At 48.4% G+C, this 56,991-nt stretch carries 55 protein-coding genes, 7 pseudogenes and 1 riboswitch (2 of these 63 running past the window's edge); of the genes and pseudogenes, 32 read left to right on the top strand and 30 right to left on the bottom strand.

Annotated features, from left to right (window positions below; all coding sequences use genetic code 11):
* Window positions 1-273, bottom strand: the beginning of a protein-coding gene (gene hemA, locus NXS97_RS04235) for a glutamyl-tRNA reductase (protein WP_014605998.1). 984 nt of this gene lie to the left of the window's left edge; 273 of the gene's 1,257 nt are visible here — the first part of the coding sequence; the start codon lies at window positions 271-273; the stop codon falls past the left edge of the window.
* A 217-nt stretch (window positions 274-490) separates the two neighbouring features.
* On the opposite strand from hemA, the gene lolB reads away from it, so the two are divergent.
* The 4 genes from lolB (at window position 491) to NXS97_RS04255 (ending at window position 4,427) form a co-directional block, all read left to right on the top strand.
* The gene (lolB, locus tag NXS97_RS04240) at window positions 491-1,114 is read left to right on the top strand and encodes a lipoprotein insertase outer membrane protein LolB (RefSeq protein WP_014605999.1); all 624 of its coding nucleotides are present in this window, start codon (window positions 491-493) and stop codon (window positions 1,112-1,114) included.
* Window positions 1,111-1,968 (top strand): 4-(cytidine 5'-diphospho)-2-C-methyl-D-erythritol kinase, encoded by an 858-nt coding sequence (gene ispE / locus NXS97_RS04245; protein ID WP_013025521.1) that lies wholly within the window; start codon window positions 1,111-1,113, stop codon window positions 1,966-1,968. Before lolB ends, ispE begins: the two co-directional genes overlap by 4 nt.
* A 136-nt stretch (window positions 1,969-2,104) precedes the next feature.
* Window positions 2,105-3,052, top strand: coding sequence for a ribose-phosphate diphosphokinase (prs, locus tag NXS97_RS04250; RefSeq protein ID WP_006118899.1), 948 nt, complete (start codon window positions 2,105-2,107; stop codon window positions 3,050-3,052).
* Between the two features lie 220 nt (window positions 3,053-3,272).
* Window positions 3,273-4,427 carry a GGDEF domain-containing protein gene (locus NXS97_RS04255; RefSeq protein WP_105083107.1) on the top strand — a complete coding sequence of 385 codons (1,155 nt, stop codon included), beginning with the start codon at window positions 3,273-3,275 and terminating at the stop codon, window positions 4,425-4,427.
* On the opposite strand, the gene ychH is transcribed toward NXS97_RS04255, so the two are convergent.
* Entirely contained in the window at window positions 4,419-4,697 is a 279-nt protein-coding gene (gene ychH / locus NXS97_RS04260) for a stress-induced protein YchH (protein ID WP_013025519.1), read from the bottom strand. The two genes, NXS97_RS04255 and ychH, sit on opposite strands and share 9 nt — an antisense overlap.
* A gap of 260 nt (window positions 4,698-4,957) precedes the next feature.
* On the opposite strand from ychH, the gene pth reads away from it, so the two are divergent.
* The 4 genes and pseudogenes from pth to NXS97_RS04280 all read left to right on the top strand — a co-directional run bounded on the left by pth (window position 4,958) and on the right by NXS97_RS04280 (window position 8,949).
* Window positions 4,958-5,545: an aminoacyl-tRNA hydrolase gene (pth, locus tag NXS97_RS04265; protein WP_014606001.1), complete on the top strand. Its 588-nt coding sequence runs from the start codon at window positions 4,958-4,960 to the stop codon at window positions 5,543-5,545.
* Between the two features lie 106 nt (window positions 5,546-5,651).
* Window positions 5,652-6,743, top strand: coding sequence for a redox-regulated ATPase YchF (gene ychF / locus NXS97_RS04270; protein ID WP_013025517.1), 1,092 nt, complete (start codon window positions 5,652-5,654; stop codon window positions 6,741-6,743).
* A 214-nt stretch (window positions 6,744-6,957) separates the two neighbouring features.
* A pseudogene (locus tag NXS97_RS04275) lies at window positions 6,958-8,152 on the top strand (tyrosine-type recombinase/integrase).
* Window positions 8,153-8,331: 179 nt separating this feature from the next.
* Window positions 8,332-8,949: a Fic family protein gene (locus NXS97_RS04280; RefSeq protein ID WP_116219689.1), complete on the top strand. Its 618-nt coding sequence runs from the start codon at window positions 8,332-8,334 to the stop codon at window positions 8,947-8,949.
* On the opposite strand, the gene NXS97_RS04285 is transcribed toward NXS97_RS04280, so the two are convergent.
* Window positions 8,946-9,116, bottom strand: coding sequence for a hypothetical protein (locus NXS97_RS04285; protein ID WP_181901415.1), 171 nt, complete (start codon window positions 9,114-9,116; stop codon window positions 8,946-8,948). The genes NXS97_RS04280 and NXS97_RS04285 overlap by 4 nt on opposite strands.
* A gap of 330 nt (window positions 9,117-9,446) precedes the next feature.
* A pseudogene (locus tag NXS97_RS04290) lies at window positions 9,447-10,584 on the bottom strand (IS3 family transposase).
* A 495-nt stretch (window positions 10,585-11,079) separates the two neighbouring features.
* On the opposite strand from NXS97_RS04290, the gene NXS97_RS04295 reads away from it, so the two are divergent.
* The 3 genes from NXS97_RS04295 to NXS97_RS04305 are packed head-to-tail and all read left to right on the top strand — an operon-like array spanning window position 11,080 to window position 12,836.
* Complete coding sequence (locus tag NXS97_RS04295; protein WP_234033886.1) at window positions 11,080-11,535, top strand: TIR domain-containing protein; 456 nt, start codon at window positions 11,080-11,082, stop codon at window positions 11,533-11,535.
* On the top strand, window positions 11,532-12,389 hold the full coding sequence (locus NXS97_RS04300; protein ID WP_147301582.1) for a macro domain-containing protein: 858 nt from the start codon (window positions 11,532-11,534) through the stop codon (window positions 12,387-12,389). The genes NXS97_RS04295 and NXS97_RS04300 overlap by 4 nt, the downstream gene beginning before the upstream one ends.
* On the top strand, window positions 12,390-12,836 hold the full coding sequence (locus tag NXS97_RS04305; protein ID WP_042677344.1) for an HIT family protein: 447 nt from the start codon (window positions 12,390-12,392) through the stop codon (window positions 12,834-12,836).
* Window positions 12,837-12,869: 33 nt separating this feature from the next.
* Here NXS97_RS04305 and NXS97_RS04310 read toward each other — a convergent pair whose 3' ends face one another.
* Both NXS97_RS04310 and NXS97_RS04315 read right to left on the bottom strand, forming a co-directional pair.
* The gene (locus NXS97_RS04310; RefSeq protein WP_042677345.1) at window positions 12,870-13,943 is read right to left on the bottom strand and encodes a hypothetical protein; all 1,074 of its coding nucleotides are present in this window, start codon (window positions 13,941-13,943) and stop codon (window positions 12,870-12,872) included.
* 103 nt (window positions 13,944-14,046) lie between these two features.
* A complete protein-coding gene (locus NXS97_RS04315; protein WP_116219686.1) occupies window positions 14,047-15,075 on the bottom strand; it encodes a hypothetical protein in 1,029 nt (342 codons plus the stop codon).
* A gap of 243 nt (window positions 15,076-15,318) precedes the next feature.
* Between NXS97_RS04315 and NXS97_RS04320 the strand changes: the two are divergent.
* Window positions 15,319-16,430 (top strand): annotated as a pseudogene (locus NXS97_RS04320) (IS3 family transposase).
* 71 nt (window positions 16,431-16,501) lie between these two features.
* Here NXS97_RS04320 and NXS97_RS04325 read toward each other — a convergent pair.
* Together NXS97_RS04325 and NXS97_RS04330 are read right to left on the bottom strand one after the other, a co-directional pair.
* Window positions 16,502-16,891, bottom strand: a complete 390-nt coding sequence (locus NXS97_RS04325) for a hypothetical protein (RefSeq protein WP_042677347.1) — start codon at window positions 16,889-16,891, stop codon at window positions 16,502-16,504.
* A 133-nt stretch (window positions 16,892-17,024) separates the two neighbouring features.
* Window positions 17,025-18,044, bottom strand: coding sequence for a magnesium transporter (locus NXS97_RS04330; protein ID WP_014606023.1), 1,020 nt, complete (start codon window positions 18,042-18,044; stop codon window positions 17,025-17,027).
* 73 nt (window positions 18,045-18,117) lie between these two features.
* A riboswitch (M-box (ykoK) riboswitch) is annotated at window positions 18,118-18,291 on the bottom strand.
* Window positions 18,292-18,859: 568 nt separating this feature from the next.
* Here NXS97_RS04330 and NXS97_RS04335 point away from each other — a divergent pair.
* Together NXS97_RS04335 and NXS97_RS04340 are read left to right on the top strand one after the other, a co-directional pair.
* On the top strand, window positions 18,860-19,411 hold the full coding sequence (locus NXS97_RS04335) for a GNAT family N-acetyltransferase (RefSeq protein ID WP_078828626.1): 552 nt from the start codon (window positions 18,860-18,862) through the stop codon (window positions 19,409-19,411).
* Between the two features lie 111 nt (window positions 19,412-19,522).
* Window positions 19,523-20,947 carry a trehalose-6-phosphate synthase gene (locus tag NXS97_RS04340; protein WP_078828625.1) on the top strand — a complete coding sequence of 475 codons (1,425 nt, stop codon included), beginning with the start codon at window positions 19,523-19,525 and terminating at the stop codon, window positions 20,945-20,947.
* 173 nt (window positions 20,948-21,120) lie between these two features.
* Here the strand turns inward: NXS97_RS04340 and NXS97_RS04345 are convergent, their stop codons facing one another.
* The 3 genes from NXS97_RS04345 to NXS97_RS04355 all read right to left on the bottom strand — a co-directional run bounded on the left by NXS97_RS04345 (window position 21,121) and on the right by NXS97_RS04355 (window position 24,166).
* Entirely contained in the window at window positions 21,121-23,085 is a 1,965-nt protein-coding gene (locus tag NXS97_RS04345) for a methyl-accepting chemotaxis protein (protein WP_033775017.1), read from the bottom strand.
* A 379-nt stretch (window positions 23,086-23,464) separates the two neighbouring features.
* A complete protein-coding gene (locus tag NXS97_RS04350) occupies window positions 23,465-23,884 on the bottom strand; it encodes a DMT family transporter (RefSeq protein WP_246874086.1) in 420 nt (139 codons plus the stop codon).
* A gap of 24 nt (window positions 23,885-23,908) precedes the next feature.
* Window positions 23,909-24,166 (bottom strand): hypothetical protein, encoded by a 258-nt coding sequence (locus NXS97_RS04355; RefSeq protein WP_228525999.1) that lies wholly within the window; start codon window positions 24,164-24,166, stop codon window positions 23,909-23,911.
* Between the two features lie 156 nt (window positions 24,167-24,322).
* Here NXS97_RS04355 and NXS97_RS04360 point away from each other — a divergent pair, with 156 nt between their 5' ends.
* From NXS97_RS04360 to NXS97_RS04375, 4 genes are all read left to right on the top strand, one after another.
* Window positions 24,323-24,505, top strand: coding sequence for a hypothetical protein (locus NXS97_RS04360; protein WP_181460500.1), 183 nt, complete (start codon window positions 24,323-24,325; stop codon window positions 24,503-24,505).
* A 1,135-nt stretch (window positions 24,506-25,640) separates the two neighbouring features.
* The gene (locus NXS97_RS04365) at window positions 25,641-26,387 is read left to right on the top strand and encodes a YoaK family protein (protein ID WP_105077407.1); all 747 of its coding nucleotides are present in this window, start codon (window positions 25,641-25,643) and stop codon (window positions 26,385-26,387) included.
* A 599-nt stretch (window positions 26,388-26,986) separates the two neighbouring features.
* Window positions 26,987-27,409 (top strand): DoxX family protein, encoded by a 423-nt coding sequence (locus tag NXS97_RS04370; protein WP_042677351.1) that lies wholly within the window; start codon window positions 26,987-26,989, stop codon window positions 27,407-27,409.
* A 496-nt stretch (window positions 27,410-27,905) separates the two neighbouring features.
* A complete protein-coding gene (locus tag NXS97_RS04375; protein ID WP_159103407.1) occupies window positions 27,906-28,181 on the top strand; it encodes a transposase in 276 nt (91 codons plus the stop codon).
* A 1,023-nt stretch (window positions 28,182-29,204) separates the two neighbouring features.
* Here the strand turns inward: NXS97_RS04375 and NXS97_RS04380 are convergent.
* Together NXS97_RS04380 and NXS97_RS04385 are read right to left on the bottom strand one after the other, a co-directional pair.
* Entirely contained in the window at window positions 29,205-29,426 is a 222-nt protein-coding gene (locus NXS97_RS04380; protein WP_105077404.1) for a KTSC domain-containing protein, read from the bottom strand.
* 434 nt (window positions 29,427-29,860) lie between these two features.
* Window positions 29,861-31,519: a methyl-accepting chemotaxis protein gene (locus NXS97_RS04385; RefSeq protein ID WP_116219684.1), complete on the bottom strand. Its 1,659-nt coding sequence runs from the start codon at window positions 31,517-31,519 to the stop codon at window positions 29,861-29,863.
* Between the two features lie 820 nt (window positions 31,520-32,339).
* Between NXS97_RS04385 and NXS97_RS04390 the strand changes: the two genes are divergently transcribed.
* A complete protein-coding gene (locus tag NXS97_RS04390; RefSeq protein ID WP_078828623.1) occupies window positions 32,340-32,636 on the top strand; it encodes a hypothetical protein in 297 nt (98 codons plus the stop codon).
* Window positions 32,637-32,765: 129 nt separating this feature from the next.
* Here the strand turns inward: NXS97_RS04390 and NXS97_RS23280 are convergent.
* The 7 genes and pseudogenes from NXS97_RS23280 to NXS97_RS23285 form a co-directional block, all read right to left on the bottom strand.
* Window positions 32,766-33,161 (bottom strand): annotated as a pseudogene (locus tag NXS97_RS23280) (IS30 family transposase); the annotation flags it as partial.
* Between the two features lie 83 nt (window positions 33,162-33,244).
* Window positions 33,245-34,423 carry a Gfo/Idh/MocA family protein gene (locus NXS97_RS04395; RefSeq protein ID WP_024471205.1) on the bottom strand — a complete coding sequence of 393 codons (1,179 nt, stop codon included), beginning with the start codon at window positions 34,421-34,423 and terminating at the stop codon, window positions 33,245-33,247.
* A gap of 14 nt (window positions 34,424-34,437) precedes the next feature.
* Window positions 34,438-35,361 carry a sugar phosphate isomerase/epimerase gene (locus tag NXS97_RS04400; RefSeq protein ID WP_015700472.1) on the bottom strand — a complete coding sequence of 308 codons (924 nt, stop codon included), beginning with the start codon at window positions 35,359-35,361 and terminating at the stop codon, window positions 34,438-34,440.
* An 18-nt stretch (window positions 35,362-35,379) separates the two neighbouring features.
* A complete protein-coding gene (locus NXS97_RS04405) occupies window positions 35,380-36,825 on the bottom strand; it encodes a sugar porter family MFS transporter (RefSeq protein WP_014593545.1) in 1,446 nt (481 codons plus the stop codon).
* Window positions 36,826-37,020: 195 nt separating this feature from the next.
* Window positions 37,021-37,456, bottom strand: a pseudogene (locus tag NXS97_RS04410) (hypothetical protein).
* Window positions 37,457-37,480: 24 nt separating this feature from the next.
* A complete protein-coding gene (locus tag NXS97_RS04415) occupies window positions 37,481-37,633 on the bottom strand; it encodes a hypothetical protein (protein WP_200286949.1) in 153 nt (50 codons plus the stop codon).
* Between the two features lies 1 nt (window position 37,634).
* Window positions 37,635-37,781: pseudogene (locus NXS97_RS23285) on the bottom strand (hypothetical protein); the annotation flags it as partial.
* Between the two features lie 403 nt (window positions 37,782-38,184).
* Here NXS97_RS23285 and NXS97_RS04420 point away from each other — a divergent pair.
* Both NXS97_RS04420 and NXS97_RS04425 read left to right on the top strand, forming a co-directional pair.
* A pseudogene (locus NXS97_RS04420) lies at window positions 38,185-38,367 on the top strand (hypothetical protein); the annotation flags it as partial.
* A gap of 90 nt (window positions 38,368-38,457) precedes the next feature.
* Window positions 38,458-39,636, top strand: coding sequence for an MFS transporter (locus NXS97_RS04425; RefSeq protein WP_116219680.1), 1,179 nt, complete (start codon window positions 38,458-38,460; stop codon window positions 39,634-39,636).
* A 199-nt stretch (window positions 39,637-39,835) separates the two neighbouring features.
* Here the strand turns inward: NXS97_RS04425 and NXS97_RS04430 are convergent, their stop codons facing one another.
* The 3 genes from NXS97_RS04430 to NXS97_RS04440 are packed head-to-tail and all read right to left on the bottom strand — an operon-like array spanning window position 39,836 to window position 42,096.
* Window positions 39,836-40,063 carry a non-oxidative hydroxyarylic acid decarboxylases subunit D gene (locus NXS97_RS04430; RefSeq protein ID WP_013025504.1) on the bottom strand — a complete coding sequence of 76 codons (228 nt, stop codon included), beginning with the start codon at window positions 40,061-40,063 and terminating at the stop codon, window positions 39,836-39,838.
* A 9-nt stretch (window positions 40,064-40,072) separates the two neighbouring features.
* Entirely contained in the window at window positions 40,073-41,500 is a 1,428-nt protein-coding gene (locus NXS97_RS04435; RefSeq protein WP_015700477.1) for a non-oxidative hydroxyarylic acid decarboxylases subunit C, read from the bottom strand.
* On the bottom strand, window positions 41,500-42,096 hold the full coding sequence (locus tag NXS97_RS04440) for a non-oxidative hydroxyarylic acid decarboxylases subunit B (RefSeq protein ID WP_014606031.1): 597 nt from the start codon (window positions 42,094-42,096) through the stop codon (window positions 41,500-41,502). Before NXS97_RS04440 ends, NXS97_RS04435 begins: the two co-directional genes overlap by 1 nt.
* 195 nt (window positions 42,097-42,291) lie before the next feature.
* Between NXS97_RS04440 and NXS97_RS04445 the strand changes: the two genes are divergently transcribed.
* The 3 genes from NXS97_RS04445 to NXS97_RS04455 all read left to right on the top strand — a co-directional run bounded on the left by NXS97_RS04445 (window position 42,292) and on the right by NXS97_RS04455 (window position 43,930).
* A complete protein-coding gene (locus tag NXS97_RS04445; RefSeq protein WP_013025501.1) occupies window positions 42,292-42,714 on the top strand; it encodes a MarR family winged helix-turn-helix transcriptional regulator in 423 nt (140 codons plus the stop codon).
* 201 nt (window positions 42,715-42,915) lie between these two features.
* The gene (locus tag NXS97_RS04450; protein WP_026021004.1) at window positions 42,916-43,398 is read left to right on the top strand and encodes a glutathione peroxidase; all 483 of its coding nucleotides are present in this window, start codon (window positions 42,916-42,918) and stop codon (window positions 43,396-43,398) included.
* A gap of 322 nt (window positions 43,399-43,720) precedes the next feature.
* Window positions 43,721-43,930 (top strand): DUF6434 domain-containing protein, encoded by a 210-nt coding sequence (locus NXS97_RS04455; RefSeq protein WP_019105799.1) that lies wholly within the window; start codon window positions 43,721-43,723, stop codon window positions 43,928-43,930.
* A gap of 227 nt (window positions 43,931-44,157) precedes the next feature.
* On the opposite strand, the gene NXS97_RS04460 is transcribed toward NXS97_RS04455, so the two are convergent.
* The 3 genes from NXS97_RS04460 to yajD form a co-directional block, all read right to left on the bottom strand.
* Window positions 44,158-45,189: a methionine synthase gene (locus NXS97_RS04460; RefSeq protein ID WP_013025498.1), complete on the bottom strand. Its 1,032-nt coding sequence runs from the start codon at window positions 45,187-45,189 to the stop codon at window positions 44,158-44,160.
* Between the two features lie 25 nt (window positions 45,190-45,214).
* Window positions 45,215-46,198 (bottom strand): DUF1852 domain-containing protein, encoded by a 984-nt coding sequence (locus tag NXS97_RS04465; protein WP_105091413.1) that lies wholly within the window; start codon window positions 46,196-46,198, stop codon window positions 45,215-45,217.
* Window positions 46,199-46,586: 388 nt separating this feature from the next.
* Window positions 46,587-46,934 carry an HNH nuclease YajD gene (gene yajD / locus NXS97_RS04470; RefSeq protein ID WP_013025496.1) on the bottom strand — a complete coding sequence of 116 codons (348 nt, stop codon included), beginning with the start codon at window positions 46,932-46,934 and terminating at the stop codon, window positions 46,587-46,589.
* 451 nt (window positions 46,935-47,385) lie between these two features.
* Between yajD and NXS97_RS04475 the strand changes: the two genes are divergently transcribed.
* From NXS97_RS04475 to NXS97_RS04485, 3 genes are all read left to right on the top strand, one after another.
* Window positions 47,386-47,781, top strand: coding sequence for a VOC family protein (locus tag NXS97_RS04475; protein ID WP_064367199.1), 396 nt, complete (start codon window positions 47,386-47,388; stop codon window positions 47,779-47,781).
* Window positions 47,782-47,926: 145 nt separating this feature from the next.
* Window positions 47,927-48,403, top strand: a complete 477-nt coding sequence (locus NXS97_RS04480; RefSeq protein WP_116219678.1) for a bifunctional diaminohydroxyphosphoribosylaminopyrimidine deaminase/5-amino-6-(5-phosphoribosylamino)uracil reductase RibD — start codon at window positions 47,927-47,929, stop codon at window positions 48,401-48,403.
* 310 nt (window positions 48,404-48,713) lie between these two features.
* Window positions 48,714-48,962 (top strand): DUF2543 family protein, encoded by a 249-nt coding sequence (locus NXS97_RS04485; RefSeq protein ID WP_013025493.1) that lies wholly within the window; start codon window positions 48,714-48,716, stop codon window positions 48,960-48,962.
* A 60-nt stretch (window positions 48,963-49,022) separates the two neighbouring features.
* On the opposite strand, the gene NXS97_RS04490 is transcribed toward NXS97_RS04485, so the two are convergent.
* The 3 genes from NXS97_RS04490 to NXS97_RS04500 all read right to left on the bottom strand — a co-directional run bounded on the left by NXS97_RS04490 (window position 49,023) and on the right by NXS97_RS04500 (window position 52,631).
* A complete protein-coding gene (locus NXS97_RS04490) occupies window positions 49,023-50,606 on the bottom strand; it encodes an APC family permease (protein ID WP_015700483.1) in 1,584 nt (527 codons plus the stop codon).
* 718 nt (window positions 50,607-51,324) lie between these two features.
* Entirely contained in the window at window positions 51,325-51,654 is a 330-nt protein-coding gene (locus NXS97_RS04495; RefSeq protein ID WP_013025491.1) for a DHCW motif cupin fold protein, read from the bottom strand.
* Window positions 51,651-52,631, bottom strand: coding sequence for a D-2-hydroxyacid dehydrogenase family protein (locus NXS97_RS04500; protein ID WP_112900458.1), 981 nt, complete (start codon window positions 52,629-52,631; stop codon window positions 51,651-51,653). Before NXS97_RS04500 ends, NXS97_RS04495 begins: the two co-directional genes overlap by 4 nt.
* A 297-nt stretch (window positions 52,632-52,928) precedes the next feature.
* Here NXS97_RS04500 and NXS97_RS04505 point away from each other — a divergent pair, with 297 nt between their 5' ends.
* Genes NXS97_RS04505 through NXS97_RS04520 form a run of 4 tightly spaced genes read left to right on the top strand, consistent with a single transcriptional unit; the run spans window position 52,929 to window position 55,425 of the window.
* A complete protein-coding gene (locus NXS97_RS04505) occupies window positions 52,929-53,507 on the top strand; it encodes a cytochrome b (RefSeq protein ID WP_064352623.1) in 579 nt (192 codons plus the stop codon).
* A 13-nt stretch (window positions 53,508-53,520) separates the two neighbouring features.
* Window positions 53,521-54,072: a tetratricopeptide repeat protein gene (locus NXS97_RS04510; protein WP_200286961.1), complete on the top strand. Its 552-nt coding sequence runs from the start codon at window positions 53,521-53,523 to the stop codon at window positions 54,070-54,072.
* Entirely contained in the window at window positions 54,053-54,610 is a 558-nt protein-coding gene (locus tag NXS97_RS04515) for a sigma-70 family RNA polymerase sigma factor (protein WP_014606046.1), read from the top strand. The genes NXS97_RS04510 and NXS97_RS04515 overlap by 20 nt, the downstream gene beginning before the upstream one ends.
* Window positions 54,607-55,425, top strand: coding sequence for an anti-sigma factor (locus tag NXS97_RS04520; protein WP_015700487.1), 819 nt, complete (start codon window positions 54,607-54,609; stop codon window positions 55,423-55,425). Before NXS97_RS04515 ends, NXS97_RS04520 begins: the two co-directional genes overlap by 4 nt.
* Before the next feature lie 15 nt (window positions 55,426-55,440).
* Here the strand turns inward: NXS97_RS04520 and NXS97_RS04525 are convergent, their stop codons facing one another.
* Complete coding sequence (locus tag NXS97_RS04525; protein WP_014606048.1) at window positions 55,441-56,016, bottom strand: YceI family protein; 576 nt, start codon at window positions 56,014-56,016, stop codon at window positions 55,441-55,443.
* Between the two features lie 549 nt (window positions 56,017-56,565).
* Here NXS97_RS04525 and NXS97_RS04530 point away from each other — a divergent pair.
* A protein-coding gene (locus NXS97_RS04530) for a VOC family protein (protein ID WP_064352626.1) crosses the window boundary here: on the top strand, window positions 56,566-56,991 show its 5' portion. 12 nt of this gene lie beyond the right edge of the window; the window shows 426 of its 438 coding nt (coding positions 1-426); its start codon is at window positions 56,566-56,568; its stop codon lies off the right edge, out of view.

Consider the following 56,991-nt stretch of genomic DNA (forward strand, 5'->3'; position numbering starts at 1 on the left):
ATGCCAGTAGAGGCTGTTGCGCACGTCCGCTTCATCAAGCTGATGGTATTCACACAGCCAGCGCACCAGACGTTCCTGAAGATCGACCTGTTGCTCTACACTGAGGTACAGCTCGGTTCGGTTACAGGTAGAGAGCACGACGCCGCTCTGCACCATAGGCTGGGATAACAGGCTGTTTAAGGCCTGCTCCAGCGACTCCGGCCCGAACGCAACGCGTTCGCGCAGAGCAATGGGTGCAGTTTTGTGATTGATTCCGAGTGCGAGCAGCGTCATAGCGTTTTAGGTTGGGTTATCCCAATAAATGTCAGGGTTTTGTGAAGCGCATTCTACAAGATGCAGCAGATCAAGAAAAGCCATACAAAGGCTATGACTGTAATAAGATTAAGCCGATCATAGCGTTTTTGCCGTATAAGAGCATTGACGGTTAAAACGCGGATGGTTAGCGTTACCTGTTATCAATTAAAAATGTGTCCGAGGAGATGACCACTTGATGCTGACTTCTACACGCAACCTGTTGCGCCTTTTACCCCTTGCCAGTGTTCTGCTGGCTGCCTGTAGCATCAATAAACCACAAGGTCCTGGCCCAAGCGTCACCGCGCCACAGTGGCAACAGCATCAGCAAGCCGTCAGCCACGTTACCCAGTATCAGACGCGCGGCGCGTTCGCCTATCTGTCGGATAAACAAAAAGTCTATGCCCGCTTTAACTGGCAGCAGACCGCGGCCGACCGCTATCGCCTGCTGTTAACCAACCCGTTAGGCAGCACCGAGCTTCAGCTGGATGCTCAGGGTTCAGTGGTGCAGATTGTGGACAACAAAGGCAAACGTTATGTCAGCAACGATGCGCAGAAGATGATCTCGCAGCTGACCGGCATGGATATCCCGCTGACCAACCTGCGCCAGTGGATGATGGGCCTGCCGGGCGATGCGACCGATTACCAGCTCAACGATCAGTACCAGCTAAGCAGCCTGACCTACAAGCATGACGGCCAGACCTGGCAGGTGACCATTGCTGACTATGACAACAAGGTCAATCCACCGCTTCCGGCCAGCCTGGAGTTAAAAGAAGGCGATCAGCGTATTAAATTACGTATGGATAACTGGACGCTGAAATGATGACCACCTGGCCTGCTCCGGCAAAACTGAATCTGTTTTTGTACATCACCGGTCGTCGGCCTGATGGTTACCATAATCTGCAAACCCTGTTTCAGTTTCTTGATTATGGCGACAGCCTGACAATCACGCCCGACACGAGCGATGAGATCAGGCTGTTAACGCCGGTGCCTGGCGTGCCGGATGCGCAAAACCTGATTGTCCGGGCGGCAGAGAGCCTCAAGTCGGCGGCGCGTGAAAACGGCAGCCTGCCTGCCAGGGCTGGTGCGCGCATTGCCATTGAAAAGCGTTTGCCCATGGGCGGCGGGCTGGGCGGCGGCTCGTCGAATGCCGCCACCGTGCTGGTTGCGCTAAACCACCTGTGGCAGACCGGCTTTTCCCCTGAGGCGCTGGCGGAGCTGGGCGTGAAACTGGGCGCCGACGTCCCGGTTTTTGTTAAAGGCTATGCCGCCTTTGCCGAAGGCGTCGGTGAGGTGCTTTCTCCAGCATCGCCTGCAGAAAAATGGTATCTTGTTGCCCATCCAGGCGTCAGCGTGGCCACGCCGGTGGTCTTCAACGATCCGGCGCTTACCCGTGACACGCCCGTGCGCAGTTTATCAGCACTTTTACAGGCTCCGTTCGTCAACGATTGCGAATCAGTAGTAAGAAAACGTTTTCGTGAGGTTGATGAGCTTGTTTCATGGCTGCTAGAATACGCGCCGTCGCGCCTGACGGGGACAGGTGCTTGTGTGTTTGCTGAATTTGACACCGAGCATGCTGCTCGCCAGGTGCTGGAACTTGCCCCACCATGGGTGCGCGGTTTTGTAGCTCGAGGCCTTAACGTCTCGCCGTTACAGCGTACTCTGCAAGGCGATTAGCGATAGCGTGACTGTGTCACCCTGTTCCAGACACAGCACGTTTCGCACTCACATACCCGTGTGAACGTTCACGACAGTATTCGCCGGTTACTGTCATGACGTTCATTCTCTGGACGCAAAGCCTGAGGTTCTTCTCGTGCCTGATATGAAGCTTTTTGCTGGTAACGCCACCCCGGAACTAGCACAACGTATTGCCAACCGCCTTTACACCAGCCTGGGAGACGCCGCCGTTGGCCGTTTCAGTGATGGCGAAGTAAGCGTACAGATTAATGAAAATGTACGCGGTGGTGATATTTTCATCATCCAGTCCACCTGTGCTCCCACCAATGATAATTTGATGGAACTGGTCGTGATGGTCGACGCGCTGCGTCGTGCTTCAGCTGGTCGTATTACCGCTGTTATCCCCTACTTTGGTTATGCCCGCCAGGACCGCCGCGTGCGCTCCGCCCGCGTGCCTATTACGGCTAAAGTAGTGGCTGACTTCCTTTCCAGCGTCGGTGTTGACCGTGTTCTGACGGTTGACCTGCACGCCGAGCAGATCCAGGGCTTCTTTGACGTCCCGGTTGATAACGTATTCGGCAGCCCGATTCTGCTGGAAGATATGTTACAAATCGGTCTGGAAAACCCGATTGTTGTGTCTCCGGACATTGGCGGCGTAGTGCGCGCTCGTGCCATTGCCAAACTGCTGAACGACACCGATATGGCAATCATCGATAAACGTCGCCCGCGTGCGAACGTTTCTCAGGTCATGCATATCATTGGTGACGTTGCGGGCCGTGACTGTGTGCTGGTCGACGACATGATCGACACCGGCGGCACACTGTGCAAAGCCGCAGAAGCGTTAAAAGAGCGCGGTGCCAAGCGCGTGTTCGCTTACGCTACGCACCCTATCTTCTCTGGCAATGCGGTGGAAAACCTGCGTAAATCTGTTATCGATCAGGTTATCGTCTGTGACACCATTCCGTTATCAGAAGAGATGAAGTCGCTGCCAAACGTCCGTACCCTGACGCTGTCAGGTATGCTGGCCGAAGCGATTCGCCGCATCAGTAACGAAGAGTCCATTTCGGCAATGTTCGAACATTAATCTTCGCAGGCCGGGCATTATGCCCGGCCTTTTCTTTTGTCTCCTGTTTATTCCCTCCGACAAAGCTGCTTGGTTTTCAGAAATTTTCATTATGAGTGACCTCAGTTATTGTCACGATCACTACGAAAAACTCTTTCGCTGAAATTATGTTATCTGGCCTTTTGCCTTTTTGAGTTGAGTGGTAATTTGCCCGCACTTTTTATTGCGATCGCCGCCCACTATGAACCTCGACGTCTTTACGTTATTTATTTGCGAACTCTACGTACTGGGGTTTATGAGCCTGATTATGATCTTTGCCTGGGTCGGATCTCACTATGACCGCATTCTGGGCTATGTCTGTGTCGCCATCGTGCTCACGCTTGTTGCCTTTTTTCTCAGCAGCTTGCGCAGCAAGGGCGATCAGTTCTTGCCGGTGGCCGTAAGCAACGTATTAGTGATGCTGGCCTACGGGGGGTTATTTAGCGCTTTTCGCACATTCTGTGGTAAATCCCCAGGCATGACCGGCTTAGCAGGGGCGGCACTGTGGTCTCTGCTCTGCCTGTTTCCGACCTTTTATTACAGCTTATCACTGCGTGTTTTGGTGCTCTGCCTGCTTTGCATCGCCTATACCGCCGCACTCATTTATCTGCTCTGGCTGGCACGCCGTGATATGAATACCACCTTTTGGCCCGCACAATTATTGCTCTGGACTCACCTGCTTTTTCACGTCGCCCGGTTATTTCTGGATAACACCCGTCCTGTTGGCATACAGGGGGCGATCAGCGGTTCTGACTTTTCGATCTACGTGATTCTGGAATCCATGCTTTTCGTGATTGGCTTCACCGTCACCATATTAGCTATGGTGAATGAACGCACCCGTAATGCACTTAAGGACGCCTCGCTTCATGACCCGCTAACCAATATCTGGAATCGTCGTGCACTGTTTTCCGGGGCGGACGCTATGATCCGGTTTTGCCTGAAGCAAAACAAAGCGCTGACGGTGGTGTTATTCGACCTTGATCATTTTAAAGGGATCAATGACCGCTACGGGCACCAGCAAGGGGATCGGGTGTTAATTGATTTTTGTAACAGGGTCTCGGGAACGCTGCCACAGGATGGCCGCTTTGCAAGACTGGGCGGTGAGGAGTTTGCAGCACTGCTGCCGCTCCGCTTTGAGCAAGCCCGAGTGTGGTGCGAACAGGTACGCCAGACCGTTCAGCATTCGCGTCCCGGCCAGATCGCCTATTCAGTCAGTATCGGTTTTGCGACTGCAGATAACGGCGAAATAGATTTTGGTCAACTGATGGCTCTGGCGGATAAAGCACTCTATCGCGCCAAAGCCAAGGGCAGAAATCGGACAGAACCTTACCTGGTTATGTCAGAAAATCTAATGTGACGAATGATGGGTGCGGCGACAGCGTTTATCGCCATAATGGCGCACCCAGTAATAGCGATCTTCTACTTTTTCACGACCGCTAATACAGGCGCCTACCAGCCATAACAGTGCGCCAAAGAAAATGCCGAACATCGCGCCCTGAGCCAGCATCTGTGGTAAATCAAGCGAAGGCAGCTGGTTGATAATCGAAAAACCGATGCCGAGAAGCATGGTCACGAGTCCAATTCCCATCAAGGCATTACCTGCCATGCGTGAGTGATGACGTTTCATCTTTCACCTCCTTTATGCGCGGTCGGATGAGCGCACACAATGTTAAACTGATAGTAGTGTAGGCAATGCCTTCAGGCTAATTTGTGCACTAACTCACATAAAGGCCAGATGATTTGTGACCAATACGTTATTCCAGTTTATTGATTTAGATGAAAAATAATTAATCACTGACACTAATAATTTCCCCTGCGCGGTCTTTGTGATCCGCGTCGCGGCACAGTAAACTATCGCCCTTGAGTTATTACAGCAGGATATTCCTTGTGAGCAGCATAAAACTGATTGTGGGCCTGGCGAATCCCGGCGCGGAATATGCCGCCACGCGCCACAATGCGGGTGCCTGGTATCTGGACTTGCTGGCTGAGCGTCACAATCAGTCGTTGAAAGAAGAAGCCAAATTTTATGGCTATACGGCACGACTGGCTTTAGCCGGTGAAGACGTGCGCTTGCTGGTGCCGACCACGTTTATGAACCTCAGCGGCAAAGCCGTGGCAGCCATGGCGACCTTCTATCGCATCGCGCCGGAAGAGATCCTGGTGGCCCATGATGAACTGGACCTTCCCCCTGGCATCGCCAAATTTAAACAAGGCGGCGGACATGGCGGGCATAACGGCCTGAAAGACATTATCAGCAAGCTCGGCAACAACAATAACTTTCACCGCCTGCGGATTGGCATCGGCCATCCCGGCGATCGCAATAAGGTCACCGGCTTTGTTTTGGGCAAGCCCCCAGCCAGCGAGCAAAAACTGATTGATGATGCCATTGATGAGGCGGCGCGCTGCACCGAACTGTGGCTAAAGGAAGACCGCATCAAGGCGATGAACCGCCTGCATGCCTTTAAGCCTGTCTAATCGCCCAGATTGTCGCGAATCTGTGTATAATGCGCGAAAATTATCTTACGTTTCCGGCGGAGCCTGCTAATGGCTCTGCCCATACAGCTATAAAGGGTACTAAACCATGGGATTCAAATGCGGTATCGTGGGCCTGCCAAATGTCGGTAAATCCACTCTTTTTAACGCGCTGACTAAAGCGGGTATTGAAGCGGCTAACTTCCCCTTCTGCACGATTGAACCCAACACTGGCGTCGTCCCTATGCCAGACCTGCGTCTGGATCAGCTGTCTGAGATCGTTAAGCCGCAGCGCGTAGTGCCCACCACCATGGAATTCGTTGATATCGCCGGCCTGGTGAAAGGCGCCTCCAAAGGTGAAGGCCTGGGCAACCAGTTCCTGACCAACATCCGTGAGACCGAAGCGATTGGTCACGTTGTGCGCTGCTTCGAGAACGACAATATCATTCACGTGAATAACAAAGTCGATCCGGCTGATGATATTGAAACCATCAACACCGAGCTGGCGCTGGCGGATCTGGACACCTGCGAACGTGCTCTGCAGCGCGTACAGAAGAAAGCCAAAGGTGGCGATAAAGACGCTAAAGCAGAACAGGCCGCACTGGAAAAATGCCTGCCGCATTTAGAAAATGCGGGCATGCTGCGCGCGCTGGATCTGACGGAAGAAGACAAGGCCGCCCTGCGTTACCTGAGTTTCCTGACGCTGAAGCCCACCATGTACATCGCCAACGTCAACGAAGACGGTTTTGAGAACAACCCCTACCTGGATAAAGTGCGCGAAATCGCGGCCAAAGAAGGTTCTGTTGTGGTGCCCGTCTGCGCCGCCGTTGAGTCCGACATCGCCGAGCTGGAAGATGAAGATCGTGATGAGTTTATGGCCGAGTTGGGCATTGAAGAGCCCGGCCTGAACCGCGTGATCCGCGCCGGTTACTCCCTGCTGAACCTGCAAACCTATTTCACCGCTGGCGTGAAAGAAGTTCGTGCATGGACTATCCCTGTCGGTGCCACCGCGCCACAGGCAGCCGGTAAAATCCATACCGACTTCGAGAAAGGCTTTATCCGCGCGCAAACTATCGCGTTTGAAGACTTTATTGCCTATAAGGGCGAGCAAGGCGCGAAAGAAGCAGGCAAGATGCGTTCAGAAGGCAAAGAGTACATTGTTAAAGATGGCGATGTGATGAATTTCTTGTTTAACGTCTAAATAAAATGTGGTGTCTTATGAGGTTTTAATGAATCTCACGACACTCACAAAAACCAATTAAATCCACGCACTTGCGTGGATTTTTCATTTTATAACGTCTCAAATAATTTCGTAGAAGCGCTGTCAAAAATGAGTACATGGATGAGTACAACATTCTTCCATCTTCATTTTAAGTGAGTACAGAAACGGTGTAATAAATAAACAAGGCCCTGTTATGCTCACTGATACGCAATGCCGCACTGCCAGTGCCGAAAGAAAAACTCTATCGACTTAATGATTTCAACGATCTCTACCTCGAAGTGAAAACCAACGGCAAAAAGGCATGACGCTATCGGTTTAAACTAAACGGTAAATTAAACATGTTTGCGTTGAGTGAGTATCCGGCGATAAAGCTCGCCGAAGCTCGCGAGAAATGCGAGGAAGCGCGTAAGCAAGTCTCGGTTGGCGTTAGCCCGATACAGGCTCGTTAGTGAGATAAGATCCGCAAGGTCAATGACGCTTCTGACACCTTTGAGCTGATCGCCAAAGAGTGGTTGCAGATGAAAGACTGGGCCGAAATTACCAAAATACGACGACTGGATATGCTTGAACGTGCGGTTTTCCCTGCAATCGGTAAGCTCCCAGTCAGTGAGATCACTCCACATCACATCCTTATAATTTTTTAAGAAACTGCTAAACGCGGCGCTCCGACTGTTGCTGCTGAAGCCCGACGTACCATTTCATCGGTTTTCGAGTTGGCAGTAGCAACGCTTAGAGCTGAAAGCGATCCTGTATGGTCTGTACGCAAGGCGCTTCCGGAGAATAAGATACAGCACAAACAGGCACTGAATCCACAGCAAATCGGGAAGCTATTAAGCTGTTTTGATAACAGTCGCAGCTCATATCAAGTTAACTATTGCATGTGGCTAATGTGGTGGACGCTGGCGCGGCCAGCCGAAGTCACAGAGGCAGAATGGGCAGAATTAGATCTTGGTAACGCACTGTGGACAATTCCGGCAACGCGCATGAAAGCCCGCAGGGAACATGTTATTCCCCTACCCTCCCAGGCCGTCAACATGCTCAAAACACTACAAGGATTAACCGGGCATCGGCAGCATCTTTTTTCGGGCAGGGATAATCCGCTAGGTCCAATGACTTCGCACTCGCTGCGCCAACTACTTAAAAGCCTGAGCTGGAGCGGAACGTATAGCCCGGATGCCACCAGAACTTCAGGAAGTACGCGTTTAAACGAGATGGGCTATCGGCCTGATGCTATTGAGGCCCAACTTGCCCATGCTGATACTAACAATGTTCGTCGCACATACAACCATGCAACTTATCTTGATGAGCGAAAGGTTATGATGCAAGACTGGGCAGATAAACTTGAAGGATGGGTAGGAAGCACACACAGCAATATTGATGTTTCATAAACGCTGATGCATTGGTATGTTAATGCTGATTATTAACGATTATTTTCCACAAGATAATAAAAACTACATTTTAACCCACACTTTCGTAACCATCTGATTTTACGAGTATTGTTTACTATACTCATCCAGCGTTATAATCCCTCTGTTTTTCCATCCCTCTAATAACACAGGGCATCTCCATGAGCCGATACCATGTATCCAGCAGTGAAGGTCAGTATGAGAAAGACTCTGGCGAGCAAGTTTTGGCTAACAAGCTGAGGATCGCTACTTCTGATGAGATGGGTGAGGCTGAACTTGTCCTGTTAGAACAACTTTACCAGTCTGTTTTTGAAGAACAGTTCCCGGAAGGACAGCTCAGCGTAGCCATGCTAAAAAGCTGGCATCGCCGCTGGTTAGGCAACATCTACAATTGGGCTGGACAAGAAAGAGCGGTTAATATCAGCAAAGGCGGCTTTATGTTTGCCCCCTCGGCACAGTTGCCAAAACTGCTGAACGAATTCGACAGCAAGTATCTGGCTCAATACACACCGTGTAGCGGCTTGGACGAAGAACAACTCATCACCGCTATCGCCATCACCCATGTCGAGCTGATACTTATCCATCCATTCAGAGAGGGAAACGGACGCCTGTCGCGACTGCTAGCCGACGTAATGGCCGTTCAGGGTGGGTACAAACCGCTGGATTATCAAAGCTGGGAGCAAAACAAAACCCAGTATATCTCGGCTATCCATGCAGGTGTATCAATGGACTACGAGCCGATGAAACACTGGGTGAGAGAAGCATTAAGAAGGGATTAAACCGCAAGACGCAAATGAGCAAATTTTTTGCGCGTGGCTTCAAGTGAAGCTTCGATCTTCGCGGAGGGCTGCCCTGTTTCAACAGCCGTAGATGTTGCTACTGAGCGAACAATGTCAGCACGAGATGGCTTAGCGTAGCTTGCCTGAGTTTTTTTGTGGGTGCTCATAATCACTCCTGAAAAGCAGAATTTGGGCTGCAAAACATCGTTAGAACAGTATACCAAAACTTCTACGCAAATTCACATAAAGCCACCGGCAAAGACTCACTCATCGACCAAGCCCTTTAAGTAAAACATCAATCGCTAAACAGACCACATCCTTATCAGATAGGTAAGCAACAAAATGTTTCTTAATCCTCCCATGCGACAATCTGGCAGCCTGATGAAACTGAACGCTGACTTACTTAATTGATTTTATTGTATTTTAATTATCATCTCGATTAAGCCCACGAAATACAAAGATGCTTAAGAAATTGCATTTGAATCGCCACGGATAATCTAGACACTTCTGAGTCGTTGATAATACTGGTTTTCATATTCTGTCGGTGACATCTGATCGCTCGAACCATGCCGACGCTTACTGTTATAAAACATTTCGATGTAATCAAAAATATCACTTCGGGCTTCTTCCCGCGTTCCGTAGATCTTTTTCTTTATCCGTTCGCGTTTCAGTAACTCGAAAAAGCTTTCTGCAACCGCATTATCGTGGCAGTTACCGCGACGGCTCATGCTGCCCTCCAGGCTGTGTGATTTCAGGTACGATTGCCACTCATGGCTTGTGTACTGACTACCCTGGTCCGAATGAACCAGCACCTGTTTCTGTGGATTACGCCGCCATACAGCCATCAGCAGTGCCTTCAGGACAATGTCCTTTCTCATCCGGGATTGCATGGACCATGCCGATAATTTTGCGTGAGAACAGATCAACAACCACGGCAGGAAACAGCCAGCCTTCGTGGGTCCTGATGTAAGTTATGTCCGTTACCCAACGCTCATCCGGATTGAACTGTCGCTGGAGCCTGTTGGGTGACACGATACTGACCTCGCCTTTACGTGCCCGCGGACTCCGGTAGCCGACCTGAGCCTTTATCCCGACACGTTTCATCAGTCGCCAGACTCTGTTGACTCCGCACTGTTGTCCGCTGTCCCGCAGATCCAGATGGATCCTGCGATAACCACAGACGGATCCCGATCCCAGCCAGAACTGTTTAATCTGTCCCGTCAGTCTCAGGTCTGCCTGATGGCGTGTGAATGCGGCTGCTTAAGCCAGACGTAAAAACCACTGGGATGAACATCCAGCACCCGACAGAGCAGGCGAACAGGCCAGCAACGGGTGTTGTCACGGATAAAGGCGTACCTCAGTCGGACAGCTTTGCGAAGTACCCGCGGCTTTTTTTAATATGTCCCGTTCGTCGGTAACTCGCTTCAGCTCTTTCTGGAGACGGCGAATCCCGGCCTGAGCATCAGACTGTTCTTTATGAATGGAAGAATCCGGACCGTACTTCTTTATCCAGGCGTAAAGGCTGTGGGTGGTGATATCAAGACGTGTTGCAACGCAGGAAACAAAATAATCACGATCAACAACCTGTTTGACTGCTTCAATTTTAAACTCTTCAGGATAACGCTTACCGCTCATGTGCACCTCTCTTTAAGTCATCTTAAATGACTCTGAGGTGTCAGTTAAACTCGTGGCGATTCATTGCGGTGTACGACGCCTGCGTCGCTCAGGTCCTGATAATACTTCAACCATCTTATTATTCTGACTGGTGTTAAACATAGGTCTAAGACTACCTCATATTTTAAGAGAGGCAAAGTGTCTGGCGATCTATGGGGCTAGTCTAGCTCAGCACATGGTAGTGCAAACGTTTCATACGAGGAGTGGTCCTTACTAAGATTGTGTAACGCAAATGTGTGATACAATAAAACCATAATTGAAAATATTCCTTTGATTTATAGATGAAATATGCTAATTAATACGATACTTACCTAACGCTGGTATAACGCCACTGACATTTAAAAATCGAACTTAAATTCATTTAGAAAAACTATTTAAATAGAGAGGGAATAATGAGCTATAAAAATAAAACTTATGTTGCCTTTGCAAGTGAAGACGATACATATGTATCGTCTCATGGAAGCATGGCGTGATAATAAAGAAATTGATTTTAACTTCTATGATGCTCACGATTTATTTATCTCCAGAGATTCCAGTCAAAGAGAAACAATAAAAAGAAACCTCAGGGAAAGATTGAAAAACGCTAAACAAGCAGTTTTGATAGGAACACCAACGGCAAAATCTAAAGGTGGTGACGGATATTCATTTTTAGCACATGAAATATCGGTTATTATGGATTTTAATCTACCAATTTTAATTGCCAATAAAAATGGCAGCAGAAGTATTGACTATGCCAATATACCAAAACCATTAATCGATAACAATTATTACACCATATCAACATCTTTCCAACCGACAATTATAAAATTTGCTCTGGATGAATATACACCTTTCTTTCATTCAGATAAATCAATAACGGGACCTCACTTTTATAAAGATGAAATATACACTAACTTAGGTCTTGATAAGTGAATATCATAAATGACTTAAAAACCATGCGATTCTGGCGCTATTTTATAATAAATTCGCTTGCATGCTTGGGTTTTACCTCTGCTTCTATGCAGTTTCTATCAATGATTACACCAAAGGCTTTTTCAGAATATTACCAGTCACAATATTTTGTTTTATCGATATCAGTTTTATCTATCATCTATGGGGTATACAAATCATGGCCAAGACCAATTGAGGAGGAATATTCAAAACCTAACACCAAAATTAAAATAATCAAAGGTGATATTCTAAATCAAGATACTCATATTGTGGTCGGGATGTGTGATACTTTCGACACCCAGACTCCTAATATTATTGCAAGAAATAGCCTGCAAGGGCAGTTGTTAGAAAAGAATTTTAACAATGACATTGAAAATTTTGATCGTCTTATTGATTCAAAACTTATAAATATGGTACCAATTTCTACCATAGAAAAAATTGGACGGAAGAAAAAATACGAGATAGGAAGCGTTATAACCTTGGATCATATTCCAAAAAAAACGTACCTTCTTGCCTACTGTAATATGAACGAATACAACGAAGCACACGGAACTGTTGATAGTGTATGGAAAAGTTTAGCTAAACTTTGGGAGAGTATTTCACTCTCTGCAAATGGAGAACCTGTTGCCATTCCTGTAATAGGAGGAGGACAGGCAAGATTGTCAAATGTCCTACCTGCACAAGACTCAATTAGGCTTATAATAATGTCTTATATTTTTGCTTCTCGGCATAAAAAAATATGTGATGAATTGCGCATCATTGTTCGCCCTTCTGATTATGATAAATTAGATCGAATGGAACTAAAATCTTTTTTATCCTCCTTAAGGAAATCTTAGATGAAATCAAACAGTATATGTGTACCAACAGAGAAGAAATGCTCATTCTGCTCATATCTTAGGAAAGATCGCCCATACACGATTTTATATAGAAATGAATTAGTTGCCATATTAGTAACAAAAGAGCAAAGAGGAGAGCCGCATTTATTGATAATTCCTTGCGCTCATAGAGAAACCGTTTTAGATTTAACTGACAAAGAAATGATGATGATTTCTATCTTACTAAAGAAGGTTGCCAAAGCAATTGTTAAAGCATATAAAAGTGAGGGTATTTCAATATGGCAAAATAATGGAATCCCTGCAAGCCAATCAATCCCACATATGCATTTTCACATCGCGGGGACACTTAAAGGAGGAGGCACGGATTGGGGTGATGTACCTGAATTGACATTAGATGAAACACAACAGATTGCTAATAAAATCAATATACACCTTCATCTCACTTAACAAGAGTTGACCAATTACATTGTGTATTTACTATCAAAGATGAATAAAATCCGCATAATCTGACATTGTTCCTATCGAAAAATAAAGTGGCTCCAAATTAGTTGAGATACGGCTTCGAGATCTGAATGCTATCCGAAATTCTTTTTGATAAGCATAAGAAAAATGTTTTGCCATTTCTGGGATTTTAAATTTCGTATAGTCTCGATATGGATCATAATATGTCACCCTTCCCTCCATTGGGATCCAATCTCCGAATAGAGCCAAAAATGTTGAAATAAACTTTTGTTTAAAAATCTCGGGGGAATGGATAACAATTGCTGAATCGGCTTCAAAGTCAGTGGGCATCCGATAATGTATTTTCTCGCAAAGGCTAAAAAGATAATAGTCATCAAAAGTTAAAGGTAATACTATGTCATCATCGAAAAATTCGAGCTTATTTCCTTGTAAATTAATATAGTTTTTACCAGCAAGTCGCTCCTTATAGGTAGGGATGAAAAATATTCGGCTTGTTTCATCATCCCTGATGGAATTAAGAAATCCTTCTTTGTTGTAATAATCTGCGTTAGCTAAACGAATAGTACCGTTTTGAAACATTGGCTCAAGGAACTCCCGCTTACCATATTTAACAAGATAGGGTCTATCTGGCGGCGTATACCCATCGAACAGAGTCAGGCCAAAAGGCTTACCATGCTCAAAGTATTTAATAAGTGGCTGACGCGCAGCTTGAATAACGTCCGCAGAAGCCATCCCATTGGCCCTCACTCCATACTCTTCGAGCATATGAGTAAAGGTTTGCATAAACTCATCAGTTTCTTGCATTGAGACAGGTGTTAATTTACCTTCAACGCTTATTTCTGACACATTCATGAAGATGTTTTTAAACCGCTCATCGACTCTGTCATCTGGAGCGCCTACCAAATATGGATGTGATAAATAAGAATGACGCCATGTTTCATGCAAAGCAAGTCGATTGTGCTTAGTTGCTTGATACTCATAATATCGCTTATTCTTAGCTATTTTTTCAAGACGACCGCGTAGCAATTCAAGAGTAACATTTGTCATATGGAGCAATCTTATGTTGATTAATTTTTCTTGCGCACTGGTCATTAAAATTAGCATTCATACTTTTTAAATCAGTCAAATATTCATTTAAAACATTTTGAGTGCTCCCCTTTTCATTCCGAAATTAATTGCACATTACCTTTCACTTTCAGTCCTTTTTCTTTACATTTGATGGGAGAATCATCTTATTATTTTCTGTTCCAACGCTTATTCCCAGACTCAAATTGGTAGGCATTCTTTCCATTGCAATCAGTATCGATTTATGAACTATAATGCTTTTATCAGCAAGTAAAGCGTATGATGGAAACCACTTGTTGGCTTCATTGTCCCATTCATAAGTTAGTTGAGTTGGTGGGTTACCTCGTTTTTTTATTTTACGTATCAATTCAGCTGCTTGTACACCTCCCTCTGATAGAGCATCATGAGCCATATAGTGAAGCTTGACATTCTTGCCGCGAAGCAAGAAAGAAACCTGGCACCCATCCTGCCAAGAAATAATATTAATTATGGGATTTTTCCTGTCAGACATACTGCTAAGGAATTTCTTCATCCAATCATGTAATGCTTGATAAGTTCGCTTACCAGCCTCTGATGCAACAGCCGTTACAAAAGGATTCCAGACAATAGCTAAATATCCAATGCCAATACTGATTAGCTCCTGAGTTATTTCAGCAGCATTATATGAAAACTCAGTATGTTTTATTCTTATTGGTGCATTTGCTGTTACGCTCTCAATCCATTTTGAGTCAACTTCCCTTGGATCTAAGGCTAATTCTATCTGTGCATTATCAGGCAAATCAGGGATGTGTTTGGGAGAAGGATACGAGATCTCTAAGTTGAAATTTAGATCGCTAAATTTTAACACATTTCCGCCAGCATAAAATCCTACTACAGCAGCAACAAAAACGATGCCAGATAAGGTCTCGAAGACGGCAGACTCTAAAATTTGGCCTTTAGGATTACCTGGATCATGGTTGTGCAACATTATAAACGGGTCGCGATTAATTCTTTTTGATAAGTCTTGAGGATCGACAGGTACAATTAATTGCCCGTTAATATCTTTATCATTAGTCCAGATAACTGCTGGCTCAAATCGTCCGTAAATACTAATGGAATGTCTTTTAAGGGCAGCATCAACCCAATTTCGGGCTTTGGGATCATTGAGCAGATGAGACATGGAGCCACCTAAAAATAAGAAGGATACTTTAGTATATCATTGAAACGAAAGGCAAGTTGTGAAACTGTATAAGATTTTAAAATTTAACTTATGCCTTCTGAGCAGTTAACAAGTGTTCAGCACATGCCGTTTAACTCACCACCTCCACCGTCACCCCACTCATATGTAAGTATCCCGGCAAAACGAGCCATTCACTTTTAGAGATCTTCCGACATACTGATTATGTCCCCTGAGGAGATCGCCATGCGCAAAGCTCGATTTACCGAACACCAGATCATCGCCGTTCTGAAGTCCGTCGAAGCCGGACGCACCGTCAAGGATGTCTGCCGCGAAGCCGGTATCTCTGAAGCCAGCTATTACAACTGGAAAGCGAAGTTCGGCGACATGGAAGCCTCTGAAATCAAAAAGATGAAGGACCCTGAGGATGAAAACCGCCGGCTGAAACAGATGTTTGCGGACCTGAGTCTCGAGTGCCGTGTACTGAAAGACGTTATTGAAAAAAAGCTTTAAAACCAGTGATAAAGCGTGAACTCGTCAGCTATCTGAGGACGCAATTTGCCATGAGTTTACGCCAGGCTTGCAGGACGTGATCGCTGAGCAGGACGGTGTATTTTTATCAGCCCGATACCCGGCGTGATGAACCAGTGATCCACGCGCTGACTGAACTGGCAGAACGCTATCCGCGCTACGGTTTTAAGAAGCTGTTCCAGCTGCTGCGCAGGCAGGGCAATACCCGGAACCATAAACGCGTTCACCGGGTTTATTGCCTGCTCAAACTGAATTTTCGTCGCGAAGGAAAACAGCGGCTGGCTGTGCGTAATCCAGCACCACTGGCGACGCCGCAAGCGCTGAACCATAGCTGGTCCGTCGATTTTATGCACGATGCGCTGGTCTGCGGCAGGCGCTTCCGGACCTTCAATGTTGTGGATGATTTTAATCGTGAAGCACTGGCGACAGAAATCGACCTGAATATCCCGGCTCAGCGAGTCATCCGGGTGCTGGACAGGATCGTGGCAAAGCGCGGCTACCCGCTGAAAATGCGGATGGACAACGGACCAGAACTGGTCTCACTGGCGCTGGCACAATGGGCCGAAGAACATGACGTACAGCTCGAATTTATCTAGCCGGGAAAACCAACGCAGAACGCCTTTATCGAACGGTTTAACCGGACGTACCGAACAGAAATCCTGGATTTTTACCTGTTCAGAACGCTGAATGAAGCTCGGGAAATCACAAGTCGCTGGCTGATGGAATACAACAGCGAGCGGCCTCATGAATCCCTGAATAACCTGACACCGGAGGAGTACCGGCTGATGGCCGAAAAACCGGAAACCTCAAAAAGTGCGTGGAACTAAAACGGGTGTGCTTACACTACTACGCTTAACGAATACGACTGTTTCTTCGCATTCGCAACAACCATCTGGCATTACTCAGCCTGGTAAAGACGTCCCTCGCCCGACCTCGCCTTCCGCCACACTTCATCATCCGTCAGTTCAGTCTGGATGAGTTCAATCGGCACGCCAGCATCGTTAATCATCGCAACAAAAAAGCCGTCGATCGGCTCATAGGGCCCAAGTATAACCTCCTCATCGCGAATGGCCTCCAGGAGATCGGCCACCTTAAATGCCACATGTGGCACAGTACGGATCAGATGATGCAAAGGTGAATCGACTTCAAACCGTTGCCACTGCACCCGGAACTGGCCTGGGTTGTCGGCGGTGTACATGCCGGCACTTTGACTGTAACTGCCGTCTTGCAGGCCATCACTGACTGGAATCCCTAAGTGGTGAAAATCATACTGTAGGTGTTTTTTCAACGTTGTAATCCTGAGGGTTAATGTCTGTCAGACAGATAGGGTAACAAGCCAGTAATGATTACCTGCATTTTCGCGCCACCCGAGTAACCTGATGGCGCCTGGAGCGTTTGATGAGGCAGAGGCAGAGGCCGAATCAAATTCCCATCACATACTGCGCGATTTTGAAATAAATGATGAGCCCTGTGCCGTCAATAAAAGTGGCAATAAAGGGCGCAGAAACCACCGCCGGATCAACCCCTAACTTTTTCAGTAACATCGGTATGATTGACGACACAATCGCGCTCCACACAGTAATGGCCACCAGCGAAAGACTGACAACCAGCGTGACCTCTGCGCCAACGCCCATCATCCATGCCCGTATCCATGCCGCAAGGCCTATAGTGGCCGCGATCAGCAGGGACGTGGAGATTTCTTTGCGTAGCACTGCACCAAGCCTTGCCAGACTAACCTCCCCTAACGCCATGGCCCGCACTAGGGTAGAGGTGATCTGTGTACCGCTATTGCCGCCGGTGCCAATCAACAGAGGAATAAAAAAGGCGAGCGCAATTGCCGCCTCCAGCTGATCTTCAAAGGCTTTCAGGACATTGCCTGTATAGGCCTCAGCCACAAAGAGCATCAGCAACCAGACGGCTCTTTTTCGCCAGAGCGCCCAAGGACTGGTTTCAAGATAAGGTTTGTCCAGCGGCAGACTGGCGCCCTGACGCTGTGCATCTGCGGTGTTCTCATCCGCAATCAGGCGTGCAATCTCACGTTCACCCAGTACACCAACCAGCGTATGGTTGGCGACGACGGGCAGAATATCAATATTCTCCTCCATTAAAATATGGGCAATATCACCGCGACTGTCATCCGGCGTCACTTTCGTGAAAGCATGACGCATCATGACACCAACCGGTTTATCTTCATCATGACACTGCAATAATGTTTTAACCGCAAGCGTGCCGCGTAAATGGTAATCACGCGCGGTAATAAAGACTAACGAGGGGATCTCATTTGTTTTTAACTGCGACAGAAAATAAAGCTTTGCTTCTTTTACCGTCAGTGTGTAGGGGAGCGTAATAAAATTCGGGTTCATATACTGCGCAACGGAGGCGTCATTTACGCCGTCAGCATTGAGGCGCGAACCGGTAGAAAGATGCTGTATTTTTTGCATTGAAGTGTCCCTATATCGGCTAAAACGTCATCAGCGAATCGTACAGGGGCGTAACCAAAGAGGGAGTGAACGTAGGCTATCTCCGCGTCCAGGTTTTAGCACTATACAACGTATCTGATTCATTAATCAGAAGTTACCTTGGGCTGAACCTTAATCCGATAAAGCCTGTCTTAACCTTGGGCATCTCTCGATGTCGTCAGATCAGTAACCTGTGTTTGTATAGGAGCCTCGCCAAACGAGATACTGTGTACTTAAAACGCGGCTAATATAGAGGGAGAATGCTGATATAAAAAGAAACAATCCATTTTTATTGAGATTACGTTTAAGGAATTACAAAAATATAAATAAAAATACTTTTCATTAATGTTCTTGGTAGGCAATCATAGAAATCCCCCTTTCTGAATAGTTCAGCGTAATCAGTTACGCTTCCTGTGCCACTTCATTTCCCAACCCAATGAACATTCGTCAATAATCGTTGGTAAAACGTGGGAGCCTGTACCTGAATTTACCCAAATACTGTCTTAGCCGTTTATCAGTGACGTCATTTAACGCATATAAGTCTCCATTCTGCAGGGATGAATATTTGCTAAGAAGGCTCACGAGACATTTCAGGCACACAGTCAGCTTTCAGACACAGTCGCTATGTTTAAGACCGATCCCTTAACACCTGATAATGGGTACAGCCAGCCCATATCACCGCTTTTCCTTTGCATCCTTTTTACACCTCGCCATTTCTTTTTTACGCCACTTTTACACGCCGGGCGTTTTAATCAACGGCACCGGGTACTCATGGCCCATGCATAAGGAAGTCGTTGATGAAATGCGTTAATGCGCCCTTTTCTCTGCCTGTCAGTGGCGATGCCGCTTTAATCGAGCTGGCTGAGCAGCAACGTCTTCGGCTGATGTCACCCCGTAAATGGTTCAGAGACGCGATTGAGGTCAACACCGATCCGAACAGGCTTAACCCCCGGCTGATTGCTCAATGGCTGGGGGCGACAATCCCCGATGCGCGCCTTCTGACGCTGGCGTTGAACAGCAGTCTCTGTTTTGGCGTCTACCGTAATGCACGACAAATCGGCTTTGCACGCGTCATAACCGATATGGCCGAAACCTGGGTAATCCAGGATCTGTTTATTTCGCCAGAATATCGGTTTATCGGTCTGGGATCCTGGCTATTGCGCTGCTGTCTGTCGCATCCAGGTGCCTGCGGCTGCCATCGTATTATCGCCCTGAGTGAATCCGCACCAGAGTTTCTTCAACACAACGGCTTAATCTGTCATCCCTCACTGCCGGGTATTTACGTGGCGCCGCCTCTGTATCACGGCGTTGACTACCCAGCAGGCTCCGATATCACACGTAGACATTAAGCGACTATAACGATGAGCAGCCTGCTTCAGTTTCTCATTCGGCCTCAATTATCCAGCTGTTGGTCGTTAAGCAATGCGACTGACGAACCTCTGTCTCACAAGGAAAACACCATGTCAGGTCTTATCCTGGTATCACATAATCATTCTCAACGTTCCACGCTTACTGCGATTTATGAAGGCATTCTCGCCCATCAAGGTGGGCTCTGGGTGAGCTGGGATGGCCAGACCGCAGTTCTGCCATCAGATACGGCAAGACCTCTGTCATCTCAGCAGAAAGATCACTATGAAACCCTGACCTTTCCCCTGACACCCGGCGAGGCGAATGAGGGTTATCACAATTACGTACATAAAGGACTCTGGCCTGTTTTCCACCAGCGCCCGGATCTGGCCCGTTTTTCCGCTGACGGCTATCGGGAATATAAAAATATTAATGAGGCTTATGCGCGTGCTATTTGTGAGCACACCCTGCCCGAGGACAGAATCTGGATACAGGATTATCATCTGCTGGGTTGCGCCCGCTATCTTCGCGAAGCCGGTTTGACCAATCCAGTGGGCTTTTTTCTGCATCAGCCTTTCCCATCGGGCAAGATGTTTGAGGCCATTCCCGACTGGCGCTGGCTCACCGAATCCCTGCTGTGCTGTGACGTGATCGGTTTTCAAACGGTACAGGACATGAACAACTTTATTGTCTGGCTGGAAAGTGAATTCCGTACAGAGCGTTTGGCTGGCGACAGCTTTCGGGTACAAGGCCGTATTGTCCGCCTCGGCGTCTTTCCTGTGGGGATTGACCTTGACGATGCCCGCTGCCTGCGCGACAGCAATAGCTGTGCCTTCATGGAAATGCAGTGCCGCGAAAACTTGCCAGAAAATACCGTACTGAGTGGCGGCCATCTTGATGACAGTGCCGGGCTGCCTTACCGAATCAGCGCCGTGGAAGTGCTGCTGCGCAAACATGCTGTTTACCAAAAAAATATTACCCTGTTGCAGCTGGCTCCGCCCTCTGCCGGGTATGCGCATCGCGCGCCGGAAATCAGTCACACCTTAGAAACCCTGTGCGGCGAGTTTAACGGCGTGCACGGCATGATGAACTGGTATCCGGTGAACTGTCTGACGCATGCTTACAGTCGGGAAGAGCAGGCGGGAATCTATCGCGCTTCCCGTGTTGCGCTGGTGACCCCACTGATGGCGGGCATGAGCCTGATGGCGAAGATGTATGTTGCACTTCAGGATCCCGATAACCCTGGCGTGCTGATCCTGTCACAGTTTGCAGGCGCAGCAGAGCAGATGGACGGCGCGATAATCGTCAATCCTTACGATCCCGATGCGATGGCCGATGCCATTCATAGCGCACTGCTGATGCCGGTCAGGGAACGGCGTCATCTTCACGCGCGTCTGATGAAGGGATTGCATTTGCACAGCAGTCATCGCTGGTCTCAGGCATTTTTGTCTATGCTGAGCGATCAGCCCGTGATGCCCGGGCCGGTCGTCGCAACCGCCCCCTCTTTGCGTCTGAACAGTAGTCGGGCCCGATACTGACGTTACCGTCCTCAGTAAGCGGCAGGTCTGCATCGCCTCTGCTTTGCAGACCGGGCTTTTAGCTGCAACACAACGGTGAAATAGCCTGAAAACGGCTCAGCCCTGAGCCATTTTCATCAAGCTATTGAATCGCAGCCGCTGGTGCAGCGTGGTGATAACGGCTGAGGCGTGCGTTAACGAGAAGCCGAAAGGGTTTGCAGCACTTTCAGCTCGGCCACCGCTTCCTGCATGGCATCCATTCCCGCCGTTAAGGTGCGCAGGCTATCCAGCTGTTTCGCCATACCTGCCCGCTCATGGCGGGTGCGGTCGCTCATCGCCGCTATGGCATCGGCTGCGTGGATACTGCGCTCTGCCATGTCCGTGGCAGTTTGCACGGTGTTTGTCGCCACATTGCGAATGCGGGAAATCGTGCTGACCGCATCGTTGATATTGCTTGCCGTGGCTTCCGCCTGCTCTTTGGAGGATTGCGCCAGACGACGCACTTCTCCGGCGACAACCGCAAACCCCCTGCCCGCCTCACCCGCACGGGCGGCTTCAACAGCCGCATTAAGCGCCAGAATATTGGTCTGGAACGCGATATTGCTGATGCCATGCGTAATGACGTTGATACCATTGGAGATCGACTCCAGATCGTCCAACCCGTCGCCTAAGCGGCCCTGTGCCTGCTGGCTCTCTTTGGCGATATCGCTGATAGCGCGGATGCTGCTCTCGGCCATCGTCAACGCCTCACTCTGGCTCTGGGTTGCCGCCTCAAGCACCGGCAGTGCCTGGACGATAGGCGCTAACTCCTGTTGATAATTCACCACGCGCGCCAGCACGTCAGACTGCACCCTGTTCAGCGCCTCCCAGCGACGCAGGGCGCGCTGAGCGTAGTGAGCCGCATAGCTGGCATATTCCACCGGGAATTGCGCCATCGCATTGACGCTGTGATTAAAGAACACCAGCGCAGAGAGCGTCTGGTTGATCGGCACGCCGAGAATCTCACCAAAACTGGAGAAGCCGGCGGCCGGGATCCCTTTAAAGAAATGCGCATCGTGCAGCTTATCGGCATTCCCTACGCGACGCAGTATGCAATCGTTCATCAGAATCGCTGCCGGTTTGCCGTGGCGTTGGGTAAAGGCCTGCCAGTCACGCTGCGTGGCCTGTTTAAAATCGGTTTCGCGCATTAAGTAAAGCCGATCGCCAAATTCCAGGTCGCAGAAAAACTGTACGCTCTGGCTGTCCATTTTCGCCACGGAACGAATAAAGAAGGCTTCGCCTACCTTGACGGCAAATGTCAGACCTTTAAGCCGCTCGCTGAGCTGCTGTTCGTTGCAGCCAAGATGTTCGGCCAGCGCCTGGGTGAATGGCTGCTGCTGTCCCTGCGCGTTGAACACCGACGTCAACGTACGCTTTACCGGATCGGCCTCTGCAATCAGCCAGCTTTTATTCAGCGGTTCGAAATTCTGGCTTTTGAAGGGTGCGAAGGATTTACCCGCTGCCATTTTGCAGAACACGATAACGGCCTTGCCCTGCAGCACACGACCGCCGACACCCATCCATGTGCCGTCAAAGGTTGCACGTCCTCCTGCGGAGCCACCAATCGCCAGGCACGGAAAGCGCCCTGTGTTATACCAGGCCTGCATCAGAAAGCCTTCTGATGCGGACAGTCCGTCGCAGTAAATCATAGCGAAGGTGCGATCGGCAGAAAGCGGCATGCGCAGCTTCAGTGCGGCCAATTCATGCTGAATGGCGCTGATGCGATCGGTCGCCGTGTGCGTGTCGTGAAGATGCAGATCGACAATGTGCGTTTCATGCTCCGCTATCAGGTTGCGAGGCAGCCAGAGCCAGCTGCCCTCTTGTCCGTCTCCCTTGCAGTAAGTTGTCTGCTTGCCGCTGGCGCTGAGCGCCCCGTTCGAGGAGAGCGTAATGACGGTCAGATCCGCCGATGTTAAACGTTGCCATGCCTGACTGACCTTCTGAAAATCTGCCTCTGGCGGTACAAACGTCAGCAAAATACCCGCAGCACGTTTGCTAAGGCCTGCAGCAGAGAGCGATGCAGGTAAGCTTTCACAGTGAAAGATCCCGTCCGCGGGCCGAGCGGCCCCTGCAAAACGGGAACCGGTTAAGCTTCTGGTCATTGTCTTAATGACAGACATATTGTTATTTCCATTGTAATTAAAAGGAATGCACGTACTGGTGTTGTAAAAAAGAGGGCCAAATGCTGCGCCGGTATGACCAGCACGCATGAGCCCTCTTCAGCCCCAAAAATGAGCTGAGCATGCGTTATCGACTCACGCGGCCATAGCTTCAGCGATTACCGGGATTATTATTAGCGATGCGTGCGGGTAAGCGTTTGCGTTTGATGTCCGTCAGGTACAGAGAAAGTTTGCGCCAGTTTAAAAGAATGAACGTCGGCTCAGAGCGATCTGCGGACATTGCAGATATCGCTACGCATTACCCCCTGTAGATCAGGTCACAGACTTATATTCTAAGAGTCATGGCCGGGTATTTAGCGAATTAGACTAATAAGGTGGCTCATGAGAGAGAGGCATTATCTGACGTCTCGCCATGTATGACCATCCAGATTCCGGCAGATGAAATTGCCATCCCGATAGCTATCAGCCAGGAGAGGGGCTCATTGAACATAGCCCATGCCCAAATCATGATGACAGGTGGACTGAGATACAGAACAGTGCTAATGCGGGTTGCTGAGCTCCGGCGCAGACAAATCCAGTAGAGACCGTAGCCACCAAAAGTTGGCACAGTCGCCGTCCATAACACGCTAATCCTGAGACCTAATGTGGGAATCGGAGGAAGGCCATCCTGGGTGCCTACAATAACCGAGAAGACAATCGCCGCGACGAAACACTGCAGCCAGAGATTGGATAACAGATTCGTTGACTCTGAGTCATTACTGCGTTTCTGCCAAAGCGTTGCCACTGCAAGCGACAGCATCCCCGCCACGGGCAAACCGTAAGCTCAGATCGGAGCGTTGCCAAACGTGAGCACATTGTGGGTCACCCACACCACGCCGAGCAACCCCGTGAGTAGACCAAGCCAGACCTTAAAGCTAACCGTTCCCCAAAATGCTGCCACCAGCAGCGCCATTCCTAGCGTAAGCAGTTCAGCGCACAGGACAACGAGTCCGGCCAGGACACCCAATGCGATTCCCTTTTTCACACCGATCATGTATCTGACCATGGCCAGCAGGCCGATCCCGGCATTTATAATTAGCATCCGAAGAGGTGATTTCAGCAAGGACTTGTACACAAAGGCTTAGAGGAGCAGGGTTAACAACACATATCGCCAGAACACGACCAGTAATGCCGGGGCGTAATTAATGCAAAAGCGAGCCAAACCGCGGCGTGGCAGAACGTTGTAATAGCGTTAAAAATGGAGTCCAGTAACGAGCTTAAAGAGTGGATGAAGCGAGGAAAACTGGATGTGGCAGTAGTCGTCCAGCCTAAAGAACATACCCGCCCCGATGCCCAGTTTCCAATGTCAATCACACCCGTCAGGGTGGAACATCTGAACACTGACGTGGCGTTTGAAAACCCCTTGCCTCTGGCTGTCTAAACCGCGTCATGTATTTATCGCAAGGCTATAACAGCCTCCCTAAAAGCTTCGGGTCGGCGTTTGCGTATTGTACTCGAGAGCCATTCAAGTCAGGCGGTCCAGACGTGTGTCAAAGCAGGATTGGCGGTAAGTTTGATCGATCGGGGTAAGGTATCTGGCAGCATGCTTACTCTTGAATAATATGCCTACTATTCCTGACCATAACATCGTGTTCATACTAAGTGCCGCATCGTGTGGGGATGAAGCTGTCGATCTGCTTTCAAAGGCGTTTCATCAATCATTTCGGCTTTAGGTGGCTGATGAAATGTCTGCAATCAGATGTTCTTATCTCATCATGACTATAAGAAAATTTTCTACTAAAATATTCTTCATTGATGCACATAAACTGTTATTAGCAACGTTCGCTTCTGGCACAAAGCGTGTGTTTAGTCTGTATTATCATCAGAATTAAAGTCTGACTTTAAGTAATGTAGATCGATAAAATAAGGATATAAGTAAAAATTAATAAATGCATTCATTAACAACACAAACCAAATACAGCGATTATTAAAAATGGCTGAAAAATCACTAAGTATGATGATGAGATTGTGATCTTCAGAAAAAACCCGATATAAATATTAACCTAAAATTAACTTTAGGAATTATAACTATAATGACTTTTAAAAATGCATTTAAGAACAATGTAGCTAAGCCGCCGAAAAATACGAAATGAAGATTAAAATTACAGGAAAAACAACCCCAACAACCAATAGAAATAAATTAAAAATAAAGAAAAAACACATTAACGGACTCACTAAACTGGTAAAATTTATATCCACATTCATGTATGACTCCGGCCTCGTAAAAATATAAATCCAGTTAAAAAATAATATCCAATTATAAGATTCCATTTTAAAATACGGTATTTTCTTATGAAATTCTTATTTCATGCATAACTATATTGAGACATTATATTAATCCACCCTCAAAAAAGATCACTACAGAAAATTAACCATCAAGAATTTATCAAGGCTTTATTTTCACTTTGGCCAAAAGCCCTTCAAAGCACTACGCAAACTCCATATAAAAATAAATTGGAACCTTTGTAATAAAAAACCCACATAGAATTATAGTAATAAGATTACAGGAAGACAATATGCTGGTAAGAAAGAAAAGAATGAGGTCACACTCAGAAGACCGACATCTTGCATTGACAATGGCAACAACAGCCGGAATGCTGAACACGATGGCGCTTTGTGCATTTGGTATTTTTCCATCACACATGAGTGGGAATACATCCCAGATATCTGCAGAAGTATTTTCCTCAAATTTTAGCAAGTTGACCCTCCTTATTGGATTAATTGCTGCATTTTTAGCTGGATGCACAATGGCGAGATTAATAACTCTTTTGGGCGAGATGCTTAAAATAAGAACAATATTCTGCATTATTTTAATTTTAGAGGGCGTAATACTTGCTACAGCATCACTATTTGAAAGCTTATTTTATTCTCCACTTCATAATAGTGGATTACTGGCTACTATGGCTTTTATGATGGGGCTACATAATACGACCTCGACACAACTTTCAAATGGGCGTGTTAGGTCTACTCACATTACAGGCACTATTACTGATGTAGGCATTGCTTTAGGTACCTATATATGGTCGTTTATCATACCAAAAACACTCTGCAATCGATATTTCGCTTATAAGCAACTATGCACTCACTTGATAACAATAGTATGCTTTTTAAGCGGTTGTATCACTGGAATGCTTTTGTTCAAGGGTTATGCATTTAGGGCAATGCTAGCAATAGCAATTATTCTTATTATTTATGCTACAACTGCCATCGTAATGACATTACACAATGTTAGAAACTTTAAAAAACGAAGCACCATAACCTGAAAATATCGGCTACAATCAGACATCTTTTAACTAACATTGATTCACCAATCATATTTTTAGGACCCTAACTTATCAAAAGATAAAATAGTTGCAAGATATATCCGGTTTAAATACACTCACTCTGGAAGAATTAACATACATGCTTGAAAACAAAAATACTTTAGCAATCATCAGGCCTTCCTTAATCATGCGCGCTTGATTAAATAATTATTTTTAAAAGCACTACCGCCCTACAACACCATCGCGCTGATAGCCATGCTTTTGAGACAGACTTTTCCAAAACAAAAATGAAAATATTAAATAACGCCACCTCTCGATTATCACTGAACATTAAAAAAAAGCACTTTGTTACCTTTCTAATTATCCCAAACTTACCACTCTTATACTTTTCTAAGGAGTGTGACATTTTCACTCATAGCATGTTTTGAATACTTCAGTCATGATCAAGTTATTGGCTTGATATTTCCCTATAAAAACCATTAAGTTATTGAAAATAAATTATTTCTATAAAAAGATAATTAAAAAAACCTCATAAGGTTAAGTTTTTTTTCAGAAAGTTGTTTATAAATAGTTTCAAACTAATTAATGGAGAAGAAAAGATGATAAAAGGTATTACCGTTTTTAACAAGTTAACTAACCACCCTGATGCTGGCAAGCTCCTTCTTAGATTGACATTTGGTATTCTTGTTATGTTTCATGGAATAGCTAAGATTCTTCACGGTACTCAATGGATTTCAGCTATACTTGAAACGAAAGGAATCCCCGGATTTATTGCTTATGGCGTTTTTGCAGGCGAAATTATAGCTCCGATTTTCATTATACTGGGATTGATGACACGACCTGCAGCACTTATTTATGCATTTAACATTCTCATTGCAACACTCCTGGTAGGAATAGATAGGTTTTTTACGGTTACAAAAGTAGGTGCATGGGGTCTTGAAACCGAGGCGCTATTCTTTTTTGGAGCGATCAGCATTATGCTTATAGGTTCAGGAAAGTATAGCATGACTACCGATAGCTGAAAGCAGGAAAATTCAAGCCGCATCCGGTTATTTTTTCCGTTTATATAACTTGCGTGCACAACATCGCAATAGATAATGCCCCTGCGCCCGGAGGGATCTTCATTGAGCAGCTATAAGTTAGATTTCGAAAAGAGTTGCAAATCAAGATAACCGGGTATAATCGCATAAAAATTCATTCAAAATCAAGGAGATTTTAACGACTTACACACAGATAAATACATTCAAATTCTGCATCCTAAGGAGATAACAGATACTTTTACCTATTTTTAATTATTATAGCAACAATATCTATTTCACTTTACCATGCGAAATCCGAGACAAACCTGAAACTTAAAACACCAGTTAAAAAATGGATACTAAAAGTTTCATAGATTATTACCTTAGCTTGTTAGCACCATAACATATGGTGAATAAGTAGAAATTATCGAGAAACTATACCCACTTATTTTCTCTTTATGCGTTTACCCTGTTCAAGGGACACCGTTATGCCACTATCGTGGCTAATGCGGATATACAACAGGTACTGTGGGGAGCGGAGGAATGCGGCGCTATCGAGTCCGCTGCGATGGACATGAATACCGCCTTCGGTCTGGGGGTGATAGTACCCTACTTTCAGGCGAATGTGGTCTGTGACCTGTTTGACGTGGTCGCAAAGTTCGGTCGTGAAGTCATTAGCCGGGTAAGTGTAGACAATGCAATTGCATTTCGTGATAACCCGAAGTCACGACAGATTATAAAACGCAGTTGCTGGCTGTTGCTGCCTAACCCGTGAAACCTGTCTGAAGGGCATAAGGTCAGACTTACAGAGTTACTGGAAGTCAATCATCACCTAAATCTCGTCTGCATGGTGAAAGCTGCCCTGAAGAAACTGTGGTGTGCCCCAAATGAAAAGGAGGCGGGCTAGAAATGGGCGGTATGGTTCAGACAGGCAAAGGAAAGCGGAATAAAGGCGCTGAAGCAGTTCAGCCGATAAACTTAGTCGATATCTGGGTATTATTCAGTGTGACGCACGAACTTAACACGAGCGTACCGGAAGAAATAAACAACAGGATCAAGGTGATAAAGCGGATGGCCTAGGGGTGACAGGATAACGCCTGCTTAGTCCTGAAAATCAAAGCAGCATAGCTCGGTAAAGCGCGATGAACTAAAAAAAGCCCCACTCACTGGGGCTGAGCAATTTAAGCGCTCTCTCAGCTCTCGCTTTGGGTAGACGAGATTGAGTGAATTTAAAGACCTGCAATTTTTTGTGTCCCTGATTACCATTTGGTTCCATGCATACAGATTTTTACATTAAAAGAAACTGATGCAATTGTTTTAGGTAAGTTTGAAAATTGGTAGCACGGCATTACTTTTTCAACTCTAAAGCTATTAACTCATAATGCATTTGATGCATTTGATGCATTTGATGCATTTGATGCATTTGATGCATTTGATGCATTTGATGCATTTGATGCATTTGATGCATTTGATGCATTTGATGCATTTGATGCATTTGATGCATTTGATGCATTTGATGCATTTTCTCAATTCAAAAAATGTAAACGCATAGATATTATTTTTTTATTGGAACAAATGCCGTTCAGGCTCCACTAAGAATCTCGATGTATGATGCAGTTTAAAACTCCGATTCCCTTTCAAAAGGGAAACTGATAGAGCGTTTTTTTGCTCAGCCCCACTAGCGGGGCTTTTTTTTATATCAATTTAGAATTATTACTGTTGTTTCTGGCTTATGAACTCGCCCACGAAGTATGAAGGTAAACTGTTGCAAAAAATGTAACATTACAACAACTTTGTATTAGAAGCTGATTTTGCCACGCAATGAAGTATAATACTGATTGATAAATGTACGAAAAAATGCATCAGGATCTTTTGCACTGCAGAGAGTATGATAAACCCTGACTGGAACACCAAACCAGCGGCGACTGGTTCCATTATGGTATTCTAGTTCAAGGAGACCGTTTGTAGGGTCATAATGCACAAGCCTGACCACTGAAGAATTAATGGTATGTGGTTTCATATCCTTACTTGTTGTCTCCTGAAATATGACTGACTATCCCCGCCTTAGATCTTTCACTTTAAACATATTTGCTATTTTCAACCGCTTTTAGAAATTCCACGCCCTGACATATGATTAATGCAGTCTAAAAATTCAGTTTTACTGGCCCCGTTATCAGTCATCATTAGATGATGTATTTCTTCTGAGTTAGTATTCTGTCTCTGTCATAAAGGACATAATGTTCATTCGTTCAGCAAGCTTCTGTTAATTTACTGAATGCATGAGGGAAAAAATCTCCCCAGGGTTGGGGAGTCGCAAAAAACAGATGGAATACATGTTGTGTTTATTCTGCCTGCTCTGGTGGCAGATAAAATAACTATCGGCAGACGGCCGGAACACGTGAGTGCGTACCGAATATTTTTTCGCCGCAATCACAGTCCTGACAGGTATCATCCTCAGAATCGCTGCCAGTTGTCGTTTCCGGCAGCTGCCACGACGGGACCGCTTCCTAAAGAAAGGGACTGAACCGATACAAGAGCCGGGTTGCACGAAGCCCTTCCGCTCTCTGACGCGGACGCAAGGATAAAGGTATTCACCAGCTGATTCAGTGATGCAGCCTGCTCCATCAGCGAGCGAGATGCGGCAGAAGCCTGTTCGACCAGCGCGGCGTTCTGCTGCGTTACATCGTCCATCTGATTGACAGCCTGGTGCACCTGACTAATACCCTGAGACTGTTCGCCCGCGGCAACAGATATTTCATCCACCAGATCAGTGACCTGACGCACGGCATCATTCATGCGGGACATATTGTCTCCCACACCTTCGGCCTGCGCTGAACCGGCCTCTACAAAGCCCATTGATGACTCAATGAGCGCCCTGATTTCGCGAGCGGAGGAGGATGAGCGCTGCGCCAGATTACGGACCTCACCGGCAACAACAGCAAAGCCCCGACCCTGCTCGCCCGCACGCGCCGCTTCGACCGCGGCGTTCAGCGCCAGAATGTTAGTCTGGAAAGCAATCCCCTCAATCAGCGCAATAATATCTGTGATTTTTGCAGAGCTTCCTCTGATATCGCCCATCGTACTCAGCAACGTGCGCACCCGGCCGGCGCTGTCTTCTGATATTTCCTGTGCATTTCTGGCCAACTGGCTTGCCAGCCGCGTGTTTTCTGCGGTCTGACGAACGGTTTCACTGAGTTCGGACATGCTGGCCGCGGTCTGTTCCAACGAAGCTGCCTGCTCCTCAGTTCTGGAAGACAGATCCTCATTGCCTGCCGAAATCTGTGCCGACGCGGAACTGACCGACTGCGCTGAGGTTTCCACCTTTAACAGCGATGCCGACATGCTATCCGCCAGAAGGTTGAACGCTCTGGCCGTCAGGCCAATCTCGTCCTGGCGTGCTTCGTCCGCCCTCAGGCTCAGGTCAAGATGCTCGCTCGCGGTTTCCATGACCTGACGCATGCTGTTCAGCTGCCGGCGGATGGCGAAGATGGTTCTGAGCGCGAAAAAGGCGAGAATAAGGATGACCGTCACGGAACCGCCCACCATGCCCCAGACGGTTGACTGATAGGTCCGGTCATTTTGTTTACGCAGTTCATCCGCAAGGCCCACGTTTAGCCTGAGCTGCTTCTGATAGCCGGCGATGAGCTGACGGGCGGCAGCACCCACGCCGTCACTGCCCTGAAGCGCGCCAAGCGCCACCGCATCGTCCTGCGCGCGGGAGCCCGCCAGAAATGCCGGAAGTGTGGATTCAATGCGTTTCAGGGTGCGGAAAGACGCCTCGGTCATCTGGCGGTCTTTTTCATTCGATATCTCGTTTTTAAGGTAATACTGATTCACTGACCTGATACTGCTGATGGTAGCTTCAATCTCCTTTTCAACCCCGGCCTGCCGCTGCGGGTCCGTGGCGCTCTGATGACGGTAGAGCCAGAGAATGAGGGAATTACTGCCGTCAACCATTTTGCCGATATCCAGCAGTGAAGGAATGGTATTTTCCTGCACGTACTGAAAACGGGACTGAAAGCCGCCGACCACCGTGACGGCCACAATGACCATCGCAACCAGTGCAGCACAAAGAAGTGAGAAGCTAAGAAGCAAACGCTGTGTAATAGTCATCGGAATACCCTGCTGTGATAAGTGACTGATCGTTAACAACGGATGTTATTAAGTTAAACTTGCAGAATATTTATCGGCAGAAAAACACTCAGTATTAATCAAAATAACATGAAAGCGTCACGTTTCTGACACAAAGACCGGTCTGCTTTGCTGTTTGACCGGGGGCATTTATTCCATAAGATAAGTAGTCCGGAATGCATCTGCGACATTCAAAAGACGCGGTATTACAGGTAAAAAAAACCCCGCACACCGGGGCTAAGCAATTTATCGCTCATGCAGTGTCCGCTCTGGGAGGAGGGCGGAAATTGTTTGACCGTGATTCCTGCGGTATTTGGGTGGTCGCAGCGGTCATTTTGTTCCGAAAAAAGTGTTCTGAGCAGAAAAAACTCCCCAGGGCGGGGAGCTGCAGAAGAAAGAAGCAGTAAGTAAGGGCTTATCTGCTCTGGCGGCAGATATGATGAATATCGGCATCAGGTCGAAACACATGAGTGCATACCGAATATTTTTGCCTTCGCCTTCCCACCGATGGTTTTAAAATAAAATTTCATAGTTGAAACAGGATTTAGCTCCAGTATTGCCCTTAAAAATTCGGCCCAATTACTAAAATAGTTCAACAAACACATCACAAGCGTCGTTTCGATCATGTCTGATAACGAACGATTAGGTTAATCCTGCGTTTATCAGATGTTAGTGCGTTTATTAAGCAATTTAGATATGTCCGCCATGAGTGAAAAGTGGTCTTTTGTTAATTTCCCAGAAATGAAGTGGGTATGCTTTGACTTTCCGCCTTGATGAACACCTTCACAACAGGATGGACAAGATGAAACAGGTCAGGATTTATACACTCAAAGACAGCCAGTCAGCAGAAATTTATTTTCACATACACTGGCCCCGACACAGGGTTTCTCTTTCTGCTTTTGATATTTATGTCAATGATGTCTATCTGGGAGAAAACTGTCAGGTCATTGCAACAGTGACCTATCAGGAGGGAGCCGATATACAGGCTATCAATCAGAAATACATGAGCAGCGAGGCGTTCATGTCAGACATGAAAGGTTTCGACATGTCTTCAATCCTCCGGGTGGACGAAATCACCATTAAAGAAACACTTTTCTGACCACGCGACGTTCTCAGTCAGCTGAGGCGTTCCCTTTTTAGCCTCTGAAATTTGTACACCGCAACTCAGTCGCCCTTATCGCGGTGTTCAGGCAGAAAGCAATTGATCGGTTCACTTCTGGCTGTGAGTTCAATCAACGGATGAAACACATTGGTCAAAACGCTCTCCGGGGAATTCAGAGCCTGGCGCATTTCCCGGCCTTTCGCTGAGCTGCCTGACAACAGGGTTTAATCTTTGCCAGGGGGGAACAGATGCGTCGCTTCCTTTTGGAAAGTGTTGTCTGGGGGATCTGTTCGTCATTTCATTTGAGCCACATCGCGCGGGAGCTTAGGGATCACAGACCTAAATCTGGATGTCTGTTTCTACAGTAAATCGGGTGCGGCGGGTTAGTTCGGCGCTCCGATCCCGTGTTTATGTTTTATAACGCTCGAAAGCTCATTTCCGGGCTTGTTTGATGAGGGCAGATATCACCGTTAAGGCCTTGTTGTCTCTGATACAGGTGGGGATTACTAAGCGGGAGTGGCGTTATGAGAGGGTAAGAATACTGGTGGTTTTAAGCCCTCACCCATTACCTGGCCACTTGCCACAGTGGCCAGGTACGTTAATGATTATTTAATATTGAAATCAATCCATTCACCGCCCGCATCAGCAGATTTGACGCAGTGCTCTACCCAGTTCACACCGATCTGACCGGCGTGCACATCGGGATACCAGAATGATTCCAGGAATTTCGCGTCGCCACGATCGGTTGCATCCATTGCAATCGCAAAGCGGCGATAAAGATTAGACCATGCTTCAAACAATCCTTCCGGGTGTCCACCCCCGATGCGATCGTCAGCCAGAGCCTGCGAACTGAGATAAGGCATTCCGCGTTCAAGGATCCGAACAGGCTCCCCCTGGATTTCATAGCGAAGCTGGTTAGGTTGCTCATCCCACCACTCCAGGCTTGCCTTCGAACCCACAACACGAATTTTCTGACCATGCATAGAACCGCAGTTCACCGCTGAGCACCACATAGAACCCACCGCACCGTTGTCATATTCCATCAGCACATAGGCGTTATCTTCCAGCGGTGCGCGGGATTTGACAAAGCTCTGCCGCGAGCACAGCAACCGTGTGATGCTCAATTGAGGCAGCATCGTTTCAGCCAGAAACAGCGGATGGGTAGCCAGATCGCCCAGAACATAACCTGGCCCGACATATTTAGGGTCCACGCGCCAGCGGGTGGAGGGATTATCCAGTTCTACTGCTTCTGCATGAAAACCGTGCGCGAAGGACATGTTAATGATACGGATATCACCGAGCAGCCCTTCCTCGATCATCTGCCGCGCCTGCAAAATTAATTGATGCCCTGCATATCCATATGTGACACCAATGATTTTTGTATGGGTTCTGCATAACGCCGCAAGAATGCTTGCTTCCTCGCCGGTAAAACAGAGCGGCTTTTCGCAAATCACATGCAAACCGGCTTCCAGTGCAGCTTTGCATATAGCAAAGTGTGTATTGTTTGGGGTGGCAATTGAGACAGCTTCAATGCCATCTTCACGACTCGCCTCTTCCCGGAACAGGGTTGCATAATCGGGATAGCATCGATCTTCTGCAATACCGAGTTGAACACCAAAGGCTTTACCTCGTTCAGCATCAATATCTAATACGCCTGCCAGTAAAGTGAATGCGTTGTCTCTTAAGGCTGCTGAACGATGAATATAACCAATCTGGCTTGTGCCACCTCCCCCAACCATTCCCCAACGAACAGATCTGTTAAGCGGTTTTAGTCCGTTAATCATAATGTTATCTCCGGTTAGAAGCCGACTGATTTTAGCCACTTAAGACTTTCGGTCACATCGTGTAGACTGCCATCAGCCTGGCGTGGATCGCGTTCCTGCTCAATCGTGATCCAGCCTTGATAATTCAAGTCGTTAAGGAGTTTCTTAATTGCGGGATAATCAATTGCCCCTTTGCCAATGGGGCACATTACGCCTTCTGCGCATGCGGCAAAGAAATCCAGTCCACGCTTGAGTACATCTTTATGGACACTTTCGTTCACATCTTTGAAATGAATATAATCAAGGCGATCGAAATAACTCTCAAGCCAGCTTACAGGGTCCATGCCAGAATAATAAAGGTGCCCTGTATCCAGACATAACCCAGCAACTGAATGCGGTATATCCTCAGCAATTTTGATAATTTCATCTGAGAACTCAATACATCCCCCCGCATGCGGATGAATTACCGGACGAACACCGTATTCATTCCAGGCCAGAGAACTTATTTCTTTAATATGCGAGACCATGCGCTGCCAGTCATCAGCACTCAGGCGAGGTGCTTTATCTGAATGTCCGGCATAACGAGCGCGTTCTGCATTACCAAAATCAATAATCACCAGATATGGCGCGGGATAATTAGAGCTGTGATCTTTCACCGCAGTGGGTATTTTAGAAAGATTTCGACACAGATTATGCGTCAACTCAATCATGTTATCAAAATTACTGTCACTGACTAAATCATCAAAAATTGTACCCGCCACGATTGAAAGCGAGGCCTTATTTAAGGCTTCCGTCAGTTTGACCGGATCCGTTGGTAAATATGTCCACGGTCCGAGTTCAATACTTTTATAACCCGCCTGATTTGCCTCACTGAGAACTTTTTGCCAGGGCGGCAGAAACGGATTTTTAGGATCATCCACCCCCCAACTGCAAGGTGCATTAGCAATATGAATAGTCATAATTACGTCCTTACTATATTAATGTTTTATATCACTGGTCGTGACGGATACAGAATTTTTATTGATACGGGCATTCATGAGTTCTTCGACTTTCTCGAGTGCCACACCTTTTGTTTCCGGAATGTAGCGTTTTACGAACCACCAGGATATCAGGCAGGATACTGAGAACAGCAGCAGCGGGAATCCACCGTGGAATTTTTCACGCAGCCATGGATTATCATTGATAATCGGGAAAACCTGGCTAATGATAAAGTTGGATACCCACATTGAGGCATAAGCGATCCCCATGCCCATTGCGCGAAGCCGGTTAGGCAGAATTTCGCCCACCACGGTCCAGGCGATTTGCGACCATGTTAAGCCAAAGATGAACATGAAGCCTAACAGGCCGATGATTGAGGCATAGCCTTTAATACCAAAATAGAAAGTCAGGAAGGTAAGCGCCAGACAGATGAAGGTGCCGAAAGAGCCAATCAGCAGTAAAATACGGCGCCCGACACGATCAACGAAGACAATACCGACAAGCACGCCCAGGAACTGCAACGCCGCTAGCCAGGTGACCATAAACATGGCTTCTTCCATGCTGCTTGTGACATTCATCAACAAGGTTGGCCCAAAGTACTGAATAACGTTGATGCCGGTGAACTGGTTGAATACGGCAATCATTGACGCAATGATGATGAACATCTTCGCATTACGTGTTAACCCCTTTATCGAAGGTACATTTTTTACAGATGTCGTTACTGAATCAGTATTAAAAGATGCTTTAATTTCATTAAATAAATTCGAGGCATGCGTAGGGTTGGAGATGCGAGTCAAGGTTTTCATCGCTTCGGCATCACGATTTTTCATTATATTCCAGCGAGGAGACTCCGGAATAAAAGCCATAAACATTAAATACAGGAAGCAAGGAATAACACCAAATCCAAGCATATAACGCCAGCCAACCGTCACCAGCCAGGTTTCATCTGCTCCTTTGGCGATCAAATAATTGACGATCAGCACCAAAACCTGTCCACCAACGAAAAAGACCATATTCATTGCGACAACGCGGCCGCGATAATCCCTTGGTGCAACTTCCGTCATATAAATAGGTGACACAACCGATGCCAGTCCAATGCCGAATCCGCCCAGAATACGGAAGATAATAAACATCGTAAAGTCGGTGGCTAATGCCATGCCCGCTACAGAAACCAGCATAAAGAATACTGTTATAGTCAGGGCTTTTTTTCTGCCATAATTATCGGCAAGTTTACCGGCGAGCCATGCGCCTAATACGCAGCCGATAACGATACTTGATACCGCCCAACCGGTCTGCGATGGCGTTAAACTAAAATGTCTGTTGAGAGGCTCAATAACACCTGAAATAACGGAAGTATCATACCCTTGTAACAGGCCACCCAATGCTGCCACGGTGCAGATCGCCATAACATAGGCGAGATTATATTTCTTCTCTTTCGTACTCATACGGTTACCTTTGCGTTTAATTCACACAGTTTGACTGAGTGAACTCATATAATGACTGTTTTGAATTTGCGTAGATAATGAAATAGAAACGTAAAAGACAAACAATGTTAAACTGTCATTCTTAATATGTAGCCTCCAGAAAATCAGGCATGGATACGCCGCACACAAAAAATCCCTCCGGCGCTGATGTCATCTTTATGATTGACCTAAAAGTTCTCTTTCGATAATCCTGCGCGTTTCGACGGCCTGTGAGTTCATTTTTTCCGGATATAATAATAGTGATGCGGTAATGATGGATTCACCGCCGACTTCGAATTTTCGATTTGCAAAATTCATTTCACGTAATACGCGAAAAATCCACTTTACCTTTGCCAATGCCCCTATGCTGGTGAATTATGGCATTAACATCTGGTGGATTAGCGATGAAGGAAGGGAGTTCCACCCCGTACTGATTCAGTGCACGTTTATACTCGCTCATCAACGCTCTGGAAGCTCGGGGATGTTTACAGAACGGGTTGATACGCGGATGCGGGGATTGTTCAATATATTTATAACCCCACTCAGAAACCTGACGAATCATGCCGGTTATTGATAAATGCTTCATGACGTCAACATCAAAAGCGACTTTCATTATCCCTTTCTCCTTCTGAATAAATCAGTAGTGACAGGCCTGGCCATTTCTTTTCGCCAGCGTATCAGCAATAGCGCGAATACTCTCTTTTGCGATACCCGGCTTGGGCACCAGCGACATGCCCTCCCCTCTCTTTTCGTCACTGACAGACAGCGATGTCCCCTCACTCTCCTCCATGCGCCCGACCTGAACCCAACACATATCCCTGCCCAAAAATAGCGAAAATGCCTTTAACGAATGTCTTCGCGTTGCCATCTACTTCAGTGTATTGATTATCAATGAGCCGAACGCATGCCTGGGCCATAGTCAATCTGATGGTTTCCATTCGATCCGCCTGCCAGTTTCAAGGTTGTTCACCAGCGAACGCAGGTAAGGAATGGCATGCAGGTAATGGATTAATAGGATTATGAAACAAACAATCGAAACATCAACACATTTAAAATTCATCTTTCATTTTTGGGAAGACGATCTCAAAAAGGAACATTTAAGCCGTAAATGACCTTTACATGAAATATTTATTTTTAAATCAAAAAAATTACATATGCATGATTTATAATGAATATAAACCAACAAAAAGGCAATCGCAGACGGGTAATGGGTGATTTCAATTACATGCAGCAGTAAAACTTTAAATCCATTTACGTTGAAAATGGAATTTTAAATCTCTATCATTCATGTTGAACATCGTGGCTTATCCCTCTTTTATACACATTCGAAGGTATCCCGTTATGGTCAGGAGACCAAAAAAATCAGATGTCATTTACCCTGGCCGTATCGCTGTAGATCCCGACGGACAGCTAACTGGCGCTTGTCTGGAAGACATAAGTACATTCTCTAACGCTTCAGGTGGCTCTTCAGGCAACGCCGCCTATGGCACAGCGATTCAAGGGCTGCGCTCAGGCATGCAAGCGATCGCCCTGCGACTCACGCGTAAGCCTGTATTTGGCCCTGATCAACATTCAGGGCCATTCAGTAAAAAATCATTTATCTGGTGAATGCCAATGCGTTTATCTACGGCTGTATTCGACGATCGCCAGTCAACCTTGCACGTGTTACGTATCAGTTTTGCCATGTTTTTTGCCTACATGACCATTGGGCTCTCCCTGACGGTCGTTCCTCTCTATGTCCATAATATTCTTGGTTACAGCGACACCCTGGTTGGATTAGTCATGGGATGTCAGTTTGTCGCAACGCTGCTGACGCGCGGGATCGCGGGACGTAATGCAGATGAACGTGGCGCAAAACAAGTGATGCATATGGGGTTGGCGGTTAGCACACTTTCCGGCCTTATGCTGCTTGTGGCGGACAGGGCCGCTCACTTTCCTTTCCTGACGTTATTCTTCCTTTTTGCCGCCCGGATACTATTGGGCATCAGTGAAAGCCAGATCCTGACAGGGAACCTGGCATGGGGGCTGGGTTTGAGTGGCGACAAAAAAGGGGGGCGAGTCATGTCATGGAACGGGATAGCCACATATGGTGCTCTGGCAGCAGGCGCGCCTTTTGGCCTTTATCTCTTTCACTATTATGGATTTTGGGCAATTGGCCTTTGTACCGTCATGCTGCCTGTTATTGCCTTTACGCTGAATGCTGCCGTTCCCGCTGTCATCCCCTCACATGGCGTTCGCCTGCCTCTGTGGTCCGTTGTCGGCAAAATCTGGCGTCCAGGGCTGGCTCTTGCACTTCAGGGCATTGGTTTTGCTGTTCTCGGTACGTTTGTCTCCCTTCATTTTAACCAGCAGCACTGGGCGAACGCGGGACTGGCATTAACAGCGTTTGGCGCGATGTTTATCGCTGTACGCCTCATTTTTAGTCATTTCCCGGACCGGTTTGGCGGCAAAACTGTCGCAATTTTTTCGCTTTTAACTGAAAGCCTGGGGTTGCTGACATTGGGTACAGCATCCACACAAATGCTCGCTTTGATTGGAGCAGGCATGACCGGTGCCGGATGCTCTTTAATCTTTCCCTCGCTAGGTGTTATCGCCTTGCGTCATTCTCCTCCGCAAACAAGAGGAACGGCATTAGGTGGCTATGCCGCTTTTCAGGACATCGCCTATGGGCTTAGTGGCCCCCTTGCAGGTTTGATCGCGGTTGCAGCCGGTTATCCGATGGTCTTCCTGTTGGCGGGTGGATGTAGCATTGCGGGCGTCATTTTTGTAGCCCTTTTCATCAAGAATGAATGAGAAGCATGAAATTTTTCTCATGACAGACCTGCTGTTCAGTAAGCAAAATCCAGGAGATCGGGGCATGTTTAACCTGTAACGCCAGAAAAGGCAGATTAGGTTTGATATTTGGCATCTCAAGGCAGGACGTTAACAATGTGATTTTTTAACGTGGCAAATCATGCATAGCGGGCCTGGCCTGGACCCGCCAGAAAGTAAGTTACTTAGCTAACAGAGGAGGGACAGACGGGACTTCCGGCGCATTATCAATATCACGTTGAGTCATCCGGAAGGCTTCAGGATAATGTTCCCGCTCCGTTCTTCGGGCTGGCTCTGTATTGCGCCATGTGTACAGGCAATGCTGACACTGATGCACCGTCCATATCCCCTCAACTGGGGATGTTGCCATGATTTCAATGTGTTCATCAGCACAACGTGGACAAATCATACTTTCTCCTTAACCGCGATTTGATAACAGGGACGTTAACTTCTCAACCCAGATTGAAGTTTCTGGCAGGTCTTTTACCGGCTGACTGTAGTGGCCGCGGGTATCCGGTGCCACGGGAGTCGTCGCATCGATCACAAGTTTATCCGTGATTCCCGCAGGGCTGGAACCCGGGTCCAGTTCCAGTACGGACATGTTTGGCAGTTGAACGAGATCGCCTTGCGGATTGACCTTTGAAGACAGCGCCCACATCACCTGAGGCAGGTTAAAGGGATCGACATCCTCATCGACCATGATCACCATCTTGACGTAGCCCAGACCATGCGGGGTTGTCATCGCCCGTACGCCTACAGCACGGGCAAATCCACCATAACGTTTCTTTGTAGAAATAATGGCCAGTAATCCGTGTGTATACATTGCATTTACAGCCTGCACCTCAGGGAAATCCGCTTTCAGCTGTTGATACAAAGGGACACAGGTTGCCGGGCCCATCAGATAATCAATTTCGGTCCAGGGCATTCCCAGATATAATGACTCGAATATTGGCTTAGTGCGGTAGGAGACCTTATCAATCCGTACAACGGTCATATTGCGACCGCCGGAATAATGGCCGGTGAATTCGCCAAACGGTCCTTCAATCTCACGTTTGCGCCCTTCTATCACGCCTTCAAGAATGACTTCCGATCCCCACGGCACATCAAAGCCGGTCAGAGGCGCGGAGGCGATGGGGTACGGGCTTTCACGCAGCGCACCTGCCATCTCATATTCTGACTGGTCGTATTTCAGCGGCGTGGCGCCCATCAATGTAATAATGGGGTCATTGCCCAGCGTAATAGCCACTGGCAGATCGTCGCCACGTTCTTCGGCCTTATGGAGATGAAGTGCAATGTCATGCATCGGCACGGGCTGGAGCCCGAGTTTACGTTTACCTTTCACCTCCATCCGGTAAATGCCGACGTTTTGCTTACCGAAATGTTCTGGATCAAGCGGGTCACGTGATACTACGCAGGCCTTATCAAGATAGAAACCGCCGTCGCCGTCGTTCAGGCGGAACAGGGGAAGGATGTCGAAGAGATTGATCTCTTCACCATCAACGGTATTTTCTGACCAAGGCGCATTGTCGCGCCGCTCTGGTGCCACAGGAAAAGTGTCCCAGCGACGAATGAATTCATCTATCTGCTGTTTCACTGGGGTATTCATTGGGAGGCCCAGTGAAATTGCATGGTTTTGCCAGGAACCAATAGTGTTCATCACAACATGAGCATGATTGAACCCCTTTATTTTTTTGAATGAGATTGCCGGTGCACCTTCACCAATTCGGCCTGTAGCATTAGCGGCCGCGGCAATATCAGGTTCGGGTAAAACCTCTTCATCAATCTCAAGAAGCTGCCCCTGCTCGTCCAGAGCCTTAAGGAAGCTACGTAGGTCATCAAAAGCCATTATTTACTCTCCATACTCAGGGATTTCTTAGAATTGTTCAGGCCTTTCCAGCGATTTGCCTTTGGCGAGGCAATCCCAAACTGGTCGAGAACACGAGAAACGACATGATCGATCACATCATCAATTACTGCGGGGTGGTTATAAAAAGCGGGCATGGGCGGAACCATAGATACGCCAAGACGGGAAAGGGCTAGCATATTTTCCAGGTGAATGGTGCTGAGAGGCGTCTCTCTGGGGACCAGCACAAGTTTTCTGCCTTCTTTAATGACGACATCAGCAGCCCGTCCAATAAGGCCTTCCGCGTATCCCATGCGAATTCCCGCTAAGGTTTTCATACTGCAAGGAATAATGACCATCCCATCGGTGTGAAAAGAACCTGAAGAGAGAGTAGCGGCCTGGTCGGACGGGCCATACACAACATCAGCCATGCTCATCACCTCACGCGATGAAAAAGGCGTTTCGAGTTCAATTGTGGTTTTAGCCCACTTGCTCAAAATCAGATGAGTTTCAACCTCTTTGATTTCCTGCAAAATGCTGAGCAGAGCCACCCCTAAAGGGGCACCTGTTGCTCCCGTCATACCGATTACAATTCTCATCTGACTTCCTTGCAAATAACGTTCGTGTACGAATGAAATTAACAGTAATCTACTCAAACCGATAAAGTCAATTGATTTCCATGGTTACTATTTTCAGTGTGACCTTTTGTATCTGGTGATAAAGAATGTTTAACGGTGGGATAATGATTTAACATTAACTAAATACGAGGATGACAGAGCCAGAGAAAAGTTAATATGAACAATGACTTGAGCAACCTTTTTTTCCATTTGACGAGGCAACTTCTACAGGAACATACCGCCCTGTGGCAGGAAGCGATGCCCTTTCTGACAAAGCAGCAGTATGCTGTTCTTTCAGCCGTACATGCTAAACCGGGAATCGAACAACTGGAATTAACAGAGGCGGCGTTAAGTTCGAAGGCTACGCTGGCAGAATTGCTGGTTCGCATGGAACATAAAGGTCTGATACAACGTGAAGAAGGAAAAAAAGACAAACGTCGTAGATTTGTTACGCTTACCGATCAGGGCGAAGAGATGCTTAACACTGCATCACCGATTGCTGAAAGCGTTGATTCACATTTTCTGAACAGGTTAGAAGACCATGAGCAAAAGGAAATCATCAGCCTTCTTAAAATCATGTTAAAAAAACAGGCTTCCTGAACGCATCCCGTTATTCTTCAGAAACAGATTTAATGGCAGGGTTGTGTCTTGATCGGACATGACTCACGCAACGCTGAGTCAGTCAAAGGTCGGCGGGTCACTGAAATGACAGAGAAAACAGCGCTGGTTGACGGGGCGAAGCAAGAAACCGTCTGAGTGCTCATCTTTGCCCTGACTAACACGCACTTTAAGGATTTCAGCATGACCACTTTTCATCAACTCAACGCCACCAGCCTGAATGGCCAGCACATCTCGATGGCCGACTATGCTGGCAAGCTGGTTCTGGTGGTGAATACCGCCAGCCATTGTGGATTCACTCCACAATATGCAGGTCTTGAAGCACTCTACAAAAAGTACGCTGCGCAGGGGCTGGTGGTGCTGGGTTTCCCTTGCAACCAGTTCGGTAAGCAGGAACCGGGCAGTGCCGACGACATCGCGCAGACCTGTCACATTCACTACGGTGTGAGCTTCCCCATGTTCGAAAAAGTAGAGGTTAACGGCCCCGGAACGCATCCGCTATTTCGTTACCTGAAAGCGGAGTTACCCGGTGTGCTGGGTGGGCGGATTAAATGGAACTTCACTAAGTTTTTGATCGGACGCGACGGCAAACCACTCAAGCGTTTTGCACCCATCGCTACGCCGGAAAAAATGGAAGCCACCCTCCTGGCGGCACTTGAAAGCTAACCAGGGAGGTCAAATTTATCCTTGGCCATTTTCTACAAACTGATGCTATCCAGACTGGATTACCCTTTACTGATCGCTCGCAACGTCTTTTAACGCTATAACTTTGCTCATTACGCAAAGAGCCGGTCGCTTAATAAAAAGCATGCCCTTCTCTTGGGCAGGGATGGCAGGGATGGCAGGGATGGCAGGGATGTTGCTATATCCTGTCCTCAGCGCGCAATACCGGTATCCATTCATTTTTAATGCCACTATCCAGCACTGAAGCGTAATCGGCCAGGCGCGACGATTTTCGCCTTTACCACGTGTTACTTGAGGCAAGCGGATGAACATTGACTGGCACAGCGCAGAACTGACGCGCATGACGATCGTGGATAAAAACTATAAAAATACGCAAAATGTGCGCCGCTTTATGGTTGCACAGTGCGGAGAGCGTTTCCGGTTCGATCGGGATTTTATGGCCTGGATACGCAATGACATTCCCAAAAATCTGGGAGAGGTGGTGGATGAGTGGAAGCGCAGAAAGGCTGGCTGACACTCACAATCTGTTCATCCCCTCTCCTTTTTGCTTTCGGGCATCTGTGCCGGCACCGTTTACGTCCGCATCTTGTGCCGACGCATGAAAATAACGGCCAGCAGGCGTACGCGGCGGTTATTTTATTGCGGCTTTACAGAGCCAAGCCTGACAGGGTGACAAAAAAGGCCCGATCACCGATCGGGCCTTTGCTCATACACAGGTCATTCACCGAATGTCTGAGGCCGTTATTTCGACAGCAGTTCTTTACGGATGATTTCTGCACCGGCGCTGAGGGCACTCAGCTTGCCCCGGGCAACCTGACGGGATAACGGCGTCATGCCACAGTTGGTAGAGGGATAAAGCTTATCGGCATCCACAAACTGAAGGGCTTTACGCAGCGTATCGGCCACTTCTTCAGGGGTTTCGATCGCGTTGGTTGCCACATCAATGGCCCCGACCATCACTTTTTTACCACGAATCAGTTCGATAAGATCCATCGGCACGCGAGAGTTTTGGCATTCCAGCGAGATAATATCGATGTTCGACTTCTGCAGCTTAGGGAAGACTTCTTCATACTGACGCCATTCGGTTCCGAGCGTCTTTTTCCAGTCGGTGTTGGCTTTGATGCCGTAACCGTAGCAAATGTGCACAGCGGTCTCGCACTTGAGCCCTTCAACGGCGCGTTCCAGGGCGGCAATGCCCCAGTCATTCACCTCATCGAAAAACACGTTAAATGCCGGTTCGTCAAACTGGATAATATCGACACCCGCCGCCTCAAGTTCCTTCGCTTCCTGGTTAAGAATTTTGGCAAATTCCCAGGCCAGTTTTTCGCGGCTCTTGTAATGGTTGTCATACAGCGTATCGATCATGGTCATGGGACCCGGCAGCGCCCATTTGATCTGTTTATTCGTTAGCTGACGTAAAAATTTGGCATCTTCAACGAAGACCGGCTTCTGACGGGCCACTTCACCCACCACACTCGGCACGCTGGCATCATAACGATTACGGATTTTGACGATCTCGCGTTTTTCAAAATCCACACCGCTAAGGTGTTCAATAAAGGTGGTCACAAAGTGTTGGCGCGTTTGCTCACCATCGCTGACGATATCGATACCGGCGCGATCCTGATCGTCCAGAATCAAACGCAGTGCGTCTTTCTTGCCATCGATTAATTCTTCATTTTCCAGTTTCCAGGGCGACCACAGTGTTTCAGGTTGCGCAAGCCAGGACGGTTTTGGCAGGCTTCCCGCCGTGGAAGTCGGTAACAAAGTTTTCATAACAGGTAACCTTATACTGAGTTAATCAAAGAACGTAATTAGCAGACCATTGCTCAAGAACATTTTTGTAGGGTTTGATGAAGTTCTTCTCGGTAAACTTCCCTTGTTCAATAGCCAGATGGCTACGCTCTTCTCGGTCGTAAACAATTTGCGTTAAAGAATAATCCCGATGGCTCAGGCTCGGTTGATATTCAATACCAGCCGGAGAGTTTGCATTATAGATCTCAGGGCGATAAATCTTCTGGAACGTTTCCATCGTACTGATGGTGCTGATGAGTTCGAGATTAGTGTAATCACGCAGCAAATCACCCGTAAAATAGAACGCCAGGGGCGCAACGCTGTTTTCAGGCATAAAATAGCGCGCATGTAATCCCATCTTGCTGAAGTATTTATCGGTCAGCGAATATTCATCCTGCTGGTACTCAATGCCCAGTACCGGGTGACGGTTGCCGGTGCGGACATAGGTGTTTTTGCTTGAAACACTCAGGCAGATCACCGGTGACTTGCTAAAATTCGCCTTGTAAGCCTCTGATTGCAGGAAGCATTTGAAGATATTGCCATGCAGCTCGCCAAAGTTTTCCGGGATAGTAAACACCGGATTATTTTTGTTGTGCTCTGACAGCAAGACGCTGAAGTCATAGTCACGCACGTAAGAAGAGAAGTTGTTCCCCACAATGCCTTCAATACGTTCGTCGGTTTTTTTATCGACGATACTGGTTTTCAATATTTCGATAACCGGGAAAGCATCGCGATTATTTTCCACATTGATATTCATCTCAACGGAAATGATCTCAAGCTCGACAGAATAACGGTCCCCTTTCGGGTTATCCCAGTGCGCCAGGGAATTAAAACGATTATCCATCATCACCAGGGCGCTACGCAGGTTTTCCTGGCGGTTCTTGCCACGGGCCAGGTTAGCGAAGTTGGTCGTGATGCGCGTGTTTTCTGACGGATTGTAATTCTCATCAAAAACACTGCTCTTAATCGTAAAGGTGAAATTGTTATTCATCGTGTCTGGATCCTGAATTCTGATGTAAAAACTGCGTTATTTGCCAGACCGGTCTGCTTGTCTCGTCTGCTTCACAGTTTTTAACGCGCCTGCAATCAATAAGCATATTTTATGCCAGAGTCGTAACATGAGTGAAAGCGACTTAATTTCACATTAACATGAGCCTTCTTCATGGTGGTCCTTCCGTTGCTGTACGAACCCCATGCCCACACAGTGGCTGGTGGGCATGGGGAGCGCAACGTGCAGAGTAAAAAAAGGCCTGCCGGGCTGACAGAACGCGGCCAACACTCGGCAGGCCGCCTCTCTCCTGCCCTGTTTCAAACGCTGCCAGATGTCAGCACCGGCCATCGTCATGCAGAAAGACAAGACGCAACAGGATGGCCAGCGGTTATTTCTTTTTGGTGAGCATCGACTTTAGATCGGCAAAGGGATTGTAGGTGGCGGCCCCCACATCATCCTGCGCATCCTCGCCAGCCACAACGGAGGTGCCGTACTGATCGGCTTCCGTATATTTTGAGTGTTCATGATCATGGCAGTACAGGCACAGCAGCTCCCAGTTACTGCCGTCTGGCGGATTATTGGTGTGGTCGTGATCGATGTGGTGAACCGTTAATTCCCGCAGGTTTGAATAAACAAACTCCCGCGAGCATCGCCCACAAACCCACGGATAGATTTTTAACGCTTTTTCACGATAGCCACTTTCCAGCCGCGAGTAGTTTTTGGGGATCAGAGCCATGACCGACGTTACCTGTATGATGAGAGTTTTTCACTTGTGATTGCAGCAGGCTAACCTGCTTATCGGATGACTTCAAGTTGTATGCTGGGTCCGTTTTTTGCCCGTTTTTCCCGCCGCCTACCTGTTCCGTTCAGCGCTAAAGCCAGAAGCACATTTCCTGTCTGTTGAGCAATGCCAGGGTGCGATGACGATATGTGTGCTGGATAAAGGGATAGAACCAGAAGCCAGTAACCAGGCCCCCTTATCGGCCTGTTAAAATGCCAAGCCTGCCCTGAATGATTTCACCTGTTCCGACACAAAACGTGCATGTTATTCTGAACAGACATGCATTGTAAGCATTTCGCTTAACGTCAGCCTTCCAGCTTTGGAGCGTCCCAGACAGAATAAAAAATTCGTTCATGATTTCAGGCCTTCTCTAAAGCCGTTTTCCCTTTGAATTTATGGAGCAGAAATGAGAACGCAGAAACGTTGCATGGGTTATATCGCCATTGTGGTTGATGACTACGATCGGGCCATTGAGTATTACACTGACAAGCTGGGCTTTATTCTTGTTGAGGACACACCGCAGCCGGGTAAACGTTGGGTGGTCGTCACGCCGAATCCGGAAAGCGATTGTCATCTCCTCCTGGCACGCGCCTCAAATGACCGCCAGGAAAGCTTTATTGGTAATCAATGCGGCGGCAGAGTGTTCCTGTTCCTGCAGAGCAGTGATTTCTGGCACGACTACCAAGCCATGAAAGCGAAAGGTGTGACGTTTTGTGAGGAACCCCGAGAGGAAGAGTATGGGCTGGTTGTGGTTTTTGAAGACCTCTATGGCAACCGTTGGGATCTTTACCAGAACAGGTAAAACAAAACGACAGGCCTGTAAAACAGGAAACAGAGGTTCACAGATAAGGGCTGCCATCTGACCTTGTGATGTGATTACCCATACTCAATGCGGTGGTTCAGTTTCCTTAATCGCTGGACATCGATGACAGGGGCCATAAATATGGATGTCTTCCTATCCCAGAGCTTCAGCAGATAAAGGCATTATGGAAGAAAAGCTAAAATTTATGATGTTGGCGCTGGAGTACTCCCGCCAGGCATTGCCCGAATGCAGACCCAATCCCCCTGTCGGATGCGTGATCGTTCATGACTGCGAGGTCGTTGCTAAGGGGTTTACGCAACCGCCAGGCCAACACCATGCCGAGATCGACGCGATCGCAAAACTTACCTTCCCCATTAGCGAATGTGAAATATATGTCACGCTTGAGCCCTGCTCTTTTCAAGGCAGAACGCCTTCGTGTGCTTTAACAATTGCAGCGCTAAAGCCAAAACATATTTATATTGCCATGGACGATCCGCACTCGAAGAACAGGGGCGCGGGACGCACTATTTTAAAAAAGGCAGGCATCAGCTTTACATCGGGCATCGGAAAGCAGGCGGTCAAGGAATTTCTTTTCCCCTATCTGGACACGTCTTCTTCATAAACATCACTTTTATCGCCGCCTTGGGATCTCCGCGGGACGTTATCCCATCATCATCCCGACATTTTCGTCGTGATGGCACTTACCGCCCGGCCAGAACGGCCCGGCTTTGCCAGTAGCCAATAATCTGTTCTGTGGGCACGCGCAGCTCACTCTGGTTAATGCATGAACGGGCAAATAAGCGGATGCCCGCACGCTTGTTAATTTTCCCGCCCCCCGCCGCTGACTGGCAGAAAAATCGCGAGATGAATGTTATGATTAACCCATTCTATTCAGTCACAAAAGACACAGGTGCAAACCCTGAGGGCAAGATATGAACAACGAAGTCTCACTGAAATACTATGACATTGCCGATGAGTATTCGTCAGAAACGGAAACGCCGGTAAGCGAATCCGAGCGTGACGCCCTGGCACACTATTTCCAGTTGCTGATTGGCCGTTTAATGAATAACGAAGAAATCAGTGAAGAAGCGCAGAAAGAGATGGCCGTTGAAGCGGGCATTAATGAACAACGCATTGATGAGATCGCCACCTTCCTGAATCAGTGGGGCAACGAAGACTAATTCCGGTAAATGCTGCCCGCTAAAGCACCTGTGCCGGAGCACAGGTGCAGGCGATAAACACTATACCGCGTGTTGGCTAAAGGATGCGGATTCCGCTTCCTCATCGGTAATGTTGGGTTGAGAAAAGCTCGCTTTAACGCCCCAAAAGTAGCAGGCCAGCGACGCGACAATAATGAGGATCATATCGAGTGGTGCGTCAATCATACCGCTTCCGCCGTAGGTACCCAGCATAGAAACCACCATGACCGCGATGTAATAAGCCAGCAGCCACCAGGCGCACTGCAAATCCTGACTGAACTGGTTGCTCTTTTTGCCAAAGATCGCGTAAGCGACCCAGGCAACAATCAGAATCGGAATCAGGATCTCATTAACAGACCAGCCGCTCCAGTAAATCAAAAGCGTACTGGCAACAAACGCCAGCGGGCTGAGAACCGCCGCAACGGGCAGACGAAACGGACGCTGCATTTCGGGCAGGTGTTGACGAAAAGCGCCCAAGGTTATCGGGCCGGGCATGTAAGTAAAAACGGTTGCCGACGTCACCGCGCCGATTAAACCGCCCCAGACCTGAAACTCGGAAGGCAATGTCCAGGCGATGGCCAGCAGCAACGACAGCCACAATGCACCACGCGGTACGCCAGATTTTGCATCCACTTTGCCAAACACTTTAAACAGATGGCCATTACGCGCCCAGGCAAACAGCACGCGCGCGGCGCCGGCCAGGTAGATGTTGCCGGTCCCGGCCGGGGAAATCACCGCGTCGATAAGAATCAGGTTAATCAACCAGGTCAGCCCCAGGCTGCGCGCCAGATCGGCATAGGGAGACTGGAATATCTGCTTCAGCCCTGCCCAGCCATGTTGTGACAGCAAATCGGTCGGTACCGCCCCCATGAACGCATACTGCAGGGCCAGGTAAATCACGAAGCTGACAGCAATGGCAATACCGATTGCCAGCGGCACGTTGCGCTGTGGATTTTTAGCTTCACTGGCAAAATCAACCGCCTGACGAAAGCCAAGATAGGCAAAGACGATCCCTGCCCCCGTCAGTGAGCTGAAAACGCCATGAGCCCCACCCGGCGGAGAAGGTGGAACATCAAGGTTCGGCGCATGGAAGTAAAGCAGAAGTGTCACGATGGTCAGCAACGGCACGATAAATTTGAAGGTGGTGACAATCGTGTTCACCCGCCCAAAGAAGCTGACGCTCCAGTAGTTGAGCAGAAAAAACACCACCAGCAGCCCAATCTGCACGCCAAACCCTAACCCCGTTGGGCTGCCGTCCTCATGCCCCAGCGCGGGCCACCAGTAGATCGCATACTGACGAACGGCCTCAACTTCTACCCCTGCGGTGCTGGTATAGGCCAGCAGCGAGCTGACACCAATCACGAAACCAACGATGTTGCCGTGCGAATAATTGGGATAGCGAACAAAACCGCCGGCGCGCGGTAGCGCTGAGGACAGCTCGGCGTAAACCAGGCCAATCATCAGAACAATCACGGCACCCAGTACCCATGCCCAGCCGGTATGGCTGCCCGCATAGCCGGAACTGTTAAGGGCGGCATATAACCAGCCCGAACCGATCATTGAGCCGATGCCAAGTAATGACAGATCGACCAACCCTAATTTCTTTTTAAGTCCCGTAGATGCCATGCTATGCCCCTGTCTGATTATTGGATGTTGTAGGTGGGAATAAAGCATATTGTGTGCCAGCAATATTTTGCTGTCGTAATAGTTTATGTAAGAAACATTCCAGATCACATAACCTGCCAGATAAGGGTTTCAGGAATCCGTTTCAACAGAAATATAAAATATCCGTAGGCGTGAGTAGCGATGTTAAGCATGAGATCAGGGTGCAACGCGCACTGCAATGATCCAGAAAATATATAGCGATGCTATTTGAAACATTCCGTCACCAGTGCAAAAGTTGTGACATATATTCAGGGGACAGGTCGTTAGCAACGCCTTTAGTCAGTTGAATGACGCCACGCAAAATAACGCGACGTGAGTCTCCCCGTCATCCCTTTGCTGTCAGGGCCTGCGTTGCAGTGATGGAGGAGCATCGAGGTGTCAAGCAGACTGCGTAAAAATGCGGATGAGGTTGGCCTTTTTCACCTCACACCCGATATTTCAATGCGTTTTCCCATCTGGTGTTTTATGAATAAAAAAGAAAGTTAAAAAAGAGAGGGGTCATCAGACATTCAGCGTAATGATGCTGCTGCGCCCTGTGTTAATGATTATGGCAATAAGAAATCATCGTCTGAAAAAGGTGCCCTCTGTCTCCTTGTTTTTTTTTAGTTCAAGGATCAGCAGAAGCACCCTATATTCAACTTGAGGCTATCCGTTGCGGTAACCGCATTTTAATCTGCCATCAGTCCACAATAAACAGCGTCGCCCCTTCTCTGGTGGTTGATCGATGGGCTTCGGCATCGTCGGCAACCTGATAACTCACGCCCGGCGTTAATACAAACGTGCGTCCATCATCCAGCTCTGTGACCATTTCGCCTTTCAGGCACAGAAGAATATGCCCTTTTATACACCAGTGATCGGCCACGTAGCCGGGGGAATAGTCGACCATTCTGACTCTGATATCGCCAAACTTTGCCACGCGCCAGAGCGCAAACCCGCTATCACCCGGATGCCGTTCTGCCTCTATCTGTGCCCAGTCTGTTATCCCGAAAGGGATATTTTCCATTTTCATTTTTCATGCTCCGTAAGAGATTCAGGATTGATTACATGGCTTCGGTCACCGTCGAAAAAGCGCACCACGTTTTCGAACGCGGTGCCGAAATACAGGCTGTAGCTGTCCTTCTCGACATAGCCGATGTGCGGCGTGCAGAGCACGTTGGGCAGTGATAACAGCGGATGCGCGGGATCGTATACCGGCTCCTGCTCATAAACGTCCAGAGCGGCAAAACCCGGGCGGCCCTGGCGCAGCGCACTCAGCAGCGCATCGGCAGCCACCAGCTCAGCCCGGCTGGTGTTGACGAACAATGCATCGGGCTTCATCTGCACCAGATCGTCGCGCGTGATATTGCCCTCGGTTGCTGCCACTAAGCGCTGATGAACGGTTATCACGTCGCTGGAGGCAAAAAATGCCTCACGGCTGGCTGGCACCATCACTCCCTCCTGCTGCGCTTCCTGCCTGGCGCGATCGCTGCCCCAGACCTGCACCCGCATACCAAATGCCTTTGCATAAGCCGCAATCCGCTTGCCAATTTTACCGTAGCCCAGGATCCCCAGCGTCTGGTTACTCACGCCCTGCCCCAGTTCTGCCTGCCAGTGACCGGCGCGCATGGTGTTAACGGCCTGAACGAACTTTCTGCGGGCTGCCATAATCAGCAGCCACGTCAGTTCAGCCGGTGCGACGGGCGAGCCGACGCCCTCGACAATCGCCACACCCGCCCGTGAGCAGGCCGCAATATCGATATTGCGGGCGACCTTACCGGTCTGACTGATGAGCTTTAGTTGCGGCGTGCGCTGTAAAAAGGCCTCGTCAATGGTGGTGCGCTCACGGATCAGGATCAAGGCCTGAGCCGTCGCCAGCGCCTGTTCTGCATCAGGATCGAGGCTGATATCCCCAACAGCGGTACAGGTAAATTGGGGATGGCATTGCAGGCAGTCGAGGCCTGCCGTGGCCTGATGATAATCGTCGGGAATACAAACCTGTATTGTCATGGGATCGCGCGCCTTAAGAATGGAGTTGGCTTGTTACCGTCGGCTGAATAACCGCCCTACATCATTAAAACAGCCTCTCGGTTACGTCAATGTCCTTGTGCAGAATGCGCGCCATGCCGCCCGAGGCAGTGCGAAGTGTGCGCCGGACGATGTCATTCGCACCTCAGCGATTGTTCACCCTTTCCCCGTCACTTATCTCGCTCTAAAACATCGCAAAAAAAGTCGAATAAAAAAGTCGAATAAAAATCCGCATACGCACGTTCACTCATCATAAACCTGAAGGAGAGAACGAAAGCCATGATTCACACACAACCCAAGAAACCCCGACAGCGCTACGACGGAATGACCCTGGCGCTGCACTGGATTACCGCGGCCAGCGTCATCTTTTTGTTTGCCAGTGCGCACATCTGGGAATGGCTGGAGCGCGGGACACCGCTCCGGAAAGGCTTACAGTCAGTGCATATTTCCTGCGGGATCGTGCTGGCGCTGGTCATGGTGATCCGTCCGGTCTGGCGGCTAATGAGCCAACGTTCGCCGCGTTACGCGATGCCCGCTGCCGCCGTTTCACGTCCGGCGAAATTCCTTTCTCACTGCGTTCACGGTGCGCTCTATCTGCTGCTGTTCACGCAAATTGTGCTGGGCTTTATGTTTCGCTGGGCGCAGCAGGAACCCTTTGGCTTTTTTGGCCTGTTCGATCTGAGCGGATGGGTGCATGTCGATCCTCTGCTCAAACATGCTCTGGGTGAATTACACAACAATGTCGCCTGGGTGCTGATTATTCTGGCCGCGTTCCATGCTCTGGCCGCCCTGTTCCATCACTATTTTCTCCGCGATAACGTGCTGCGCCGCATGCTGCCCGTTCGCCCCTCTCGTTAACTGGAGCACTACCATGAAAAACACCTTTTCACTGCTGCGTACCCCAGGCCGTAAGCTGCTGGTTCCGGCCCTGCTGTTCGTTATCCACGTCGCCCCGGCACTGGCCGCAGGCGATGACAGCACCAACAGTAAAATTCCGGACTGTCCGCGCGGGCAAGTTTACGACAGCAAGACCAAACAGTGTGTTTCCGACAAAACGGCGCGCCTGAGTGACGAAGACAAGACAAACTATGCCTATCATCTGGCGAAGAAAGGCGACTATCAGGCCGCGCTTACCCTGCTGGATAGTCTGAAACAGCCCGACACCGCAGAAGCCTGGAATTACCGGGGTTATGCCACCCGAAAACTCGGGCGTACCGACGAAGGGATCGGGTATTATCAACGCTCGCTGGCGCTTAACCCGCGCTATGCGAAAGTGCGCGAATACCTGGGCGAAGCGTGGCTGATTAAGGGCCGTCCCGACCTGGCAGAAGCGCAGTTGAAAACCATCGCCAGCCTGAGCGGTACAGGATGCGAAGAGTATCGTGATTTGCAGGCCGCCATTAATGGTCATCCGGAATCCTGATACCTACGATGAGGACAGTCACATCACGACCAGCGAAGTTCGCCAGCAGCTTGCTGCCCATCTGACGCGCCTGTGGCGCTACGGGCTGGTGCTGTCCCGAAACCACGACGTTGCTGAAGAACTCGTGCAGTCTACATGCGTACGCGCGCTCGAAAAGAGCGCGCAGTTTACGCCGGGTACCCGGATAGATCGCTGGCTGTTCTCGATCCTTCACTCTATCTGGATTTCCGACCTGCGCGCCCGCCGCGTGCGGTTAGGACAGGGCTTTGTTGAAAGTGAGGAACTGCTGGCGCCTGACACGCGGGAACGTGATGATGAACGCCTGCATTTTCAGAAAATCATGCAGCGCGTCAGCGCATTGCCAGAAGCCCAGCGCAATACCGTCTTTCTCGTCTATGTTGAAGGATTTACCTATCAGGAAGCCGCAGAGACGCTGGCCGTACCCATCGGCACCATTATGAGCCGGCTGGCAACCGCGCGTTCGGCGCTGGCAAAATCGTTCGATGCTCAGGCTTCTGCGCAGGAGAAACGCTCATGAACACGCTACGCTTTGCGCCCCCCTTCAGCGACGAAGCGCTGGTGGCCTGGCTGGATGGCGAAATGAACCCTGATGACGCACGCAGGCTCGAATTACTGCTGGAAACCGATGCTGAACTGGCTGAACGCATCGATGAACTGATGAAAAGCCAGCTCGACTTTGACACGGCCTTTGCGCCCTTACTGGATAAGGCCCCGGAAGCAAAAATGCAGCGCCGGCTCGACGCGTTGTTAAACGCGCCAGCGCAGGCACCCGCCGCCGATGTTGTCGCTACCGCGACATCGGGCATTAGCCGTCGTTCGCTGATTGCAGCCTCGCTGAGTTTTCTGATGATCGGTTCAGGCCTCGGCTACCTCGCCCGCCCGGCTAAAACCAGGCTGAGTGAGAGCGAGAAGATTCGCGATCTTGAAGCCCAGTACATGTCGCTCTACAGCGCAGAAACGCTGCTGGATGCGGATAACTCCCCTGCCGCGTTACAGCATGGCCTGGCCCGCACCGCGCAGGATATTGGCCTACATCTCAATACGCAGCAGCTTTCCCTGCCGGATGCAGAGCTGAAGATGGTGCGCATGTTGCGCTATGACAGCACATCTATCGCGCAAATTGCGTGGATCCATGCGGAATATGGCCCGATGGCGCTATGCATTTCGCCGGACGCCCAGCCTGCCTCAACCGGGCTTCAGCGCGAACAGCGACATGATATGCGCCTGGTCTGGTGGCACCACGGCGGCTATCAGTTTGTCCTGATTGGCCGCAACCCGGACGAAGCACTGGCAGACAGCGCCAGCGCCCTGAAAAACGCCCTTAGCGCTTAACGGCGTGGGACGCTTTCAAGGCACATGACTGGCCTCTGCCTGAATATCAATCTTGATCGTCACCGTATCATCCACCAACGCGGTGAAGCGATCCATATGGTAGGCCGAGCGGGAAATCGTGGTCATGGCATGTAGCGCGATCCGTTCATCGCGTTGCGCCGTGCGGTCGTGCTCTTCCATCGTGGCTTCCAGAATGACCGGTCGCTGAACGTCTTTTACCGACAATGAGCCAAAAATCCTGAAATTGCCGTTGCCCTGCGCCACGATCCGGCTGCTGGTAAAAACGATATTGGGATAACGGGGAGCATCAAAAAACATGCTGCTTTTTAACTGATACGTCAGCAGGTTGTTGGACGCGATAAGCGTGGTGACCGGAATAGTGACCTTCACACGATTATCCATTTCATTTGCCGGATTCAGCGCAACCTCGCCGGTTACGCCCGTTAATTTCGCATGCGAAATACCGCCAAATGCGTGCCATGACAGCCCTATCGCGGTGTCAGGTGTGGAAATCGTGTAGTAAAGTGAAGCCGCGTGGGATAACGGATTCAGCAGCAACCCAGCAACCAGAATAGATACAGCGCGCGTCATAACGGGATTCTCCAGTAAACAGACAACGCATTAACGCGCCAGGTAGCAACTTTATTCGATTAATACTTACAGTTATATAACATTTGAAAGGATGTGGATCCCGCCTCATCGCTTTGATGTGGAAGCGGGTAGCTTGTGCGGCTCAGACAGACTCGGGATGCCGGGTGCTGATGATGTTTTGCGGGTGCGCCTTGATGACCGGCATTCTGCTTGTAGCGTTCTGGAAAACGGTTTTGTCTGCTGTCAGCCTTGAAATAAGACTGTCTGCTTCTGGCACAAATCAGATGAGCATGTCGGGTCCGCAATAAGTGACAAGCAGACATTCGCCGTTTTTCTACACTAGATACCGGCTTGTACCTGGTCGCGTATTGTTCAACAGGGAGCAGGTAACCTGTACGGCTGTCGCTGTGGATGGCTCATAACGACATGATTCAGACCGCTCTCAGTTGTGCTTTTTCCTTAACAAATTCCATCGCACTTACCGTGAAGAAATAAATCAGCAATTTTAGATAGTTAAGTGCTCAATTTTTGCAACCAGCAGGTGATGTCATGATCTTAAGTGCTAATCACGTCGGTTTTTCAGTCAAAAATATTGAAGACGCATTATTCGTCTGGACCCATATTCTTGGAGGGAAGTTATTACGCGAAGGGAACATGTCTGGACCCATTATTGATGAAGTCACAGGCGCAAGGGGAGCGGATGTACGAATGGCTTTGCTTGAAGTGGCTGGTATGAACATTGAATTACTGCAATACAATAACATTGAACAGCCAGAAGCGCCTTCAGCACCCTATATCCCAGGCTACGCGCACCTGGCGTTTATGGTTAAGGATCTTGATACGCTCCTGAGCAAAGTATCGGACTATGGCTGGAAGACGCCAGGAAAACCCCAGACAGTCTCATCAGGCCCCATGCAGGGAACCAGAGTCATATATTTACAAAGCCCTGATGGTCAGACGCTTGAGTTGATGGAA

Origin of the sequence: Pantoea sp. B623 (genome assembly GCF_024814475.1) — a bacterium.
Lineage (GTDB): Bacteria > Pseudomonadota > Gammaproteobacteria > Enterobacterales > Enterobacteriaceae > Pantoea > Pantoea ananatis.

Coding starts and splice junctions, on each gene's coding strand:
- NXS97_RS04425 (WP_116219680.1), top strand. CDS start 38,458: ATGCGTTTATCTACGGCTGTATTCGACGATCGCCAGTCAACCTTGCAC.
- NXS97_RS04400 (WP_015700472.1), bottom strand. CDS start 35,361: ATGACTATTCATATTGCTAATGCACCTTGCAGTTGGGGGGTGGATGAT.
- ychH (WP_013025519.1), bottom strand. CDS start 4,697: ATGAAACGTCATCACTCACGCATGGCAGGTAATGCCTTGATGGGAATT.
- NXS97_RS04370 (WP_042677351.1), top strand. CDS start 26,987: ATGATAAAAGGTATTACCGTTTTTAACAAGTTAACTAACCACCCTGAT.
- NXS97_RS04305 (WP_042677344.1), top strand. CDS start 12,390: ATGAAATCAAACAGTATATGTGTACCAACAGAGAAGAAATGCTCATTC.
- NXS97_RS04380 (WP_105077404.1), bottom strand. CDS start 29,426: ATGAAACCACATACCATTAATTCTTCAGTGGTCAGGCTTGTGCATTAT.
- NXS97_RS04405 (WP_014593545.1), bottom strand. CDS start 36,825: ATGAGTACGAAAGAGAAGAAATATAATCTCGCCTATGTTATGGCGATC.
- NXS97_RS04450 (WP_026021004.1), top strand. CDS start 42,916: ATGACCACTTTTCATCAACTCAACGCCACCAGCCTGAATGGCCAGCAC.
- NXS97_RS04255 (WP_105083107.1), top strand. CDS start 3,273: ATGAACCTCGACGTCTTTACGTTATTTATTTGCGAACTCTACGTACTG.
- NXS97_RS04350 (WP_246874086.1), bottom strand. CDS start 23,884: ATGCTGTCGCTTGCAGTGGCAACGCTTTGGCAGAAACGCAGTAATGAC.
- NXS97_RS04330 (WP_014606023.1), bottom strand. CDS start 18,044: ATGCAAAAAATACAGCATCTTTCTACCGGTTCGCGCCTCAATGCTGAC.
- NXS97_RS04340 (WP_078828625.1), top strand. CDS start 19,523: ATGTCAGGTCTTATCCTGGTATCACATAATCATTCTCAACGTTCCACG.
- ychF (WP_013025517.1), top strand. CDS start 5,652: ATGGGATTCAAATGCGGTATCGTGGGCCTGCCAAATGTCGGTAAATCC.
- NXS97_RS04295 (WP_234033886.1), top strand. CDS start 11,080: ATGGAAGCATGGCGTGATAATAAAGAAATTGATTTTAACTTCTATGAT.
- ispE (WP_013025521.1), top strand. CDS start 1,111: ATGATGACCACCTGGCCTGCTCCGGCAAAACTGAATCTGTTTTTGTAC.
- NXS97_RS04310 (WP_042677345.1), bottom strand. CDS start 13,943: ATGACCAGTGCGCAAGAAAAATTAATCAACATAAGATTGCTCCATATG.
- NXS97_RS04285 (WP_181901415.1), bottom strand. CDS start 9,116: ATGAGCACCCACAAAAAAACTCAGGCAAGCTACGCTAAGCCATCTCGT.
- NXS97_RS04510 (WP_200286961.1), top strand. CDS start 53,521: ATGAAAAACACCTTTTCACTGCTGCGTACCCCAGGCCGTAAGCTGCTG.
- NXS97_RS04390 (WP_078828623.1), top strand. CDS start 32,340: ATGAAACAGGTCAGGATTTATACACTCAAAGACAGCCAGTCAGCAGAA.
- NXS97_RS04525 (WP_014606048.1), bottom strand. CDS start 56,016: ATGACGCGCGCTGTATCTATTCTGGTTGCTGGGTTGCTGCTGAATCCG.
- NXS97_RS04500 (WP_112900458.1), bottom strand. CDS start 52,631: ATGACAATACAGGTTTGTATTCCCGACGATTATCATCAGGCCACGGCA.
- NXS97_RS04495 (WP_013025491.1), bottom strand. CDS start 51,654: ATGAAAATGGAAAATATCCCTTTCGGGATAACAGACTGGGCACAGATA.
- lolB (WP_014605999.1), top strand. CDS start 491: ATGCTGACTTCTACACGCAACCTGTTGCGCCTTTTACCCCTTGCCAGT.
- NXS97_RS04415 (WP_200286949.1), bottom strand. CDS start 37,633: ATGGAGGAGAGTGAGGGGACATCGCTGTCTGTCAGTGACGAAAAGAGA.
- NXS97_RS04475 (WP_064367199.1), top strand. CDS start 47,386: ATGAGAACGCAGAAACGTTGCATGGGTTATATCGCCATTGTGGTTGAT.
- NXS97_RS04440 (WP_014606031.1), bottom strand. CDS start 42,096: ATGAGAATTGTAATCGGTATGACGGGAGCAACAGGTGCCCCTTTAGGG.
- NXS97_RS04505 (WP_064352623.1), top strand. CDS start 52,929: ATGATTCACACACAACCCAAGAAACCCCGACAGCGCTACGACGGAATG.
- NXS97_RS04520 (WP_015700487.1), top strand. CDS start 54,607: ATGAACACGCTACGCTTTGCGCCCCCCTTCAGCGACGAAGCGCTGGTG.
- NXS97_RS04365 (WP_105077407.1), top strand. CDS start 25,641: ATGCTGGTAAGAAAGAAAAGAATGAGGTCACACTCAGAAGACCGACAT.
- NXS97_RS04355 (WP_228525999.1), bottom strand. CDS start 24,166: ATGCTAATTATAAATGCCGGGATCGGCCTGCTGGCCATGGTCAGATAC.
- NXS97_RS04360 (WP_181460500.1), top strand. CDS start 24,323: ATGGAGTCCAGTAACGAGCTTAAAGAGTGGATGAAGCGAGGAAAACTG.
- NXS97_RS04280 (WP_116219689.1), top strand. CDS start 8,332: ATGAGCCGATACCATGTATCCAGCAGTGAAGGTCAGTATGAGAAAGAC.
- NXS97_RS04485 (WP_013025493.1), top strand. CDS start 48,714: ATGAACAACGAAGTCTCACTGAAATACTATGACATTGCCGATGAGTAT.
- NXS97_RS04345 (WP_033775017.1), bottom strand. CDS start 23,085: ATGTCTGTCATTAAGACAATGACCAGAAGCTTAACCGGTTCCCGTTTT.
- NXS97_RS04385 (WP_116219684.1), bottom strand. CDS start 31,519: ATGACTATTACACAGCGTTTGCTTCTTAGCTTCTCACTTCTTTGTGCT.
- NXS97_RS04315 (WP_116219686.1), bottom strand. CDS start 15,075: ATGTCTCATCTGCTCAATGATCCCAAAGCCCGAAATTGGGTTGATGCT.
- NXS97_RS04490 (WP_015700483.1), bottom strand. CDS start 50,606: ATGGCATCTACGGGACTTAAAAAGAAATTAGGGTTGGTCGATCTGTCA.
- yajD (WP_013025496.1), bottom strand. CDS start 46,934: ATGGCTCTGATCCCCAAAAACTACTCGCGGCTGGAAAGTGGCTATCGT.
- NXS97_RS04395 (WP_024471205.1), bottom strand. CDS start 34,423: ATGATTAACGGACTAAAACCGCTTAACAGATCTGTTCGTTGGGGAATG.
- NXS97_RS04480 (WP_116219678.1), top strand. CDS start 47,927: ATGTCTTCCTATCCCAGAGCTTCAGCAGATAAAGGCATTATGGAAGAA.
- NXS97_RS04465 (WP_105091413.1), bottom strand. CDS start 46,198: ATGAATAACAATTTCACCTTTACGATTAAGAGCAGTGTTTTTGATGAG.
- NXS97_RS04435 (WP_015700477.1), bottom strand. CDS start 41,500: ATGGCTTTTGATGACCTACGTAGCTTCCTTAAGGCTCTGGACGAGCAG.
- NXS97_RS04335 (WP_078828626.1), top strand. CDS start 18,860: ATGAAATGCGTTAATGCGCCCTTTTCTCTGCCTGTCAGTGGCGATGCC.
- NXS97_RS04445 (WP_013025501.1), top strand. CDS start 42,292: ATGAACAATGACTTGAGCAACCTTTTTTTCCATTTGACGAGGCAACTT.
- NXS97_RS04515 (WP_014606046.1), top strand. CDS start 54,053: ATGGTCATCCGGAATCCTGATACCTACGATGAGGACAGTCACATCACG.
- NXS97_RS04460 (WP_013025498.1), bottom strand. CDS start 45,189: ATGAAAACTTTGTTACCGACTTCCACGGCGGGAAGCCTGCCAAAACCG.
- NXS97_RS04430 (WP_013025504.1), bottom strand. CDS start 40,063: ATGATTTGTCCACGTTGTGCTGATGAACACATTGAAATCATGGCAACA.
- NXS97_RS04455 (WP_019105799.1), top strand. CDS start 43,721: ATGAACATTGACTGGCACAGCGCAGAACTGACGCGCATGACGATCGTG.